This window comes from Nocardia carnea, from assembly GCF_029869215.1.
Taxonomy (GTDB): Bacteria; Actinomycetota; Actinomycetes; order Mycobacteriales; family Mycobacteriaceae; genus Nocardia; species Nocardia carnea_B.
The window spans coordinates 1-57,065 of record NZ_JARWPM010000149.1 but is presented as its reverse complement, the minus strand read 5'-3'; the positions used below and the strand labels follow the sequence as shown (position 1 = coordinate 57,065).

The window sequence follows — 57,065 nt, the reverse complement described above, 5'->3', positions numbered from 1 at the left end:
CCTCGATACGGACACGATGGTCCGGATCCGCCAGCGCCGCACGGTAAACAGCGGCGGTACCGGCGCGCAGCGCGCGCAGCAGGTCGACCACGGCCGCGCGAACCACCGGGTCACCGGAGCCGATCCGGTCGGCGAGCCCGGCCGCCGACGGCAGCACCTCGACCAGTTCACGGAGAGCGGCCGCGGCGGCGCCACGGACCCTCGCGGCCCGGTCGTCGAGAGCTCGCACGAGCAACGGCGCATAGCCGTCCGGGGTGTTCTCCGTCAGGGCCGCGATCGCCGCAACCCGCACCGTGGCGTCGGCATCGGAAAGGTAGGCCGACAGCTGCGCGGCCGTCGGTGCATCCAGGGCGAGCAGCTCGACCAGCCGCGGCGAGGCGGGCGGAGCGGGATCGGTGGCAATGCTCCCCGTCCCGGCCGCGGCCCCGGCACGGCGAGCCGCCGGCCGATGACCGGCGGCACCAGGTTGGGCGAGAACCACCGGCTCCTCCACCGCGGGCAGATCGCCGAACTCGGGAACAGGCACCAGATACGGTGCGACCGGCCGCTTCAGGAACTCCATCTCCCCGTCGGCGCGTTTGCGGAGGTTCAAATGGTAACGCCACCGCCCATCGTCCCGCTCCGGAAGATCGGCGCGTTCATGGTAGAGACCCCACCGGGACTCGGTACGGGTCAACGAGCTACGCGCCGCCATCTCCGCACAGTCACGGATGAACGAGACCTCGACGGCACGCATCAGTTCATGTGGCGTGCGCGCCCCCATCCCGGCGATCTCACCGCGCATCCGCTCGAAGGTTTCCACCGCGAGGGAAAGTTTGGCCGCCGTCTTCGGGGGCGCCACATAGTCGTTGACGAACCGGCGCAGTTTGTATTCGACCTGCGGTTGCGGCGGGCCGTCGGGATGACGCAGCGGCCGGTACACGAGCTCGTGGGCGGCCGCGACCTGACCGGCCGGCAGTTCTCGCGGGGCCGCCACATCGGCCAGCGTCCCGGCGGCATGCGCACCGGCCAGCTCCCCGAAAACGAAAGCGCCGATCATGAAATTGTGCGGCACACACGCCAGATCACCCGCCGCGTACAGGCCGGGAACGGTCGTGCGGGCATTCTCGTCCACCCACACCCCCGACGCGGAATGCCCACCACACAAACCGATCTCCGAGATATGCATCTCGATATCGTGAGTGCGGTAGTCGTGGCCACGATTGGCGTGGAAAGTGCCGCGCGTCGGACGTTCGGTGGTGTGCAGAATCCCTTCCAGCGTGCTCAGCGTTTCGTCGGGCAGATGCGACACCTTCAGGTAGATCGGCCCCCGCGCGGAATCGATCTCACGTTTCACCTCCGCCATCATCTGCCCCGACCAGTAATCGGAGTCCACGAACCGCTCCCCCTGCGCGTTCACCTGATACCCACCGAACGGATTCGCGACATACGCGCAGGCCGGACCGTTGTAATCCTTGATCAACGGGTTGATCTGGAAACATTCGATCCCGCTCAACTCCGCGCCCGCGTGATAAGCCATGGAATAGCCGTCGCCCGCGTTCGTCGGATTCTCGTAGGTGCCATACAAATAACCCGACGCCGGCAACCCCAGCCGCCCGCACGGCCCCGTCGCCAGAATCACCGCCTTCGCCCCCACTGTCACGAACTCGCCGGTACGGGTATTCAACGCGGCCGCACCGACCGCCCGGCCCCCCCGCGGTGAGCACCCGCACCGGCATCAACCGGTTCTCGATCCGGATCCGCTCCCGGTTCCTCCGCTGCCGCAACACCCGATACAGCGCCTTCTTCACATCCTTACCCTCGGGCATCGGCAGCACATACGACCCCGACCGGTGCACCCGGCGCACCGCGTACTCCCCGTACTCGTCCTTCTCGAACTTCACGCCGTACCGTTCCAGCCGCTGCACCATGGCGAAACCCCGGGTCGCGGTCTGGTAGACGGTGCGCTGGTCGACGATCCCGTCGTTGGCACTGGTGATCTCCGCGACGTAATCCTCCGGCTCGGCCTTCCCCGGGATCACCGCATTGTTCACCCCGTCCATCCCCATCGCCAGCGCCCCGGAGTGCCGCACATGCGCCTTCTCCAGCAGCAGCACGTTCGCGCCGTGTTCGGCGGCGGTCAGCGCGGCCATCGTGCCCGCCGTCCCGCCGCCGACGACCAGCACATCGCAGTCGAGCCGGACGGTATCGGCGAGATCCGGGGCCGAGAACAGTGCGGGAGCGGTCACGACAGAGCCTCCAGAATTCGGGCGCGCTCAGCACGCCGGTCGGCGGTTCCCCGCGGATTCGGCATCTCGACGAGCGCGCGCAACGGCTGCCCCGCCCGCCCGAGCACCGCGACCCGGTCACCCAGCCGCAGCGCCTCGTCCACGTCATGGGTCACGAACACCACGGTGGCGGGGTGGCTGCGCCAGGTTTCGACCAGCAGGCGCTGCATGGTGGCCCGGGTCTGAGCATCGAGAGCACCGAACGGTTCGTCCATCATCACCGCGCGCGGCGCGCCCGCCAAGCCCCGTGCCAGCTGGACACGCTGCCGCATACCACCCGACAGGCTTTTGGGCAGGAAATCGGCGAAACCGGTGAGCCCGACCTCCTCGATCCAGCGCTCGGCAGCAGCGCGGCGCCCCGCCTTCGGTTCACCACGTAACCGCAGTGCCAGTTCGATATTGGCGCGCACACTGCGCCACGGCAGCAGCGCGTTGTCCTGGAAGACGACGGCCCGGTCCCGGGAGGTGCCGGTGACCGGCTCACCGTCGGCCAGGACACGGCCCGCGTCGGGGGCCAGTAGCCCGGCAAGGGCACGCAGCACCGTCGACTTACCGCAACCGGACGGCCCGGTGAGGACGAGGATTTCGCCGGGACGGACATCCAGCGACAGGTCCATGATCACCGGGTCGCCGGTGTAGGACAGCGACACGGCGTCCAGGCGCAGGGCCATACCGTGTTCCTCGAGATCCGGCGCCGCTTCGCGCGGGATGAGAGTGGTGGTCATCGGGACAGCAGCCTTTCCGCGGGGGTCGTGGCGCGGGTCCCGTGGCGGCCGGGGCGCGGGCACACCGTCATCGGGTGTTCCCCTCTCCCCTGGGCAGCCAGCGGGTGACCCGGCGGCCGAGACGTTCGATCGCCGCGGACGTGCCGAAGCCCAGAACGCCGATAGTGAGGATCCCGACGAACACACCCGGATAATCGACGAGGGTGTAGGCCTGCCAGGTGCGGTAACCGACACCGAGACGTCCGGAAATCATCTCCGCGGAGATCAAGCAGATCCAGGCGACCCCGAGACCCACCGAGAGCCCGCCGAAGATCCCCGGCAGCGCACCCGGGAACACCACCCGCACGAGCACGTCCCAGCGGTTACCACCGAGCGTGCGCACCGAGTCCTCCCACAAGGTGGGCAAGGCACGGACCGCGTGCCGGGTGCTGACCATGATCGGGAAATAAGCGGCCAGACCGGTGATGAACACCATGCCGGCCTCGTCGTCGGGAAACAGCAGAATCGCGATCGGCACCACCGCGATCGCCGGAACCGGACGCGCCAGTTCGGTGAGCGGGCCGAAGACCCCCGCCACCAACCGGGACCGGCCCAGCGCGATCCCGCTCGCGACACCGAGCACCGTGGCGATGACGAAACCCGTGAGGATGCGAATCAGCGATTGGGCGAGATCCAGATAGTAGACATCGGTGGCGAGTCGGCGGCCGAACGCCATGACCACCTCGGTGACGGTGGGCAAGGTGTCGAACCGCAACCACAGCCGGACATCGGCGGCGGTCAGCAACTGCCACACCAGCACAGCCGCAGCCACCGAAACCAGACGCAGCGCACGGTCCGGCCACACCGAGCGCGCACGGTGCCGGGCACGGAGGCGGTCATTGTGCACGGCGGCACCGGAATCGGCCGGGGCGGCGACGGTCACGACCGGACCTCCGCGACAGCCTGGTCATAGCCGACCGGCTCGGCGCCGGGATTGGCCCGCCGGTAGCGACCGGCCGCGGCCGGGGTGGTGAACGCCCGGTACATGTCCCCGTCGCGGACCCAAACGGCCTTGTCGGCGAACCAGCGGGTACCCAGCTCGGAATCCACGATATAGGCGGCGCGCACCGTCTGCCCCTGCGCCCGGGCGGCTTTCACCGCACGCAGCAGGTCGGTGGAGCCACTGGCCGGCCGAGTCGTATCCTGCCCGTCCAGCCACAATTCGGTACCGGACCCGGCGGTGTGGTTCGCCACATCCGCGAGCGCTTTCTCGTAGTCCTGGCCACGGGCGGCGAACGCGGCGCGAAGCAGCCGGTCGTCCGCGAAAGCGCCGGTATCGAGATCGGCGAAATCACCGATCGACTGCAGATACCGCACATCGTCTGCAAACGCCGCCAGCAGACTCGGTTTGAAGGTGGTGTCGAAGGAGGTGCCACCGGGACCGTTGTAGAGGTAGACCACCTCCTGCGGCAGCCCCGACCCCTCGGCCACGATCCGCGCCGCCGCCAGCGGATCCCGCCACAGGAACTCGGTGGCATCCAGCTGTGCCTGCAGGAACGCATCGACCACCTCGGGATGCCGCGCGGTGTAATCCGCACGGGCCACCACGCCGTGAAACGTGGGCACATTCAGTTCGGCGCCGTCGTAGAGCAGTCTCGCCTTGTCCTGGAACACGAGCAGACCGGGCCAGGCCACGAACTGCGACAGTGCGCTCACCTGGCCCGATTCCAGGGCCGAGGCCCCGACCTGCGGCTGCTGATTCACCACCTCCACACCGGTGACCGGGTCGATACCCGCGCGGGTGAGCGCCTGCACGAGTGTGCCGTGCCCTGCGGAACCGACACTGGCGGAGATCTTCTGCCCCGCCAGATCGGGCAGTTCGGTGGCCGGTGAATCCGGCGGCACCACCACCATGTTCAACGCGCCCTTGGGGTTGTAGCCGGTGACCGAGATGAATTCCGTGCGGGAGCGCTCGCTGCCCTGCGTCCGCGAACCGTTGATCAGCAGCGGGTAGTCACCCATCGAGCCGATATCGATCTTCTCCGCCACCATCTGCGCGGTGATCGGCGCACCGGTGTCGTAGTCCTGCCATTCCACCTCATAGGCCGGCCCACCGCCGTCGGTGAGCCGCGCCAGCCGCTGCTCCAGGTAACCCTGAGCGCGCAGCAGGGTGCCCGCGGTGACGGTATTGATCGTTTTGGACTGGTATCCGATGACAACGCGCACCGTATCGCCGATGGCCGCGTCTTCCAGCGAGCACCCGGTGAGGGCGAGCGCCCCGGCGGCAAGCACAGCCGCCAGGCGTTTCAATCTGGTCATGATGGGGTCTACCTCAGGAGATACGGCATATTGACGGTGACGGCGCCCGTGGGACAGCGGGCGGCGCAGGGGCCGCAGTACCAGCATTCGTCGACGTGCATGAACGCTTTACCGTTGTCCGGGTTGATCGCGAGGGAGTCGAGCGGGCAGATCTCGACGCACAGGGTGCAGCCCTCGATACACAGGGATTCGTCGATGGTCACCGGGATATCGGTGCGCTGGTTCACCAGGGCCATCTACAGGACCTTCCACTCAGGGATCGCACGGGAGAGGCTGCCGCGCAGCGTGATCCGGTCACCGCGCATCCGGATGTATTCGAGGTCGACGGGCGTTCCGTCGTCGAGGCGGGTGAGGCGTTCGAGCATCAGCAGCGGCGCGCCCGCGGGAACATCGAGGGTGGCGGCGGTGTGCCGGTCGGCAGGGACCGCCTCCACCGTCAGATCCGCCGAGCCGAGGGATTGCCCGCTGAGCTGTTCGAGGAGCACGAACACATCGGTGTGGGCGAGATCGTGGTCGAGGACGCGGGCACCGATCTCGGGGCGAGATAGGTGAGATCCAGGCTGAGCGGCTGATCACCGAGATAGCGCAGCCGCTCCAGATACACGACCTGCCGGCCCGGCGTGAGCCCGAGCCGGCGCGCGACGAGCGGCGGGGCCGTGATCCGCTGCCCCATCCGGACCTCGTTGCGGACCGTGCCCCGGCCCTCCAGCGTCTCCTGTAAGCCCAGCAGCGCGTCCAGCCCGTGGTCGAATTTCCGCGCGGCCACTCGGGTACCGAGCCGCGGCGCGCGGTCGATCAGTCCCTCGTCACGCAGGAGCGCCAGCGCGTCCCGGATGGTGTTGCGGGAGGTCCGATGCTCCGCCGCCAGTTCCAGTTCCCCGGGCAGCGTGTCGCCTACGGCACCCGCGTGGATCTGCTGGCGCACGATATCCGCGACCCGCCTCGCCTGGTCCGCACGCAGCCACCGGACGGTCGCCGCGCCGCCCGACCGATCGGAGTTCATCTCGCTGACCTGCATAAACGGTGACGATAGCGGCGTACATCGGCCGTCCCCGTCCACTCCGCAGCGGGACCGTACACACCGGTTCGCAATGCGCCGCGCACCGATCGGCACGACCAGCGAAAACGGCACTGTTCGCCGCCATTGCGCCACCCGGCCCAACAGCCTTCTCGATTGCGATCAGCTCGATTCGAATGGTCGGGTACCGCATGCCCGGCGCTACCGCGGCACGCGCCTCGGTAGCAAGGAAGTATTTGTTTCCTTCCTTGAAGGAAATTGAGCGTTTACTCCGTTTTTGCGCTGTTGGTCGGAGGTGGAGAATAAGTAGTTAGATGCGCATATCTACCTATCGGCAAGTTTTCCTGTCCTTCTGACCTCGCAAGGTCTCCGCGGACAGCGTTGCGGGTAGGCGTATCGGAGCGGGAGTTCGCCTGAGCCTCCCCTCATCGGTCGTCGGCGACCCCTGCCCCCTCCCCGGCGACACAACCGCGTATCAGGCCGTATCCCCTATCGAGCCGGCATACCAGTACACCCGCAGGGGCATGTTCTCCGGCCGTTCGGGTACGAGCGGTGGAGCGAGTGATCACCGGGTTTCGACGACGGACCACGCAGAGCAACGCCAGGAGGCTCCCATGCAGGACCGAAACGACCCCGCTCAGCCGCAGATCCTTGCGGAACCGGTACCGCCCTACCCGAAACAGCGGCAAGAGCCGCCCGGTAGCGAGCAGGCCGTGCGGCCGCGGCCGGAGTACCGGTCGGACCGTTACCGGGCGGCCGGCAAACTTCGGCACAAGATCGCCCTGATCACGGGCGGTGATTCCGGTATCGGTCGTGCGGTGGCCGTCCTCTATGCGCGCGAGGGCGCCGATATCGCCATCGGGTACCTGCCCGAGGAGCAAGCGGATGCGGAGGAGACACGCCGCGCGGTCGAGGCGGAAGGACGCAGATGCCTGCTGCTGCCCGGCGACCTCGCCGAGCAGTCGGTCTGTTACGACATCGTCGAACGGACGGTGCGGGAGCTGGGCGGGCTCAACATCCTGGTCAACAACGCGGCCCACCTGAACAGCCAGACGGATCTGTCCCAGTTGTCCTTCGACGACTGGGACAGATCCTTCAAGGTGAACGCGTACGCGTATTCCATCTGGTACAGGCCGCGCGCCCTCATCTGAAGGCCGGTGACGCCATCATCGCGACGGCGTCGGAGGAGGCGCTGAAAGGCAGCGATACGATGATCGACTACGCGGCGAGCAAGGCCGCCCTGGTCAATTTCACCAAATCCATTGCCTTTCACCTCGTCAAGGACGGCATCCGGGCGAATATCGTCGCCCCCGGACCGACATGGACCGTACTCAATATCGCCGACCCGCATATGCCCGAGGAAGGTCTCGCCCAGCTCGGCAGCGACAGCCCGATAGGCCGGGTCGCGCAACCGGAGGAGCTGGCACCGGCGTACGTATACCTGGCCTCCGACGCGGACTCCAGCTACACGGTGGGCGAGATCCTCGCCGTCACAGGCGGTCTCACCACCACGCGCTGACCCACGCACGCCGGCCGGTTACGGGGCCGCCAGGCGCTCGATATCGTCGAGGACCAGGTTCGCGCCGACGACCCCGATCCCGAGCATCCACGTGTCGTCGGCGACCTCGTGGGCACGGCCCGCGGCCACGGCCGGGAGGTCACCCCACAGCGCGGTGACACGGCCCTTGGTCGTGCTCGCGCCGGAACCGGTGTAATCGGCGTGGAACACCACGTCTCCGTTGATCTGCTCGTACTGTTCGGGATCGAGTTCGGCCATCGAGTACTCATTCCATTCCCGGTTGGGATGGGTGAAGCCGACCTGGGCGAGCAGGGAACCCGAGAACGTCTCCGGGCCGTAGAGGCGGAACCGGTCCTCGGTGAAGCGCACCATCGACACCGTCCTGCCCGCCGCGCCGATCCGTTTTCCGACATCACTTGCGCGGGTGCCGAGGCGGTTGAGCAGATCCTCCATTTCGGCGGTCTTGCCGACCGCCGCCGCGGTGAGCCGGGCCTGTTCGTGCCAGTCGGTGCCCGAATTCGCCGAGAACACGGTCGGTGCGATAGCGCTGAGCTGGTCGAAGAGCGGCTCGTGGCGGACCTTGGTGCCGATGATGAGGTCGGGCTCGAGGTTGGCGACGGCGTCGAGATCGGGTTCGGAGATCGTGCCGACGGTCGCCACATCGCCCAGTTCGTCCCGCAGGTATTCCGGTGCGCCGTAGCCCATCGCGCGCTCGGTGATCCCGGCCGGGGTGATCCCCAGAGCGACAAGCGCGTCCAAGTGTGGTGAGTCGAGAACGACGATCCGCTGCGGCGCCACGGGCACCGTCGTCTCGCCCATCGCGTGCGCGACGACGCGTCCCTCGTCGAGCCCGGGATCGCCCGACCCGCAGGCGGCCAGGGCCAGGCCCAGCACGGCGACCAGTGCGCCGATGGCGGCCCGCAGCCGATGCCTTGTACTGTTCTCGATCTTCACGGCATTGCACAGTAGCCCATGTGAGTTAGGTTGCCCTAGCCTTAGTGTGCCGAGTACGGTTCGTCGGTGCCCTCGAGTCGTGCTGCCGTGCCCCCACGCCACGGCTCCGGTCCGCCCCCGGACGGACCGCGCCGGGCGCTCGCGAAAGGCACCGTCCTGCTGCTGTTCGCGGTGGTCCTGCTCGCCGGCGTCTGCGTCGTCAGCTTGGCCGTCGGCGCCAAATCCATCCCGCTGAGCGAGGTGGCCGCCGCCCTGCTCGGCCGGGGCGACGGCAGTGTCCGGGTGATCATCGGGGAATGGCGGTTGAGCCGTACTGTGGTCGGGCTCGTGGCCGGGGTGGCGCTCGGCACGGCCGGTGTGCTCATCGGCGCGCTCACCCGCAATCCGATCGCGGATCCCGGGCTGCTCGGGGTGAACGCGGGCGCCGCCCTCGGCGTCGTGGTCGGCCTCACCGTCGGCAGTGGGATGGGCGTCGCCGGTTACACCTGGTTCGCCTTCGCCGGTGCGGGCACCGCAGCGGTGGTCGTGTACCTGCTGTCGATGATCGGCGGATCCACCGCGTCACCGTTGCGGCTGGCGCTCGCCGGAGTCGCACTCGGCGCCGTACTGTCCGGTATCACCCAGTTACTGGTTTTCGTCGACGAGGACGTACTCGACGCCTACCGGTTCTGGCGGATCGGCTCGCTGGCCACCCGCGACCTCGACGACACACTGACGGTCACGCCCTACGTGCTCGCCGCCGCACTGCTCGCGCTGGCCCTGTGCCGGGCATTGAACGCGCTGAGCCTGGGCGACCGGACCGCGGCGGCACTCGGCGTGCACCTGGGCCGGGTGCGGCTGCTCGGCTTCGTGGCCGTCACCGTGCTCTGTGGGGCCGCGACCGCACTGGCCGGGCCGATCGCCTTCGTCGGGCTGTTGGTCTTCCATATCGCGCAGTATCTGGCCGGCGCCGATTACCGGATTCTCGTCCCGCTCTCGATGCTGCTGGCACCGGCGCTGCTGCTGACGGCCGATGTCCTCGGCCGGGTGCTCAGTGGCGGTGAGCCCGTTCCGGTCGGTGTGATGACAGCCTTCGTCGGCAGTCCCGCCCTCATCGCGCTCATCATGGGGAGCCGGCGTATGGCGGCCGGGTCATGACGGCCACCGAGATATCCGGGACCGGTGGGCGGCTGCTGCGGACGGAAATCACGCCCACCGATCGCGCTGTGCGTACCGGTCCCTATACGGTGCGTTTCGATCGGCGGGCCGCGCTGGTCACGACGATTCTGGTACTGCTGGTCGCGTTGCTGATCCCCGTGTCCCTGATGGTCGGCGAGTACGCCGTCGGGCCCGGCGCGCTGTGGGATGTACTCACCGGGCAGCCCCGGCGCCGGCTCGACCGGTTCTTCGTCGTCGACCGGCGACTCCCCCGCGTCCTGCTCGCCGTGGGAGTCGGTGGTGCGCTCGCCGCGGCGGGTGCGATTTTCCAGCGGCTCCACCACAATCCGCTGGCCAGCCCGGATGTCATCGGATTCACCAGTGGGTCGGCGGCCGGTGCGGTGATCGTCCTGGTCACCCTCGGTGGATCCCTGGCGATGGGCGCGGCGGGCGCGGCGGTGGGCGCGCTGGCCACGTTCGCGATCATCGGTGTGCTCACGGTGCTGGGTGGATTGCGCGGCACCCGGCTGGTGCTGGTGGGGCTCGCGCTCGGCGCGCTGTCCTCCTCGGTCACCGCGTATGTCCTCAGCCAGGCCTACCTGCCGTCGGCGGCGGTGGCGAACGCGTGGCTGATCGGATCGCTCAGCGGGCGCGGCTGGGGACAGGTAGTGACGATCGGGGCCGGAATCGCCCTCGTCACACCGTTGATCGTGCTGTTCGGCCGTGCGTTCCACGCGCTGGATCTCGGTGACACCGTGGCGGCCACCCTCGGAGTTCACAGCGGCCGGGCCCGGATGGGCCTGCTGCTCGGTGCCACGGTCCTGGTGGGCCTCGCGGTCTGCGTCGCGGGCCCGATCTCGTTCATCGCGCTGGCGGCACCGCATCTGGCGCGTGGCCTCGTCCGCACGCCCGGCGCCGGGATCTTCGCGGCCGCGTGCACCGGTGCGCTGCTGCTCGGAGTCGCCGATCTCGTGGCCGAACACGCCTTTCCCGCGCCGGTACCCGTCGGTGTCGTCACGGTCAGCGTCGGCGGGGTCTTCCTCATCTGGCTCCTGGTACGAGAGGGTCTGCGCCATCGTGTCTGAACAACCCACCGATCCCGCAGCCGTGGCCCGGTTGCGCGGCAGCGGACTTCGTGTGTCCTACGGCGACCGGACGGTGCTCGACGATATCGATATCGCCGTACCCGACGGCGGGTTCACGGTGATCATCGGACCCAATGCCTGCGGGAAATCCACCCTGCTCGCGGCGCTCGGACGCCTCCTGCGGCCGGCGGCGGGATCGGTGATCCTCGACGGCAAGGCGATCCACAGCTATCCGGCGAAAGAAACCGCGCGGCGGATCGGCTTGCTGCCGCAGACACCGGGCAGTCCCGACGGCATCGTCGTCGGTGATCTCGTGGCGCGGGGCCGCTATCCGCATCAGGGGCTGCTACACCAGTGGTCCGACGACGACGCCACCGCGGTCGCCGACGCACTGGCCGCCACCGGCACCACCGCCCTGCGCCACCGCCGTGTCGACGAACTGTCCGGCGGGCAGCGGCAACGGGTCTGGATCGCGATGGTGCTGGCGCAGGCCACGCCGATCGTGCTGCTCGACGAACCCACGACCTATCTGGACATCAGTCATCAGCTCGAGGTGCTCGACCTGTGCGAGCGGCTCCACCGCGAGCACGGCCGCACGGTGGTGGCCGTGCTGCACGATCTGAACCTCGCCTGCCGTTACGCGACCGAACTCATCGCCATGCGCGACGGCCGGATCGCCGGCCGGGGCGGCCCCCGGGAGCTGGTGACGCCCGAGCTGGTGCGCGAGATCTTCGACCTCGACTGTGTGATCGTCGAGGACCCGGTCACCGGCACGCCGATGATCGTTCCCGGCCGCCGGCCGGCCACACCGGAGAACGCCGTCACCCCTGCCGAGCTAGGAGGTGCCCGATGAGCACACCCACCGTGGCGGCTCCCGCCACCACCTACGCCGTACTACGGGTTTGTCGTACCGCGCGGCTCACACCGGACATGGTGCGGATCACCCTCACCGCCACCGACCCCGCCGCACTGACCGATGCGGGCGCGGACCAGTTCGCGAAGCTCTTCTTCCCGCTACCGGGCCAGGACCGGCCGGCGGTGCCGCCACCGGTCGACGAGACCGCCGGGGTGATGAGCTGGTACCGGCAGTACCTCGCGATGCCCGACGAGATCCGCCCGCCGATGCGCACCTACACGATCCGGGCGCTGCGACCCGCCCTCGGTGAACTCGATATCGATTTCGTCCTCCATCCCGACGCCGCCGGACCGGCCTCGGGATGGGCGGCGGCGGCGGCGCCCGGACACGAGATCGGCCTGCTCTGCCCACCTCGCGCCCTGTACCGCCCGCCGCACGAGGCCGCCTGGCAGCTGCTCGTCGGCGACGAGACCGCGATTCCCGCGATCGGCGCGATCATCGAACGCCTCGCCCCGGACACTGTGCTGCGCGCCTACATCGAGGTCGCCGGCCGCGACCATGAGCACGACTTCACCACCCGCGGCCACAGCCGTGTCGTCTGGGTGCCTCGCGGTACGCGGCGACGCGGCGACGCGGTCCTCGAGGCCGTCCGCGCCGCCGAGTTCCCGGAAGGCGCGGCGTATGCCTGGATCTCCGGAGAGGCGGGCCTGGTGAAATCCGTCCGGCGCCACCTGGTCCGGGACCGCGGCATCGACAAACACGCGGTCACCTTCACCGGCTACTGGCGGCAGGGCCACAGTGAGGAAGACACCGGCCGCGAGAAGGTCCGCCGCGCCGACACCGGAGAACCACTGCGCGACGACGACTGATACGGCACGGGGGGCGGGGCGTGTCCGGGAGAAGAGGCACGCCGCGCAGGCTCACCGACTTCTGCTGCTGTGCCGGTGATTCATATCGGCGTGATCGGCGCGGGTGCGCCCGGGTATGGGCGTTTCGGCGTGTTGTCCCGGGTGGATTCGGAGCGGTTCCGTCAGCGATCGGGCACCAGGATGGTCGACATGATCCGGCGTGTGCGGCCGTCTCCGGGCTGTAGGTAGGGTTCCAGGAACCGCGCGAAACCCGCGGCGAACTCGGCCATCTCGTCGTCGGCGACCCAGATCGCGCTCTGCCGTAGTGCGAGGCCGTCCCGTTCGGGGTCGATGTCCTCCCGTCCGAGATAGCGATCCATATCGCCGGATATCCCCGCGACGAACACCGTGAAGAACGCCCGCACCTGATCGGCATCCACACGCTCGGAGCCGCTTTGTTCAGTGCCGAGTCGCAGGGTCCGCTCGGTGGTGCCGCGTACCTTCCGTTCGGCGACGACCCGGACGATCCCCGCCTCGATCAGGACGTTGACATGCCGGTAGAGGGTGGCGTGCGTGATATCGGGCAGCTGTTCGGCCAGTTGCCGGGTGGTCAGCTCCCGGCCGATCAGGGCCTGCGCGATCCGCCACCGGACGGGCTGATGCAGCACCGTCGCGAGTGTGGGCTTTTGTTGCTGGGCCAACCCATTGCTCCTTAGTATCATTTTTGATATTAATATAGTGTCTGATATCAATCTAGACCGGAGAACTGCCATGGCACAATTGACCGTCCACAACGAGCACGTTCACGTCGACCTCGCCTGGTGGGAGCGGATATTCGCCGGCAGGAGGCGCCGGTTCGTCATACCGCTCACCGCTGTCGATGCGGCCGAGCGGGTGGAGCGGCCCACCCGTTTCTCTGCGGCGCCAGGAGGTCGGGCGGGTGTTGTCGTTACCGGTGTCGTGAAGATCGGGCGGTGGGGGCTGGGCACGGGCACCTCCCGTTTCCTCAGTGTCCGCCGCTGGGTTCCCGCGATCCGCATCGTGGTGTCCGAAGACTTCGCGGGCGAACTCGGCTACCACGAACTACTGATCAGCACATCCCGGGCCGATAGCGTGCTGGAGGCTGTCGCCGCCGGGAACAGATCGTGAGCCGGCGGGCGCGCAGATGGCCGCGCCGGGTGGGCGTCGCCGCGCTCGTGGTCGCGGTACTCGCTGCCGGTTACCTCACCACCGTCGGCGTGCTCCGCTATCGAACCCTCGTGTTGCCCGAACCCACCGGCCGGCATATGGTCGGACGGCTGATCACCACTGTGCCGGTAGGGTCGCCGACAAATCCCGAACAGGGTCGTGCCGTATGGATCTGGTATCCGGCGAACAGCACTGATACCGGGCGATCGGCCCGCGTCGAATACGCGCCACCCGGCTGGCGCGAAGGAGCTCTGCCACCGACCGCTGGCCTCGGCTGGATGCTGCAGGACATCGGGCACGTGCAGGCGTGGGCACGAACTGATGCCGAGCCCGCCGCGGGCAGGTGGCCACTCGTCGCGCTCTCCCCGGGCTTCGCCACCGCGCCATGGATGTATACGAGTGTGGGCGAAGAACTGGCGAGCCACGGCTATATCGTCGCGCTCTCCGTCCCGACCACCACACCGTCGCGGGTGGTCGCCGGAAAGGAATACACCACCCCGTCCCCGCCACAGCCGCAGACCGCTGCGATCGACCGCCTGGCCGGCATCCAGGCCGCCGACCTCGTGGCCATGGTGAACGCGCTGGTCACCGGTCGAGTTCCGGCGCTCGCCGGCCAGGTCGATCACCGCACCGCGATCTACGGCGGACACTCACTCGGGGGCACCGCGGCCACCCTGGCCTGCGATCAGGACGAACGATGCCCCGGCTCGATCAACATGGACGGGCCCCAGCCCGATCCCGCCCGTCGCGAGCAGCACAAACCGGTACTGCTCATCGCCTCCGAGGCCGGCTGCGCCGCCGGAAACCCGTGTGATGCCGCAGGAATGCCCGCCGACCGAGCGGAATGGCTGGCGCTCCGGCACGAGCAGGCACCACCATCATGGGAAGTGGCGATCGCCGGAGCCGGCCACAACGCTTTCGGTGATCCACCGTTCTATTTCGTGGCGCCCCCTTTCGGCAACCTCGTCGGCACCGGCGACATCGCGCCACACCGCATGCACACAGTCCTGACAACCGTCCTCACCGCCGCACTCACCGACCTGCGACACAACGGGACCGCACCCGCCCTACCACAACTCGCCGCCGAACTCCCCGAGCTGCAACCGCTGACATGACGACACCGACCGCCGCAGTCGGGTTGGCAGGATCAGCGCTGTCGAGTCGTGCTCGGCCCCGTTCCTCCGGAGCGCGGCCGCCGGCGGGCGGCTCGACCTCGCCGGACTCGACGAGCGGTCCGGACACTCCGTGCCGGACTTGACCTGGAGTGCTCTCCAGGTCATAGCGTGTGATAGATCCGAACACCCACATCACAAGGGGATGACGCATGGAGCTCGGTCTTCACATACCGATTTTCGAGATCGACGGCGGCACCGCGGCTATTGCCGGGGAATTGGCGCGCGTGGGCGCCGCCGCGGAACAGGCCGGCGCGAGCTGGCTGTCGTTCATGGACCATTTCTTCCAGATCGAGCCCACCGGGCTGCCCGCGGAAGCGAACATGCTCGAGGGCTACACCAGTCTCGGGTTCATGGCCGCGCACACCACCGAGATCGAGCTGGGTCTGCTGGTGACCGGAGTGACCTACCGGCATCCGGGGCTACTCGCCAAGATCGTCACGACACTGGACGTGCTGTCCGGTGGGCGGGCGGCGCTGGGCATCGGCGCGGCCTGGTTCGAGCGTGAACACCACGGGATGGGTGTGCCCTATCCTCCGGTCCGGGAACGGTTCGACCGGTTGGAGGAGACCCTGCGGATCTGCGCGCAGATGTGGGATCCGGACAACAACGGGCCGTTCGACGGGAAGTACTACCAGCTCGCCGAAACGCTGTGTGCCCCGCAGCCGCTGCACCGGCCGAAGGTGCTGATCGGCGGGGGCGGCGAGAAACGAACACTGCGGCTGGTGGCCCGTTACGGCGACGCGTGCAATCTGTTCGCCTCCAGCATCGAGGAGGTGGCGCACAAGCTCGATGTGCTGCGCCGCCACTGCGACGAAGCGGGCACCGATTACGAACGGATCCGCAAAACCGTGCTCGCGGGCAGCCCGGACCCGGCCGCACGCGACGAATTCGTCCGCCGGATGGCCGATTACGCCGGCCTCGGGGTGCACACGGCGATCGTGATGCCACCGGGCGGCTCCCCCGCCGCCTGGATCGACAGCATCGCCCCGGTGGTGCCACAGCTCGCCGAACTCTGACCGGGCCGGTGGTGGGTCAGAAGCGGGACCGGCGGAAACCGCCCTCGGAGTCGATCACCTGGCCCACCACCCAGCGGCCGTCGTCGGAGACCAGCCATTCGATGAGCCGCGCCGGATCATCCGGGGTGCCGGCTCGGCCGCGGGGGAATGCGGCATGCACCGCGTCCAGGAATGCCGGGTCGAGATCGGTGTGGCGGGGGTCGAGGAAACCGGTGTCGACCGGGCCCGGGTTGACGGTGTTGAGGACGATGCCGTGCTCGATCAGCTCGTCCGCCACCGTGGCGGTCATCCCGGCCAGCACCGATTTGGCGGAACCATAGGCGATTTCGCCGCGCATCGGCCCCAGATGCTGGCCGGAGGTCAGCCAGATCACCCGGCCATGATCGGTGACCCCACCGCGTTCGGGGCGGTACTGTCTCGCGAACGCCTGGGTGAGCAGCAACACCGAGCGGGCGTCGACGGCCCAGTGCCCGTCGAGGGTGGTGGCGTCGATCTCGAACAGGGTGCCGTCACCGCCGCTGCGGGCGTGGTTGGCGACCAGGATGTCGACGTGCCCGAATTCCGCGACGGCCGCATCGATGGCGTGCTGTGCGGCGGCGGGGTCGGCGAAATCGATACTCAGGTCGGCGAGGCGGGGTGCCGCGGACAGATCCGCCCGCACTGCCTCGAGGTCGTCGGCGCCCCAGGGTTGCGTTTCGTCGTGCGGAACCCAGTGGGTGAGGAACAACTGTGCGCCGCGGGCAGCGAGGCGGCGGGCGACGGCGTGGCCGATTCCGCCACGACGGCTGACGCCCGTCACAACGGCGACACGTCCGGTGAGATCAGCGGGGGTACTCATCGCCGACCATTGCACAACCTGCCGTGACCGGACGCAACCGGGTATCGGCTCGGGCGCCCTCCCCGCGCCGGAACCCGCCCGCAGGGAGGACGCCCAGCCGAACAGGCTCACGATCGCGCTCGAGCACGCACTCCCCGGCCCACCCCGTCCACTGAGGTCACGCCGAACCGCGCAATGCCCTCGGGGCCGGGAAAGACCCGGCTGCGGCGCAGTCCCGGGGCCGGCGAGACCCCGCTGGACCGTCCCGCCCGCACCGGGGACCGGCGCGCACCGGCTTATCCGCTGCTGACCGGCAGCGGGACCGGCCGGGCCGGGACGGCGTCGGCGGCGAGGTCACGGAAGACACCGTTTCCGCCGGTGGTGCGGGAGAGGGCGTCGGCGGCCAGGATCACCGCGGCGCCGGTCCAGGTGGTGCGTTCCACCGGCCAGCGTTTGCCGTCGGCGTAGACCAGCCCGGTCCAATACGAGCCATCGGTTTCCCGGAGGTGCTGCATATTCGCGAACAACTGGTGGGCGCGGTCGCGGTCGCCGAGGGCGTCCAGCGAGAGCACCAATTCGCAGGTTTCCGCACCGGTCACCCAGGGCCGGTCGGCGACGCAGCGGATACCGATGTTGCCGACCACGAAGGTGTCCCAGCGTTCGGCGATCCGGGCTTGCCCGGCGGGCCCGCGCAACGCCCCGCCGAGGACCGGGTAGTACCAGTCCATCGAGTACCGGTCCTTGGCGGTGAACAGTTCCGGATGCTCGCGCAGCGCGGTGCCGAGCCCGGTGCGGGCCTGTTCCCATTCGGGCTGCGGATCGCCCAGGCAGCGCGCCAGTTCCAGTGCGGCGCCGATGCTGTGATACATGCTGGCCGACCCGGTGACCAGCGCTTCGGGCAGGATATCGGTGCCGTCGCGCAGCCAATAGATCTGACCCTGATCGCCCTGACAGTCGACGACGAGGTCGATGGCCGCGCGGACCACCGGCCACATCTCGGCGGCGAACGCGGTATCACCGGTGACGGCGAGGTAGTGCCATACGCCGGTCGCGATATAGGCGCAGAAGTTGACGTCGGTGGCGGCGTGCTCCACCTCCCCGTCGCGTAACTGCATCGCCCACGACCCGTCGGCCCGCGGGGTGCGGGCCGACCAAGTGTAGGCGGCGACCGCTTCGTCACGCAGACCGGCCACGGTCAACGCCATGGCGGATTCCACGTGATCCCACGGATCGGTGTGACCGCCGGCGAACCACGGGATGGCACCGGAGGGTTCCTGTTCGGCGGCGATGGATTCAGCGGTCTGCAGGCACTGGCGACGGGTGAGTACCGAAGGTACCGACGGTAGTTCAACCGGCGGCACGGGTCACCGCCGGTTTGCTGAAGTACAGGGCCACGCTTTTACCGATCAGCGGGTCGAGTGCCTTCTCGGCGGTTCGGGTGAGCAGCGGTTGTTTCATCATGTCCCACACCAGCATCCGGTGGTAGGCGCGGACCAGCGGATGATCCGGTTTGTCGACGCCGACGGCGCATTTGATCCACCAGTACGGCGAATGCAGGGCGTGCACATGGGTGCGGTGGGTGTGCCGCAACCCGTGGGCGGTGATCTTGTCGCGCAGTTCGTCGGCCTTGTAGATGCGGATATGGCCGCCCTCGTTGGCGTGGTATTCGTCCGACAGCGCCCAGCACACCCGTTCGGGTAACCAGCGCGGGACGGTGACCACCAGCTGTCCGCCCGGGCGCAGCACCCGGACGAGTTCGGCGATGGCGGCGTCGTCGGCGGGAACGTGTTCGAGGATTTCCGAGGCGATCACGACATCGAACTCACCCGCACCGTACGGCAGGTCGAGGGCATTACCCTCCACCGCTTCGGCCTTCGCACCGGCCGGTGCCTCCCCCGCCTGCGCCATCGCCTCGAACATGGTGGCGACGTTGGCGAGTTCGGGGGCGTCCTGATCGAAGGCGACCACATCGGCACCGCGCCGGTACGCCTCGAACGAATGGCGGCCGGCACCGCACCCCACATCGATGACCCGGGTACCCGGCCCGATTCCGGCGCGGTCGAAGTCGACGGTCAGCACGAGGCGCCTCCTGTGGTGGTGAGCTGGGCGGATGTACCGGGTGTCCGACCGGCGTGCCGGTCGATCGCGTTCTGATACACCTGCACGGTCTGGGCGGCGACCGACTCCCAGCTGAACACGGAGACGGCGCGGTCGCGGCCGGCGGCCTGCATCCGCTGCCGGGTCTGCGGGGAATCGAGCAGGCGCCCGATCACCTGGGTCAGGGCGGCGGAATCGCCGGGTTCGGTGAGTTCGGCACAGACTCCCGGTTCGCCGACGACTTCCGGTAGTGCGCCGGTACGGCTGACCACCAGCGGGGTGCCCGAGGCCATCGCTTCCACCGCGGGCAGCGAGAACCCCTCGTACAGGGAGGGAATACAGGCGATCTCGGCGGAGGCGAGCAGTTCGGCGAGTTCGGTATCGGTCAGCCCGGGGCGGACGGTGACGATATCGGAGAGCCCGAGTTCGGCGATCTGTTTCTCGGTCGGCCCGTTCGGTTCCAGTTTCGCGACCAGCTGCAGTTCCACCTTGTGGGTCACCCGCAGCCGGGTGAGCGCCTGCAGCAGATGCGAGATCCCCTTGAGCGGTTTGTCGGCGCTGGCGACCGCCACGATCCGGCCGGGCATCCGGGCGCCGCGCGGCGCGAACAGTTCGGTGTCCACACCGAGGGGCACCACCTTCAGCTGCGCGGGATCGACGCCGAAATCGTCGGCGATATCGGTCGCCGACGAGGTGGATACGGTGAGCAGATCGGGGATCTGCCGGGCGACGCGCTGCTGCATGCCGAGGAACCCGTACCAGCGGCGCACCAGCGGTTTGCGCCGCCAGATCGCGGCCGCCAGATCGACCTCGCGGTCCTTGGTGATGGGATGGTGCACGGTCGCGACCAGCGGCAGCCGCCGCGCGATATCGAGCAGCCCGCTGCCCAGGCACTGGTTGTCGTGGACGACGTCGAAATCCCGCACCCGCTCGCGCAGCAGCCGGGCCGCACGAAGGCTGAACGTGCGGGGCTCGGGGAAGCCGGCGGTCCACATGGTGGCCAGTTCCAGCAGATCGATCCGGTCGCGGATCTCGCCGGGCCGGGGCGTGCGGAACGGGTCGTCCTCACGGTAGAGGTCCAGGCTGGGTACCTCGGTCAGGGTCACGCGCGGGTCGAGGTCGGCCGGGTAGGGCTGGCCGGAGAAAACCTCCACCTGATGGCCGAGTTCGGCCAGTCCGGCGCTGAGCCGGCGCACATAGACCCCCTGCCCACCGCAATGAGGCTTGCTGCGGTAGGACAACAAGGCAATTCGCACGGCTAGCTGACCTCACGGGTGATCGAATTCATGTCCCGCAGTTTGCCAGCCAGCCGTTCGAGGTAGGCACGCACCTCCGGTTCCGGCTTGTCCGGCAAGCCGTACAGCACATCGGTGACCCCGTCGGCCGCCCAGGCCGCGAGCCGGTCGGCGTCGGGTTTGAAGTCGAGCGCCACCACGCGGGGGGCGCCCTCACGGCCGGCGTCGGCCCATGCCTTCTTCAGCGTCGCCAGGCTGCCGGAGATATCGTTTTCGCCCGGGGTGGTGATCCAGCCGTCGGCGTGGGCGGCGATCCACGCGCAGGTGCGTTCGGTACCGGCCGCGCCGATGAGCACGGGGACGGTGCGGTCGACCGGTTTCGGCCACGCCCAGCTGGGCCCGAAGTTCACGAAGTCACCGTCGTAGGCGGCCTCGTCCTCGCTCCACAGGGCCCGCATGGCCTCCAGGTATTCGCGCAGCGCGGTACGGCGCTTCTTACCGGGGATTCCATGGTCGGCGAGCTCATCGGTGTTCCAGCCGAAACCGGCACCCAGGGTGACCCGGCCGCCGGACAGGTGGTCGAGTGAGGCGATGGTCTTGGCGAGAGTGATGGGGTCGTGTTCGACCGGGAGCGCGACCGCGGTGGCGAGCTCGATCCGTTCGGTCACGGCGGCGGCCATGGCCAGCGATACCCACGGGTCGAGGGTGCGCATATAACGGTCGTCGGGCAGGGTGGCGTCCCCGGTCTGGGGATGCGCGGCTTCGCGTTTCACCGGGATATGGGTGTGTTCGGGGACGTAGAACGAGGAGAATCCGTTGTCCTCGGCCGCGCGGGCGGCGGCGGCGGGGCTGATCCCGCGATCACTGGTGAACAGAACGATGCCGAAACGCATACCTGAGCCTTGTCTGTCGTGGGTGGTTCGGGCCGCGGCGGCGTCCCGGCGGAGGGGTTCGGTGATAGCTGTCGAGGGCAGGGATCCTGACGTGGTGCGGTGCGCCACCGCGTCCAGGCCCGCACGTTCCCGTGTCACCGGCCTTCGGCGGCGGCTTTCTTCGCGGCCTTGGCGTGCTGGTCGAGCTGGGCGCCGATCACATGGTCCAGCGAGGTGCCGGCGGGCCAGCCCACGTAGTGGCACAGGAACAGGGAGATCTCGCGCAGCGCGGTTTCGTCGAGTTCGCCGTTCTTCAGCGCGGCACCGACCTGGATACCGGCCACGTCGAACAACCCCTGCGCGGTGAGCGCGCCGAGCAGCAGCAGCCGCCGGTCCCGCAGCGACAGTCCCGGACGGGACCAGATATCGGCGAACAGGTGGTCGGCGGTGACGGCGAAATGGTCGCCGGGGCCGTCCTGGAACTCCCATCCGTAGACTTCCGCCATCTTGGCCAGTCCCCGTTCGCGCACCGTGGGCTGCGCGGAGGGTTCGGGCGCCGGGGGCTGGGTCGTGGGATCGGTCATGCTGCTCCTTCGGTGCCGCAACGGTCCGGCGAAAGTGTCTGGACAGGTGTACGGAATATAATTCGGACACTCCTTGCCACGCAAGAACATGTTCCTGTTGACATCCTCCTGGATCGCCGATAGACCGCCGACGGCAGCATTCGCAAATCGCCCCGAAGCGGACGACGACTCTGAGAAAATCGCTGAATCGTTGTCGGACACATCTGTCGGTGGTAGCGTCCAGACACATGTCCAGCTATGTGTCTTCCCGGCGGACCCGCCCTCCGCGAACCGGGAAGAACTCGTTCTCGGAATCAGCGACGCCGAGGGAGCACACACTATGAAAATCGTGGCCGATATGGATCTGTGCCAGGGGCACGCCGTCTGCGCCGCCGAAGCACCGGACATCTTCTCCGTCCCGAAACGCGGTCAGGTGGAAATCCTCGACCCGAATCCCGGGCCGGAACACAAGGCCGACGTCGAGAACGCCGTGCGCTACTGCCCGACCCAGGCCCTGCTGCTCGTCTCCGACGACACCGATGACTGACAACAGTCCACTGGTTCTTTTCGAAAGGGAACAACACCGATGACAGGTTTCGATCGCGCCGAACTCGACGAGATGGTGCGCCGCTGGGTGGCCGAGAACGAGCGCTGCGAGAAACTGGGTGACTGGAAGCCGCTGGCCGAGATGTACACCGAGGACGCCACCTACGGCTGGAACTACGGCCCCAAGGACGAGTTCATGGCGGTGGGCCGGGACGAAATCCGCGAATTGGCACTCGGGCAGGAGATGGAGGGCCTCGAGGGCTGGGAGTACCCCTATCAGCAGTTCGTGATCGACGAGCGCAGCGGTGATTGCATCGGCTTCTGGAAGCAGCAGTACACCACCACACCCCGGAAAGACGGCAGCCTGTACACCGTGAACGGGATCGGCGGCAGCTGGTTCCGGTACGGCGGCAACTACCAGTGGTCGTGGCAGCGCGACTTCTTCGACTTCGGCAACGTCTCGGCACTGTTCCTGGAGATGATGACCGACAAGGCGATGTCGGAGCCGATGAACCAGCGCATCGCGAAATCCACCGCCTCCCGCCTGCCCGGCTGGTACAAGATCGGCACCGCGCCGGCCTCGCTGTGGTGACTCCGATGACCGTGCCCACGAGCAGGTTCCACGCGCTGAGCCGGGAGGCGCTGGCGGCGCTGGTACCCGAGCTGCTGTTGTGCGGGCAGCTCATCGACCGATCCGGGATGGCGCACTGTATCTCCGCTTTCGGCCGGGAGGGGATGGCCGAAGTCGCGATCGAGGAATGGCAGCTGTCCAGCCCGGTCTATACCCGCCGGATGCAGCGGGCCCTCGGCTACACCGGCGACGATATCGTCACCATCTTCAAGGGCCTGCAACTCGATATCGGGGCGCCACCACAGTTCATGGATTTCCGTTTCCGCGTGCACGATTCCCGCCACGGCGAGTTCTGGCTGGACCATTGCGGCGCACTCGTCGACGTCGAACCGATGGGCGAGGCCTACGTGAAGGCGATGTGCCACGACATCGAAGACCCCACCTTCGATGCCACGGCCCTGGCCACCAACAAATACGCGCAGGTCCGGCCCATCCACCGGCCACCCCGGCAACCCGCCGACCGGCATCCGATGTGCGCGTGGACGGTGGTCATCGACGAATCGCACACCCCGCCGGAGGTTCCGCGCAACGCGGCGCTGGTCGCGGAATCGGTGGCCGCCGGGTTGCCGCTGGCGCCGATCGACCCCGCCGACGAGGGTCGCGGCGACTACAGCGGTCCGCTGCTCAGCGACCTGCGGTTCGCCGATTTCTCCCGTTCCGCGCTCGTGCGCATCGCCGAGGAGGTGTGCCTGCAGCAGCATCTGCTGGTACTCGGATTCATGATCGCGGTGCACGAACGCACCGACGACGATTCGGCACTGGAAATCGGCCGCAAACAGTTCACCGGGATCGCCGGCGTGGCCGCCGAGCGGATCCGGGCCTGCCTGGGTCTCGGTGACGATCTGGACGCGCTCGCGCAGGTGCTGCGCATCCATCCGGCGCTCAACCCCCTGCACTACACCGATGCCGAAGTCGAGCCCGGCGTGGATGCGGTGCGGGTCCGGTTCCCCGGCACCAGCGGCGCGCTCACCGACCGCGTCTGGCCGTCGATGATCGACCCCGAGCATCTCGGGCCGCTGAATTCCCTGGTGCGGGGCGTGAACCCGCACTTCCACAGCCGGGTGACCGATAACGGTCCCGACGGCTGGACCGCCGAGATCACCGCGGCCGCCGAACCGTTCGCCGAGGCCCCGGAGGTGGCGATCACCCGGTTCAGCACCGGGGTCGACTTCCGTTTCACCGATCGCGGTATACCGCTGCCCCTCACCGTTCTCTGACCCTCCCGGCCCGGGAGGTTCCGCCAGCACCGCAGGATTGATATGGCCAATAATTTCGCCGACCTGTTCGAACACTCCGTCGACGCCATGCCCGACCGGATCGCCCTGATCGAACAGGGCCGGCGCATCACCTATCGCGAACTGGACGAGCGGGCCAACCGGCTGGCCCACCATCTCGCGTCGGTGGGCGTCGGACGCGGAACCCATGTCGGGTTCCAGATGCACAACAGCATCGATACGATGCAAACGCTGATCGCCTGTTTCAAATTGGCGGCGGCCCCGGTGAACATCAATTTCCGGTACGGGCCGGAGGAACTCGCCTACCTCTACGACAACGCCGACCTCGAACATCTCGTCTACCACGCCTGCTACGGGGAGTCGGTGCGCGCGGCGGCGCGGCAGTCGCCGCGGCTGAAATATCTGCTGTGCGCGGCCGACGACCGAACCGCGGCGGACGACGGCGTCGACTGCCTGGCGGACGTCACCGGCGTCGCGCCCGCGACCCGGCCCGAGGTCACCCGCACGGCCGACGACCGGTTCATCATGTACACCGGCGGCACCACCGGGATGCCCAAAGGGGTGCTGTGGCGGCAGGAGGACATGTGGCGGGTTCTCGGCGGCGGCATCGACTTCTACAGCAACGAACCCGTCAGCGACGAATACCAGCAGTCACGCACCGGCGCGGCCGGCGAACCCTCCACCTGGCTGATCCTGCCGCCGCTCATGCACCTGGCCGCGATGATGCCCACCTTTATCGCGCTGTGGTCCGGCAACTGCGTGATCTTCGAACCCCGCTTCGACCCGGATACGGTGTGGCAGACGGTGGCCGCCGAACACCCCGGCGTCATGGTGATCACCGGTGACGCCATGGCCCGCCCGCTCATCGACTCCTACCGGGCGCACCCGGTCGACACCACGGGCCTGTTCATGATCGCCTCCGGAGCCGCGCTGCTCACCCAGGCGACGAAGAACGATCTGCTGGACCTGATCCCGAACCTGTTCGTCTCCGATTCCATCGGCTCCTCCGAAACCGGCTTCGGCGGCATCGGATTCGCCCAGCGCGACGAGGACCCGGCCCGCAAACCGCGGGTCTCCATCGGCCGCGGCGCGGTGGTCGTCGACGACGACGGCCGGCCCGTACAGCCCGGCGACGAGGGCTGGCTGGCGAAAACCGGGGCCGTACCGCTGGGCTACTACAAGGACGAGACCAAAACCGCGAAACTGTTCAAAACGGTCGACGGCGAACGCATCGTCATCACCGACGACCGCGCGATCCTCGAAGACGACGGCACGATCAGCCTGATCGGCCGCGGCAATATGGTCATCAACACCGGAGGGGAGAAGGTGTTCGCCGAAGAGGTGGAGGGGGTGGTGAAAGCCCATCCCGCCGTCTACGACGCGACCGTGATCGGCGTCGAGCATCCGCGCTGGGGTCAGCAGGTGGCCGCCGTGGTGAGTCTGTCGGCCGCAGCGGGCGGGACGCTCGATCTGCCCGGCCTGCAAGCCCACGTCCGCGACCACCTCGCCGGATACAAAGTGCCGCGGGCCATCTGGGTCACCGACGCGGTAACCCGCTCGCCGAGCGGGAAACCCGACTACACGTGGGCCCGGAAGTACGCGGCCGGTCGCGCGCCGGACTACCGCGCCGGCTGAGCGCCGGGCAGCATCGAACTCACCGCCTCGCACGGACCGGCAGGAATTCGGATTCGGGTCGCGAGCGCCATCTGTCACCGAGGCGGGGCCCGATCGGCACCACCCGCCCGGCCCGGCTACCGAGCCGGATCCGGTGGCGCATGGTTTGTGGCGGCCCGGGCGAGTCGCTGCGACAGGGCGTGGCAGCGGCTCGCCAGTTCCGGCGGGTCGAGTACCTCGAACTCATGGCCCAGCAGCAGTACGTGGGCGAGCACGCGCTCGAGATCGGCCGCGCCGCTGAGTAGTTCACAACGGTCGCTGCCTCGTGGCCGGATCACGGCCGCCGCGGCCGGGACCTGGTCGCGGACGGTTCCGGCGGGTGCGTGGATGAGGAAACGCGCGCTGTGCGGATAGGCCCGGCTCGCCACCCCCTCCTGGACGTATGTGGCGGCGTCGGGGGCGGGCCGCGGGCGGAAGCGCCAGGTGCGGGTGGCCACGGCGGTCATCCGGTCGACGCGGAAGGTACGCCAGTCGTCGCGGTCGAGGTCGTAGGCCAGCAGGTACCAGCGCCGGTCCGAAGCGACCAGCCGATACGGTTCGACCCGCCGGCGCTGTATCCGGTTCCCGGAGGGATAGTCGAAGCCTGCCTCGACCTCGTCACGGCAGGCTCTGGCCAGCGTCATCAGGGCTTCGGCGTCGACCGGCGGGCGGCCGGGGCCGAAGGATTCCACCGAGCCGGCCAGGGTGCGTACCTCCTGCCGCAGCCGGGTGGGTAGCACCCGGTCGATCTTGGTGAGCGCCCGTAACGCGGCATCGCCGGTGCTCGCACCGCCCGCGCCCACGAGCAGCGACACCGCGGTGGCGATCGCTTCCTCGTCGTCGAGCAGCAGCGGCGGCAGATCCCGGCCCGGCCCGAGCCGATACCCGCCACCGACGCCCTGACCGGCGTAGACGGGATAGCCGAGCGTGCGCAGGCGCTCGATATCGCGCCGGATGGTGCGCGGAGTCACCCGCAACCGCTCGGCGAGTTCGGGACCGGTCCACACGCGCCGCTGTTGCAACAGTCCGAGCAGGGTCAGCACCCGCTCGGTCGTACTCCGTTCGTCACCTTCCGACACGCACCCAGCTTTCCAGAGATAGCGGACCGATCCTGTCCGCCATCGGTGCGAAGGTGGCGTTATGAACACCGAAACACTCGACTGGAACCGGACGCTGCGTGAGCAGGTCGAGTTCCACTGGACCCATCAGATACGCGACCGGCTTCAAGGGCTCACCGACGACGAGTACTTCTGGTCGCCGGTGCCACAGTCCTGGAGTGTGCGACCGCGCGGCACCTCGTCGGCGCCGATACAGGGCGGGGCCGGGGACTTCACGATCGATTTCGGGTTCCCGGAGCCGGTGCCCGCGCCCTTCACCACCATCGCCTGGCGGCTCGGGCATGTCATTGTCGGCGTACTCGCGGCCCGCAACGCGGCATATTTCGGCGCGCCCGCCGCATCGTACGAATCGTGGGACTACGCGGGCGACGCGCGGACAGCACTCGATCAGCTCGAAGCCCAGCTGGGTATCTGGCTGGACGGGGTGCGCGGTCTCGGCATCGCCGCGCTCGCGGTCCCGGTCGGCCCGAAGGAACCCTATCCCGACGCGCCCATGGCCGACCTGGTGCTACATATCCACCGCGAACTGATCCACCATCTGTCCGAAGTCTGCCTGCTGCGCGACCTCTACCTGCACACGCACCTCGCCACGAACGGAGAAACCCGATGAGTCGCGATCTCCAGATCACCTTCGACGCCCACGATCCCCGGGCCCTGTCGACCTTCTGGCGCGATGTCCTCGGCTACGTCCATCCCGGTCCGCCCGGAGTGGACCTGCCCGCGGGCACCGATCCGCTGGCGGCGTGGGACGAATTCCTGGCCGGGATAGGGGTGCCGCCGGAGCAGCGCAACACCCGATCGGCGATCGAGGACCCGGACGGCCGGGGCCCGCGGGTGTTCTTCCAGCAGGTGCCGGAAGGCAAGGTCGCCAAGAATCGGGTGCACCTGGATGTGCGGGCGGCTCCCGGTCTGCAGGGCGACGAACGGATGGCGGCCTTGGAAGCCGAATGCGAGCGGCTGGTCGCGCTGGGCGCCACCAGGGTGCGGCGCTTCGAGCCGGCTCCGCCGATGGAAAGCGGTTTCATCGTGATGACCGACCCGGAGGGCAACGAATTCTGCCTCGACTGACCTCGCATCCCGGGGTTTCCGGTGCGAGGACGATCGGTCCGGCAACGGCGACACGGGCATCGAACCACCGGGTAGCGCCCTCTCGCTGCCCGGGATCAGCCCGCCGGTGTTTCGGCAGGTGGTGCAATTCGCTCCAGGATGCGCAGCGAGCTGGTAGCTGACACCTCGCGGAATTCGCCGCTGTCGAGGGCGCGGCGGTAGATCCCGTAGGGCGCTTGCCCGCCGTCGGCGGGGTCGGGGAATACATCGTGGATGGCGAGGCCGCCGCCGAGAACCACCCATTTCGCCCAGCCGCGGTAGTCGCGGTCGGCGGCTTCCTCGGTGTGCCCACCGTCGATGAACAGGAAATCGATCGGGGTACGCCAGGTGGCCGCGACACGCGCGGAGGTGCCGACGATGGCGATCACCGTATCGCTGAGCCCGGCGGTATCGATGGTGTGCCGGAACCTCGGCAGGGTGTCGAACAAGCCGGTGACCGGGTCGACGAGGCTGGTGTCGTGGTACTCCCAGCCGGGCTGGTGTTCCTCGGAGCCGTGGTGGTGATCGACGGTGAATACGACCCCGCCCGTCCCGCGCGCGGCGGCGCCTAGCAGGATGGCCGATTTTCCGCAGTAGGTGCCGATTTCGGTGATCACCCCACCCCGGCAGTACCGTACCGCGGCGGCGTGCAGGGCCCGGCCCTCCTCTTCCGGCATGAATCCGGTGGCGCGGCGGGCATGGTCGAACAACTGCTCGTCGGTCAGCGGCGCGGTGGGGGCTGGGGCACTCATGGGTGGTGTGGTCTCTCTTCCGGAAATCACGTCTGGGACGGCGGTGATCGACCCTACCCGGCCGCGTGGACCGGGAGTCGGTTGATCCGGCACCGCACCGACACTACTATCTAGACACATGTCCGAAGGCGATTCCAGAATTCTCGAGGCCACCCGGCGCCGGCTGAGCGGAAAGCAGGCGGACACTGTCGACAAGCTCACCAGAGCGGCCATGGAAGTGCTGGCACGGGAAGGTTTCGCCGGGCTCACCATCCGAATGGTCGCCGGCGCCGCCGGGGTGGGGACCGCGACCGCCTACACGTACTTCTCCTCGAAAGAGCATCTGGTCGCCGAAATCTTCTGGCGCCGGCTGCGTATGTCGGAAACCCCGGTCAGCGAGGACGCCGACCCCACCGTACGGGTGCTGGCCGAACTGCGCGGAATCGCGTTACTGGTGGCCGACGAACAGGAACTGTCGGGAGCGGTGACCAGCGCGCTCCTGGGCCGCGACCCGGACGTGGAACATCTGCGCACCCGGATCGGGATGGAGATCCGGCACCGCCTCACCCGGGCACTGGAACCGGAAGCCGACCCGGAGACCGTGGAGTCGCTGGAATTGCTGTACGCGGGCGCGCTGGTCCGCGCCGGGATGGGGTACGAGTCCTACGCCGATATCGCCGACCGCCTCGAACGCGCCGCCCTGCTCGTCCTGAAATAACGCCTGCCCTCGCCGCTCAGCCGGTCGCGGCGGGCCGCCGATGCGAGTAGACCAGGCGGGCGTATTCACCGAGCAGTTCTTCCAGGCATACCTGTTGCCCGGCCGCGACCATCTGCTGGTACCCGATCAGCATGGCCATCCCCAGTTCGGTGTCCACCGCCGCGATCTGCTCGTCGCCCACCACTCCCGAGATCGTCCGCCGCACGGTGCGCCGCCGGGATTCGTCGACCCGTTTGAGCGCCACGGCCACCGATTCGTCGTTCGCCGCCCACGCCCGGATCGCCGCCTCCGCCCGATGATGCAGGCCCAGCGTCAGGTCCGACAGGGCCCGAATCGCCGCGTCCGGGCTGGACGGATCGAAGCGCAGCGACCGCAGGATCACCACCTGCCGGTTCTCCCAATGTTCCAGCAGCGCATCCACATACGACTGCCAGCTGCCGAAATGATGGTAGAAGGAGCCGCTGGTCACGCCGAGCCGGCGGCACAGCACGCCGATATTGAGATGCCGGAAGCCGAGGTCGGACAGGACTTCCAGGCCGGTGTCGAAGTAATTGTCCTTACTGACGATACGAGACATACGGCGCCGATCTGGTCGGGGAACGGGTGGGGATCTCGAGCATCGAACAGTACCGTATCGCCGAAGCAGACCGGCCGGTACTTGTGATGGTTCACCACGCACCGACCGCGAAAAGTCCTGCGCCCGTGCCGGGCCCGAACTCAGCGCAGTGGCACACCGAGTAGCGCATCGACCGCCGTGGCGATCTCCGCGCCCGCGCCGGTATCGGTGCCGCCGTAATCGAGGGTGTCGCGGACCCAGGCATCGACCGCGGCCAGCGCCCGGGGGGTGTCCAGGTCGTCGGCCAGGTGGGTGCGCAGCCGGGCGACCGTATCGGCGGCCGCGGGGGCCGCGGGGGCGGTCACCGCCTGCCGCCAGCGGTCCAGCCGCGCCTGCGCGTCGGTGAGCACATCGTCGGTCCACATACGGTCGGCGCGGTAGTGGCCGGCGAACAGGCCCAGCCGGATCGCGGCGGGGTCGACGCCGGCGGCGCGCAGCTTCGACACCAGCACGAGATTCCCCTTGGACTTCGACATCTTCTCGCCGTCCAGGCCGATCATCCCGGTGTGCACATAGTGGCGGGCGAACCGGCGACCGGCCACCAGCGCTTCACCGTGCGCCGCGGAGTACTCGTGGTGCGGGTAGATGAGATCACTGCCGCCGCCCTGGATATCGAATTCGGTGCCGAGGCGGTTCACCGCGATCGCCGCGCATTCGATATGCCAGCCGGGACGGCCCGCACCGAACGGCGCCGGCCACGACGGTTCGCCCGGACGCTGTGCCCGCCACAGCAGGGCGTCGAGCGGGTCGCGTTTACCGGGACGGTCCGGGTCGCCGCCGCGTTCGGCGAACAGCCGCGCCATGGTGTCGCGGTCGTACCCCGATTCGTAGCCGAACTGCTCGGTGGCGTCGGTGCGGAAATAGATATCGGGGAACTCGGGGTCGTCGACGGTGTAGGCGGCCCCCGCGGCCTGCAGTTTGCGGACCAGCTCGATCACCTCGTCGACCGATTCGATCGCGCCCACGTAGTCGCGCGGGGGCAGCACCCGCAGCGCCGCCATATCGGCGCGGAACAGTTCGATCTCGCCGGTGCCCAGCTCCCGCCAGTCCACGCCGTCCCGGGCGGCGCGTTCGAACAGCGGATCGTCGACGTCGGTGACGTTCTGCACGTAGTGCACCTCGTGACCGTTGTCGCGCAGCAACCGGTTCACCAGATCGAAAGTCAGGTAGGTCGCGGCGTGGCCCAGGTGGGTGGCGTCGTAGGGGGTGATCCCGCAGACGTACATGGTCGCCGTCGCACCCGGGGTGACCGGGCGGATACCGGCGTCGGCGGTGTCGTGCAAACGGAGTGGTGGCCCTGCTCCGGGGACCGCGGGGATCGGGGTGTCGGACCAGGACTGCATACCTTCGAGAGTAGAGGTCGGTGGCGGCCGGTCGCCGCCCACCCCGCCGTCCGGACCGGATCGGCACTTGCCGGCGGGGCACTGACCTGCACGGAACCGTGTGCGTGCGGAAGGCAACCCTTGCCGTCAGGCCGAGCGAATCATCCGATGAACCGCGGCGGTCAGAACGCCGGCCACGGGATGGGCCGCGACGTCACCGGTAACGGCATCACCGGGTCGTCCAGCAACCGCTTCGCGCGACGCAGCAAGGCGTCGATCTCCGGGTCGGTGAGATGTTCGGCCAGCCGGTCGGCGAGTTCCCCCGGCAGGGTCTCGGTGAAGGCCGCGATATCGGCGAGCAGATCCGCCGGGACCGGTTCCCCGGCCCACCCCCACAGCACGGTGCGCAGTTTGTTCTCCTGATGCAGGCAGATCCCGTGGTCCACGCCGTACACGCCGCCGTCCAGCCCCTCCAGTGCGTGACCGCCCTTACGGTCGGCGTTGTTCAACAGCACATCCAGCACCGCCATCCGCTGCAGCCGCGGATCGTCGGCATGCACCAGCGACACCTCGTCTCCGGCACCGTCGTAGGCCCGCAGGATCTCCCGATAACCGTCCGGGACCAGCCCCACCGGGCACAGATCCACCAAGTCCAAGCGCGTGCTCCCGGGTTCGCCCGGATCGCGGGTGGTGATCCAGCGTTGCACCATCCCCGGCCCGTACGGCCCCTCCCGCAGCACCGTCTCCGGGATCACCGGCCAGCCCAGCGCCGAACAGATCAGATACGACGCCACCTCCCGGCCCGCCAGCGTGCCGTCGGGGAAATCCCACAGCGGCTGCTCCCCGCGAACCGGTTTGTACACCACCCGCACGGTGCCGCCACCTGCGGCGAGGTCGCACACCAGGGTCACGTTACTGGCGACACTCACCCGGCCCAGTACCGTCAATTCACCGGTGCACAGCGTGTCCCCGGCATCGGGCACGCTCATTCCTCCAGATCGTTCGCGCCGAACAGTTCACCGCGCTTGTACCCGTTGGTGCGCACACACATATGCCCACGGGCCGACAGCGGCTCCCCGCACAGCGGGCACGGCGGCCGCCCGGCCGCGATCACCCGGGTGGACCGCAACGCGAACTCCCGGGCCTGATCCGGGGTGAGGAACACGCGCACCGCGTCGGGACCCTCGTCGGTATCGTCGAGGACCACCGATTCGTCCACCTCGGTTTCGGTGATGGCCAGCAACTCCACCACCACGGCGCCCGCATCGGCATCCCAGCCCAGCCCCATCGTCCCGACCCGGAACTCGGCGTCGATCGGGGTGACCAGGGGGTCGTTGTCGCTGACCTGCTCGGCCTGCGGCGGCACCTCGGCGCCGAACCGGCGCGCCACCTCGTCCAGCAGCAGACCCATCCGGTCGGCGAGGACCTTCACCTGCTGCTTCTCCAGCAGCACGCTCACCACCCGGGGTTCCTCCACCGCCTGCAGGTAGAACGCGCGGTCGCCCGGCTCACCGACAGTTCCGGCGACGAAACGTTCGGGGGTGCGGAATACATGGATTGCTCGTGACACATGCACCTCCTGATACGTGACCCTGTTCGGCTGCGGTGCTCCGCGACGCCGTTTCCCGGCGCACACGCCGATTCGCCCGACGCCGCCGAGAGGTGGCGCATCCGCCGGTATCGGGCATACCCATTATCCGTCTTTCCTTCCCGCGCCGATCTCCCCGCCGGGTACCGGGCCCGAAGCCCCGGATTCGGGGGCCTGCGCGGGCGCCAGACCGGAAAGATCCGAACCGGTGTCATTCATCCGGGTGACGAACGGCGCGGTCCGGGTGTAACGGATGACGCTGAGCGAGGCGGGTTCGACCATGATCCGCTGGAATCCGTCGAGGTGGATACCGAGCGCATCGGCGAGCACCGACTTGATCACGTCACCGTGAGTGCAGGCCACCCACAGCCGATCCCCGCCGTGTAACTCCGCGAGGGCGCGATCGTGTTCCCGGATCGCCGATACCGCGCGCGCCTGCACCTGCGCCAGGCCCTCCCCACCGGGAAAGACCGCGGCCGACGCATGCCGCTGCACCACCTGCCACAGCGGTTCGGACAGCAGCTCGGTGATCTTGCGGCCGGTCCAGTCGCCGTAGTCGACCTCGGCGAGCCGGTCGTCGACCACCGGTTCCAGCTCCAGATCCGCCGCCAGCGGTGACACCGTGCGCTGACAGCGCAGCAGCGGCGAGGTGACGATCCTGGTGACAGGCAGTGTCGCCAGGCGCGCCGCGACGGCACGCGCCTGTTCGCCGCCGCGGTCGGTGAGTTCCACCCCGGGACTGCGCCCGGCGAGTGTCCCCGCGGAATTGGAGGTCGACAAGCCGTGTCGCAGCAGGATCACCGTCATGCTGCCAGCCTAACGGCCGTGGCGGCGCGCCGACGTCCGGCGAACCGGCCCCTCGGCGCTGCGACGGCGCCGCTTCCCGCCCGGTTCATGTCGCCGACACGACCCCACCGGCGAGCAAACCGATGATCACGAACCCCAGCACGATCCGGTATCCGACGAACCAATAGAAGGAATGCTTCGCGACGAACCGCAGCAGCCACGCCACCGACGCATACCCCACCACGAACGAAATCAGCGTCGCCACCAGCAGTTGCGGGCCCGACGCGTTCAAACCCTCACCGGCCGGCTCGAACGCGTCCGGCAGACTGAACAACCCCGACGCGGTCACCGCGGGAATCGCCAGCAGGAACGAGAACCGCACCGCCGCCTCCCGTTTCAGGCCGAGGAACAGGCCCGCGCTGGACGTGGCGCCCGACCGCGAAACACCCGGAATCAGCGCCAGGCACTGCGCGAACCCCATCACCAGACCGTCGCGGGTGGTGAGTTGTTCCAGCGGACGCTGTTTCGGGCCGTAGTGCTCGGCCGCCGCGATCACCAGCGCGAAAACGATCAGCATGATCGCGACCAGCCACAGATTGCGTGCGCCCGTACGGATCTGGTCCTTGAAAACGAAGCCCAGCACACCGATCGGGATGGTGGCAATGATCACATACCAGCCCATGCGGTAGTCGAGTTCGCGCTGGGCGTCCGCCTCGGGGTCGTAACCCACCGGTCCCGAACCGGTGACCACCGGAAGTTTCGTCGTCACCTGCTCGGCCAGCGGCACCGTCTCCCGCGAACGGGCGGTCAGCTTCTCGAAGACGGTCGCGAACCAGACGCGCACGATGCGCCAGATGTCCTTGGCGAAGAACAGCAGCACCGCGGCCTCGGTACCGAGCTGGGTTACCGCCGTGAAGGACGCACCCGCGTCGTCACCGAAGAACACCGACGACACGATCCGCAGATGCCCGGACGACGAAACCGGCAGGAACTCCGTCAATCCCTGCACCAGCCCGAGCACCAACGCCTGCACCCAGGTCATCGACTCGCCGATCACACATCCTCCTGCACCACGAACTCCGCGTTCCCTCGCTGTCGACGGCACCGCTGCCACAACACGATCGCGCGGACCCGCAGCCGCAGCGACCCTACAGTGCCCCGGTCCGGCCGCGCGCGGCGGCCGGGGCGGGCGGACACGCCGCGCCCACGGTTCGCCGCGAACGGGCACCGGCCGGTCACGCTCTAGGCTGGGCGCCGTGAGGAAACGTCGCACCCTGCCGTGTCCATCGGGCTCGAACGCGGACCCTGCGCGGACCCGTGTCGCCACCGCCGCCGGGACCGACTCGCTCATGCTGTTTCTCATGAGCGCGGGGATTCGGTGATGGAACAGCGCACTGTAGGCAGCAGCGGGCTGCGCGTCTCCCGGATCGGGCTGGCCACCCACACGTGGGGCACCCGGACCGACGCCGATACCGCCGCCGCGCAACTCATGGCGTTCGCCGAAGCCGGTGGCACCCTCGTCGACACCTCCCCCGCCTACGGCGGCGGCGCGGCCCAGCGCATCCTGGCGGAGCTGCTGGGCGATCTGGTGTCACGCGACGAACTGGTCCTGTGCGCCGGCGCCGGGCAGGTGCCGTATCTCCCGGCCGTCCCCCCTGGCAGCGAACCCCCCACACCCGAACAGGCGCGAATCACCGTCGACTGCTCGCGTCGCACCCTGCTGCGCCAGCTCGACCGCACGCTGCTGGAACTGGGCACCGACCATCTCGACCTGTGGCAGATCACCGCCTGGGATCCGGCCACCCCGCTCGACGAGATCGCCGACACCCTGCAGTACGCGATCCGTTCCGGCCGCGTCCGCTACGCCGGAGTCCGCGGTTTCACCGCCTGGCAGCTGGCCAGCCTCGCCGCACGCGCCCCCATCACCGCCGTACAGGCCCCCTATTCCCTGCTCACGCGCGGCGCCGAAGACGATACGGTGCCCGCCGCCACGCACCACGGCGCCGGTATCGTGGCCACCGCACCGCTGGCCGCCGGGATCCTCACCGGGAAATACCGTGACGGCGTCCCCGCCGATTCCCGCGCCGCCGACGAAGCGACCGCCGCCGAGATCCGCGGCCGCCTCGACGACGACCGCGCCACCGCCGTCGTCGACGCCCTCGTCACCGCCGCCGACGGGCTGGCCACTTCCCCGCTGGCGGTCGCCCTGGCGTGGGTCCGCGACCGGCCCGGCGTCGCCAGCATGTTCGTCGGCGCCCGCGATATGGGTCAGCTGACCGGGGTGCTCGCCGCCGAAACCCTGGAACTGCCGCGGGCGATAGCCGCGGCGCTCGACGATGTGAGCTCCACCCCGTAGCCGGGGGCGGGGGCGATGACCACACACCGGCACGGATTAGCCTTGCCTGCATGAGCGAGTCCGGTCCGGAGGCGGTAACGACACGTAACCACGGAAGGGCTGCGTTCCCGCGCAGGCGAGACGAGATCAGCCACGTCCGGGTACCTACCGGGCGGGCCCGCGCGCTACTGGCCGTCCTCGCTGCCGGGCTGCTCGCGCTCACCGCCGCATGCGGAGGCACCGAACCCGCCGGGGCCACCGGACAGCAGGGTCCGGCCACCGCGATCCTGGACAATGCGGACCCGGTACCGCTCACCCCGCCCCCGACGCCCGCGTTGCCCGCCACGGTACGGTCCTTCGACGGCGCCGATGTCACCGTCACCGATGCGAGCCGGATCGTGGCCGCCGACCGCTACGGCACACTCGCCCAGATCGTGTACGCGCTCGGCCTCGGCGACAACCTGGTCGGCCGCAGCACCGCCGCCTCGTTTCCCGCCGTGGCGGGTCTGCCGAACGTCACCGGCGGTAACGGCGCGCTGAACGTGGAGTCGATCCTGGCGTTGCGGCCCAGCGTCTTCCTGACCGACACCACCAGCGCCGCGCCCGCGGTCCGGGAACAGTTACGCGCTACCGGGGTCACCGTCGTCTACTTCGATCCGCAACGCACCATGGAAGGCGTTGTCCCGCAGATCGAGGCCGTCGCCGCCGCGCTCGGCGTCCCCGAACGCGGACAACAACTCGCCCAGCGCACCCAGGACGAGATCGCCGCCGCCTCCGCCGCCGTCCCCGCCCAGGACCCGCCGCTGCGCATCGCCTTCCTGTACCTGCGTTCCAGTGCCATCACCATGCTCGCCGGCCGCGGCTCCGGCGCGGACGCGCTCATCGCCGCACTCGGCGCCCGCGACGCCGGCACCGAATCCGGGGTGAACGAACCCTTCCAGGCCATCACCAGCGAAGCGATGATCGCCGCCGCCCCGGATGTCCTGCTGGTGATGACCGACGGGATGAAATCGATCGGCGGGGTCGACGGGATCGCCCGGATTCCGGGAATCGCGCAAACCCCTGCGGGGCGTAACAAACGAATTGTCGATATGTCCGATGCGGTGCTGCTGTCGTTCGGCCCGAACACGGGGCGCGTCATCACGGCTCTCTCCGAGGCCATCTACGGACACCGGACCGCATGAGTGAGTCAGGGTCCGCACACGGGAGCCCCGCCGCGGCGGCACACAGCACCCACGCTCATCCGCCAGGGACACAGTATGAGGGGTTGGGCCCGGGGAGGGCAGAGCGGTACCTCCGCCTGCACTCCGATCGCCGCGCACCCAGGTGGGCCGATCGGCGGCCGCGCCTCATCCGGAGTGGGCAGCGCATGAGCGGGTCGTATCGGAACGCCGCAATGCCCGGTGAACAGGCCGACCCGGTTGTGCGCAGCCGGCAACGCAGGAACCGACCGGGCGCGGAAGGGGCGGACCGTACCGGCGGCGGGTCCACGCTCACCGCTCCTCGCCGCGCCGGATGCCGGGCGCGGCCGAATCCGGCAGCGCACCGGCGCCGCGACGAACCGAGGGATGCGGCGTCATGACCGCAGATCTCGACGAACGGCCGGATGCCCCGGATGTGGGGCACCGTGGGCGCCGCGCGGTGCTCGCGTTCACTGTCGCCGCGCTCGCGCTCATCGCGCTCGCGGTGGCGTCCGCGGCTATCGGGCAGGTGCCGACCGGTCCCGCCGAAGTGGCGGGCAGTGTCGCGCACCGGATCGGGCTGGACTGGGGTCCGCTACCCGCCCATCCGGCCGGTGAGGTCACCCTGTGGGAGGTCCGGTTCCCGCGGGTGTTGCTCGCGATCCTGGTCGGCGCCGCCCTCGCCACGGCGGGCGCGCTGCTCCAGGGTGTTTTCGCCAATCCGCTCGCGGAACCCGGGGTGATCGGAGTGTCGTCGGGCGCCGCGGTCGGGGCGGGCACGGTGATCGTATTCGGTGGCGCGTTCGTGGCCGCCTGGTCGGTGGCGGCCGCCGCGTTCGTCGCCGGGCTGATCACCACCGTCCTGGTGTACGTGCTGTCCCGGTCCGGGGGCCGGACGGAGGTGGTGACGCTGGTGCTCACCGGTGTGGCGATCAACGCGTTCGCCGGTGGGCTCATCGCCTTCCTGCTGTTCATCGCCTCCCCGGCCGCCCGCGACCAGATCGTGTTCTGGCAGCTGGGGAGCCTCAACGGCGCCACCTGGGATGCGGTTGCCGTGGTCGCGGTACTCGCGGCCGGGGGTATCGCGGCCGCGGTGTTCGTCGCCCCGCGGCTGGATCTGCTCGCCCTCGGCGAATCCGCGGCCCGGCATCTCGGGGTCGATGTGGAACGGCTGCGCCGGACGGTGATCGTGATCGTTGCCGTCCTCACCACCGCCGGGGTGGCGTTCACCGGGATCATCCTGTTCGTCGGCCTGATCGTCCCGCATGTGGTGCGCATGATCGTCGGGCCCGGGCATCGCGCGCTGATCCCGGTCAGCGCGGTCACCGGTGCCGTCGTGCTGCTCGCCGCCGATGTCGCGGCCCGTTCCCTGGTCGACAACGCCGACCTCCCGCTGGGCATGCTCACCTCGCTCATCGGCGGGCCGTTCTTCTTCTGGTTACTGCGCCGCACCCGCGCCCGAGCCGGAGGGTGGGCATGAACGAGCCGGGACCGTATGCGGCAGCGCGCAACCACGGACAGCCGGGTTCCGCCCCCGACCGGGCCGGCACGGCGGCGGTCGCGGCGCGCGACAGGGCGGATCAGTCGCTGGTCGCCGACCGTATCCCCTTGCGCCGGCGCCTCTCCGGGTTGTTACAACGCGCCCACGATCTCCCCGGCGAGACCGAACCGGGAGCTGTCACCCTGCGCGCTCGCGGCATCACCTTGGACCGGCGCGGCGGCGGGGGCGGCACCCGCCGCGTCCTCGCGGAGGTCGGCCTCGACGTCGTCGCCGGCGAGGTGCTGGCCCTGGTCGGCCCGAACGGGGCCGGTAAGTCGACACTGCTCGCGGTGCTGGCCGGCGAACTCGAGCCGGGGGCCGGCAGCGTCGAACTCGACGGGCGGCCGCTCGCCCACTGGACTCCGATCGATATGGCACGCCGCCGCGCCGTGCTCCCGCAATCGCATTCCGTCGGTTTCCCGTTCACCGCGGCCGAAGTGATCGCCATGGGCCGCGCCCCCTGGCAGCGCACCCCCCGCGCCGACCGTGACGATGCGGTGATCGCCGCCGCCATGGCCGCCACCGACTGCGCGCATCTGGCCGGGCGGTCGTTTCCCAGCCTCTCCGGCGGGGAACGGGCCCGGGTCGCGCTGGCCCGGGTACTGGCCCAGGACACCGCGACCCTGCTGCTCGACGAACCCACCGCCGCGCTCGACCTCGGCCATCAGGAGGCGGTACTGACCCTCGCCGCCGACCGGGCCGCCGCTGGCGCCGCGGTGGTGGTCGTACTGCACGATCTGGCCTCCGCGGCGGCCTACGCCGACCGTGTGGCCGTGCTCGACGGGGGACGTCTTGCCGCCGACGGCACACCGCGCGACGTCCTCACCGGCGACCTGCTCAGCCGCGTATACCGATATCCGGTCGAGGTTCTCGATCATCCCGGTACCGGCGCCCAGCTGGTCCTCCCGGCCCGCCCCGCCCGCGACTGACCGCCCGCGGGCAATTCCGTGCCCATCGGAACCGCAGAGGGCGGGCCGGCGCTCCCGGCCGCTGCCCGCCCACGCCGCCCGGCGCCGGCACACGCGCGGGCGCTCACGGCCGGGTTTCACCCGCCGCGGAAACGGCCGCTTCCGGCGTCGGCCGGTCACCGCCGTTGCGGCCGGCCGGTTTCGCCCGCCAGATCAATTTCAGCACCGCCGGGGTGAGCAGCATCCGGATCACCGTGGCATCCAGGACCAGTGCCGCGATCATCCCGTAGGCGATGTACTGCATCATCACCAGCTCCGAGAAACCGAACGCGCCCGTCACCACGATCAGGATCGCCGCCGCCGAAGTGATGACCCCACCGGTGTGCGCGATGCCGTAGCGGATCGATTCCGGCGGGTCCGCGCCGCCGGCACGCGCTTCGGCCACCCGCGACAGCAGGAACACCTCGTAATCGGTGGACAACCCGAACACCACGGTCACGATCAGCACCAGCACCGCGAACATCAGCGGGCCCGGGGTGAAATCGAACAGTTCCGCGCCGTGGCCCTCCACGAAGATCCAGGTGAGGATGCCGAGCGTGGCGCCCAGGCTCAGCGCCGACATCGCGACCGCCTTCACCGCCAGGATCAACGACCGGAACGCCGCGTACATCAAGGCCAGTGCCGCCGCCACCAACAGCAGTGCCAGCAGCGGGAGGCCCTCGAGCAGCCCGTGGATACTGTCGCGTTCCAGCGCCGGGACCCCGGCCACCAGCACCCGCACGCCCGCCGGCTCCTCGATATCGCGCAGCACCGCGATCGCGGTATCGGCGGCGCGTTCGTCCACCAGGCCCGCTTCCAGCACATTGATCCCGTCGCGGGTCGGCGCGGCCGGTTCGAACGGGCCGGTCAGACCGGGCGTCATATTCGCTTGCCATCGGATATCGCTCAACTGCCGCGCGTCCGCGCCCGTCACCACCAGCCGCAGCGGTTCGGTGCGGAAACCCGGAAACAACGCGTCGAACTTCTCCTGCGCGACCCGGGCCGGGTTGTCCTGCGCCAGATACTTCTCGCTCAGCCCGCCGAACTCGATATGCCGGAACGGAACCATCAGCAACAGCAGACCCAGCACCACGGGCACGATCACCGCCCACGGGCGCGCCATCGCCCACACCGCCAGCCGGGAGAAGATCCCGCGATCGATCTCGGCCTCGGTGCTCGCGCGGGCGAACCGGCGCCACTGCCACAGATCGACCCGGTGGCCCACGATCGCCAGCATCGCCGGTAGCGCGGTCACCGACAGCACCGCCGCCAGCAGCACCGAACTGATCCCGCCGTAGGGCACCGACCGCAGCACGCCGTTCGGATAGATGAACAGCGCCCCCAGACTCACCGCGATGATCGCCGCCGAGAACATCACGGTGCGCCCCGCGGTCGCCACCGTGCGCGCCACCGCGTCTTCCACCGAGCGGCCCGCGGCCAGCTCCTCACGGAACCGTGTCACCGTGAACAAGCCGTAGTCGATCGCCAGGCCCAGGCTCACCAGGGTCACCACCGCGCCGGCGAAAACATTCACCTCGATATGGCCGGTGAGCAGCCGCATGATCCCCTGCGTGCCCAGGATCGTCATACCGCCCACCAGCACCGGCAGCAGCGCCGCCACCACCCCGCCGAAGACGAAGTACAGCAGCAGCGCCACCAGCGGTAGCGCGATCATCTCCGCGCGCCGGATATCGTCCTGCATCCCGGTGTTGATGCCTTCCACCACCGGCTGCAGCCCCGCCAGTTGTACCGTGGTGCCGCCGGGACCCGCACCCGGTTCGCCCGCGTCCAGATCGCCGGCGATCGCCAGATAGTTGTCGACCGTCGCCGAACCCTCACCGCGCAGGCCGATGCTCGCGAACGCGTGCGTGCGGGAATCGTCGGCGAACTGTCCCGACAGGGCACTGTCCCAATAGCTGTCGATACGCAGCACCCGGTCCGGGTGGTCGCGGAGCAGGCCGGCGAGCTGCGCGGTCACCGCCGCCCGCACCCCCGGATCGTCGACCGTCACGCCTGCGGGCGCGGTGTACAAGGCGATCACATCGCTGTCGGTATCGCGGCCGAACGTAGCGTCGGCCAGTTTCGACGCCGCCACCGATTCACTGGACTCGTCGAACCAGCCGTCCTGGGTGAGCCGATCCGCCAGATCCCGCCCGAACAGTCCCGACAAGCCGACCAGGGCCAGGGAAACCACCAGCACCGCCACCCGGTGCCGGTACACGAAACGACCCCACCGATGGGTTCCCGCCGTCACCATCTCGCCGGCCCGCTCCTACCCGCAGGCCGGGGTGCGGTAGTCGGCCGACCGCAGGATCCCGCACAGATCCGTCCGCGACAGTTTCCAGGCACCGTCGAGATAGATGAAATGCACGACGGTGGTGCGGACCGCGGTGCCCGAGCCGTCCTTGTCCAGGCGCAACGTCGCCGTCACCGTGCCGTCGTGATTGTCGAACACCGGATCGGTCACCCCGTACACAGCGCGCGGATTGTCCTGTAGCGCCTTGTACATATCCGGGATCGCGTCCTTGAAGGCCTCGCCGTCTTCGATGAGAGCCGTCCGCTCCGAATCAGGCAACGCGGGATCCAGCGCCTGTTTGATCTGGGCGTCCAGTTCCGCCGCCGTCGGCAGCGACCGCGACGCCAGTGCCCGCGAGGTCGCCGCCGCCGATGACGACAACGCCGCCTTCGCCGACGACCGGGCCGCGGCCACCGCGTCCTCGTCCGCACCGGTCCCGCATCCGGCGACCATCACCACCGCGGCCGACGCCGCCACGGCCGCACCGACGCGCAGCGCGCGTCCCAGACGGAGAACAGGTGTGTACCGCATCATGTCCTGCATACCACTCACTGCCTACCTTCGATCACCGAACCGATACGGGCGAGCAGCGCCCGTACGGTCGGAACATTACGGCTCCCCGCCGGGGATACCGCCCGCGGCAGCAGATCTCGTACCGCGGCGACCACACTGCGCGCATCGTCGAGATCGATATCGGTCACCGGTGTCTCGGCCACCGCCACCACATCGTCCGGGCCGGGCACCTCCGAATCCGGATCCGCTCGGTAGATCTCCAGCTGCAGGGTCGCCCGGACCGTACGGAAAGCGAACGACCGTCCGTCTCCGGTACGGCCGAACCCGTGCGCGAACGGACCCGTCGTCACTTCCTCGGCGGAAAATCCCGGCACCTCGTGCATCGTCAACTCCTGAACTCCGCACCGTCTGATCCGTACGGTAACCCGGCCCACCCCGCGCCCGGCGCCGACACCCCCGGACCCCGCTGCCATGCGGGGTCACCCGGTCGTGGTCAGATAATCGCATGCAGTATCGGTCGTTTCCGGAACCGGCGAGACGAGCGCGACACCGGCGATCACGCGGTACCGTCGCCGTCCTGCTGCTCACGGCCGCACTGCTGGCGGGCTGCTCCGGTGATTCCGATACCGGCGCGGGCGACGCACCCACCCGCGAACCGGCCACCCCGGCCGCCGCACCGCCGGTCGCCACCACCCCGGCCGGCGACGTCTACCCGGTCCCCACTCCGCTCGCCGCCCTCGCCGCCGACCCGGGCAGCGGGCTGCTCGCCGGCCTCGACCCGTCCGGCAGCACACTCACCGTCCTCGACCCCGCCACCCGGCCGCCCACCGGCCATGGGGTCCGGCTCCCCCGCCCGGCCCGCGCCGTCACCGCCGGTACCCCTGGCGAATTCCTGGCCGCGGCCGACGGGATGGTCCTGCGGATCGACGCAGCCGGGCGGGAAGTCACCGAGATTCCCGCCGACGGCGACCTGCACAGCGTGCGCTCCCGCCCGGACGGCACCCTGCTCGCCGGCACGGCCGACGGCCGGGTCCTGGTTCTAGACCGCGACGGCGCGATCCGGCACACCGTCACCGGGCTCGCCGCCGCCGACGCGATCGCCCTCACCGGTGACACCCTGGCCGTGCTCGACCGCCGCCAGACCCTGCTCACCGAGATCGGACCCGAATACGAGAACCTGGGCTTGGCGCTACGCGCCGGAACCGGGGCCGCGAACCTCGTCGAAGCCTCCTTCGACCGGGTGATCGTCAGCGACCCCGACAGCGGCCAGCTGCTGGTGTTCACCACCGCTCCCCTCGTCCTGCGACAGCGCTACCCGGTAGGATCATCGCCTTACGCACTCGCCTATGACCGGCGTTCTGACACCGTATGGGTGACGTGCACGCAGAGCAACGAGATCGTCGGCTACGACCTGTCGACGGGAATACCGCGCGAAGTGGGCCGCTACCCCACCGTCCGGCAACCGAACGCGGTCACCGTCGACGCCGGCACCGGCGATCTCTACATCGGCTCCGCCACCGAACCAGGTCTGCAACGGATATCCGCGGACCAGCGCGAGAGAGGGCAGTGATGGCATCCACGCACCACGGCGCGGCGACGCGGACGAAACTCCCGGCCGGCTGGGAATCCAGCACCGACGACTACGAATACATCCCGCTGCGCCTGCCGCCCGACGTCACCCGGGTCACCGCCTCCATGCGACTCGCGATCCAGGCCGAATTCGGTGGCTGGGAACTGTCCCGCGTCCGCGCCTACACCGACGGCAGCCGTCGCGTCCTGCTGCGCCGCCGCAAAACCGCGCTCAGCAGCCCGGCAGGCCACACCACGGAGCTATGAGCGTGCTGTACCGATTATTGCTGCGCCTGATGTTCCTGGTGCCGCCGGAACGGATCCACCGGCTCGTCTTCGGTGTCATCCGCGCCGCCACCGCATTCGCCCCCACCCGGGCGCTGCTGCATCGCCTGTTCGCCGTCCCGGACCCTCTTCTGCGCACCACCGTGTTCGGGGTCGATTTCCCCGCGCCCCTCGGCCTGGCCGCCGGGTTCGACAAGGACGCCACCGGGGTGAACGCCTGGGGCGCACTCGGTTTCGGATTCGCCGAGATCGGCACCGTCACCGCGGCCGCCCAGCCGGGTAATCCGCAGCCGCGGCTGTTCCGGCTGCCCGCCGACCGCGCCCTGATCAACCGGATGGGTTTCAACAACCACGGCGCCGCGGCCGCCGCGGCCCGGCTGCACAGCCGGGTACCGGCCGTGCCGATCGGTGCGAATATCGGCAAAACCAAGGTCGTCGACGCCGAACACGCGGCCGGCGACTACGCCACGAGCGCCCGGCTGCTCGGACCGCATGCCGATTTCGTGGTCGTCAATGTCAGCTCCCCCAACACCCCGGGGCTGCGGGATCTGCAGGCCGTGCAGTCGCTGCGGCCCGTGCTGGCGGCGGTTCTCGACAGTGTGCGGGTGCCGGTTCTGGTGAAGATCGCGCCCGACCTGTCCGACGAGGACGTCGACGCCGTGGCCGACCTGGCCGTGGAACTCGGCCTGGCCGGAATCGTGGCCACCAACACCACGATCGGCCGCGACGGGCTGCGCAGCGCGGCCGCGGAGGTCGACGCCCTCGGTGCGGGCGGCCTGTCCGGACCTCCGGTGGCCGAACGCTCCTTGGAAGTACTGCGACGGCTCTACGCCCGGGTGGGTGACCGGATCGCCCTGATCTCGGTCGGCGGTATCGAAACTCCCGACCAGGCCTGGGAACGTATCCTCGCCGGCGCCTCCCTGCTGCAGGGCTACACCGGTTTCATCTACGGCGGGCCGCTGTGGACGCGGCGTATCCATCGCGGAATCGCCGCGCGGCTACGCGCCGGCGGGTACCGCAGTGTGGCCGACGCCGTGGGCGCCGGCCACACCACACCGCACTGACCAGGCCGGACTACCGCCTCAGGCGGCGGACCCGCTGCGGATGGCGCCGGGATCATCCCGGTACGGCGCGGGCTCGGTGGCCGGTGGGTCCTGCAGTACCTGCGCCTCCAGCAACCGCGCCTCGACCCGGGCGGCGAGCAGATACACGACCTGCTCCCATACCAATCCGACCATTTCCACCCGCTCGTGCGCCCGGGCAAGCGCCGCGGTGTCGTGCACCAGCCGCGGATCGGACAGGATCTCGTCGAGTTCCATAGCGGCATAGGCCTGTTCGAACGACAGGGCCCGCTGCGGCAACCAGCTCAGCAGCCACGACGATCCGTGACGGGTCTGCACACGCTCGGCGAATTCGGGGGAGATACCGCTGGTCATCAGCCAGTCGGTGATATGGATGGTCACAGCTGCCTCCTCAGGGGGCTCGGCACCGAGACCGGGCCGGTCTCCGGCCGGCACGGCATCGCTGCCGTCGGGATAAGGACGGACTGCCGGGCGCTCAGGGCGCCGTCGCGGAGAAAGCCTCCGGATCCGTCCCGGCGCAGGTGGCGCGGCGACGTGCTGGATAACGGTGTCCGCGGAACCGGGCTGTCGTCATTGTCATCACCAGGCCCTCCCGTTCCTCTGATCGAGGGAAAACGCTGATTCGAGTGTGTCATTTGACAGTTCCGCGGGTCAATGCCAATGTCAAACGCCGTCCTGCACTATGGTTATTGCCGATAGTGACCGGGTCGAAACCCCTCGGCGACGGCGAAACACCAGAAAGGTGAGCGGAATGTCCCCCACCGACGACACCGCCATCGTCGCAATCCGCAATATCCTGACCCGGCTCTGCAAACGCTCCGGACTCAGCCCCGACCGCCTCACCACCACCGAGATCGATATCAGCCCCCTGCTCGACCTCCCCGTCATCCGGCGCTACGCCGCCGCCCACGGCACCACCCCCACCGCCGCCGTCCTCCCCGTCGTCCGCGAACTCGCCCGGCGCCTCCCCCCGACCCACCGCGTGATCACCGACGCGGAACTCTCCCTCGGCCTGCTCCGCGATACCGAAACCACCGATATCGACCCCGCCGGCCTCTACTCACAAGACCTCGGCGACCGGCGCCAATACCTCTCCGCGCACTGGCGGCGGCTGCACGAAATCGCCGACGCCGAGGCCATCCCTCCGGCCCCCACCGTGCGGTCCCTGCGCGCCACCCCCGAACGCCGCGCCTTCACCGCCCTGGCCGCACTTCTGGTCACCGGCAACGTCTACACCGAGACCCGCACAGTCCGCGGCGGCACCCGCCACGGCACGGGCGCCGCAGCCGGCAGTCTCACCGTCGTCGGCGACGCCGTCATCGATCACATCTATCAGGTCGACGAGATCCCCGACGCCCGCGCCTTCGCCCGCGGCCGGTTCAGCGACAACCCCGGCGGCAAAGGGCTCGACCGCGCCGTAGCCGCCGCCCGCCTGGGTCTCGACGTGCGACTGATCACCGCGGTCGGCGACGACGAGGCGGGCCACCGCATCCTCGACTACCTGCGCGCCGAACGGGTCGACACCTCGCTGGTCAAGGTCGTGCCCGACGCCGCCACCCCGATCACCGCACTCATCGTCAGCAGAACCGGGATCGCGGGCACCATCTTCTGCGAAGACGACCGCATCCGCCTCACCGCCGCCGAACTCACCGGCCCGGCCGTCCGGGCAGCGCTCACCGACACCGACGCCGTGCTGGTCACCCTCGAACCCCCGCTCCCGGTGATCGAACAGGTCCTCGCCACCCTGCAGGCGCTGCCCCAGCGCCCGACCCTGCTGCTCACCGCGGCCGAGGTCGAAACCCCGCAGATCCTCTATCGCTACCTGTCCACCGTCGACTACCTGATCGGTTCCACTCAGGAACTCGACAGCATGGTCCCCGAAATACCCGCCCAATCCGGCGCCCATATCGCCCAGCAACTGCAGATGCTGGGTACACGCGTCGTCTGTGTCGTCGAGGATTTCGGCTGTACGGTCCGATCCGACCGGCTCGCCCTCGATATCCCCCGCTTCCAGGCCGCCGCGCTCACCGACGTACCGGGCTCACGCGGCGCCTTCTCCGCCGCTCTGGTGTACCGGTTGCTCTCGCGCCCGCCGGCTCCCGACACCGAGGGCGGCCCCACCCGCCGGGTCGCCGACGAACAGGATTACACCTGGGCGACCGCCGCCATGGTCGCCACCCAGTCGTTCGCCGGTGACGTACCCGGCGCCATGCCCACCGCCGACGAGGTGGACCGCATCATCCGGCTCACCTCCGAAAGGCACTGACCGATGCCCGGACCGCGGGGCATCGCCCGGTGCCCGGCCCGGCCCGGCGGACCTCACCGACCCGCCGCGCACGGAGTGCGTATTCCCGCAGGCAGGCGTAAAGTCACCTATCGGCCCGCCCTCGCACGGGAACGATGTCCCGACGGCGGGCCGGGCGCTGCGGAGGCACGGCCCCACCCATATGTGCGGTATCGACACAGCATCGAAGGAGTACCGACCTTGACCGCAGTCGCGGAGACCTCCGCTCGCGCCACCGGGCACCGGTTCAGCCGCAACGGCCACGATATCCAGCTCGAGGTATTCGCCGTCGACGGTGGGCCGTCCCTCGGCCATGTGCTGGTCTTCGGGGAACCCGCGGACGGCTGCCTGGTCCGGATCCACTCGCGCTGCCTCTACGGTGAAGCACTCGGCTCCCAGGATTGCGATTGCGGTCCCGAACTCCGCACATCTCTCGACCTCATCCAGGAGGCGGGCGCCGGGGTGCTGGTCTACCTCGAGCAGGAGGGCCGCGGCGAGGGGCTCATCGCGAAGGCTTTGGGGTACCGGCACGCCGAACACACCGGGGCCGATACCTTCACCGCCTACCGCGAGCTCGGGTTCAGCGCCGACGCCCGCAGCTACGCGCACGCCGCGAGAAGCCTGCGGACCCTGGGGCTCACCAAGGTCCGGTTGCTGACCAACAATCCCGACAAGGTCGAGGCCCTGCGCGCCGCGGATATCGATGTCGCGCCCGAACCCCTGCACACCGCACCGCTCAGCGAACGTGCCGCCGCCTATCTCGAAGCCAAACGCCGCCATCGCGGACATTGGATCCCGCCGCAGGATCCCGCGGCGCCGGTACTCACCACCGCGTGGGCCGCGGAGCAGCGCGCCACGGCCGCCGGCCGCTGACCCAGACAGAACCGCTCCGCCATTTCCGTTCCCCGGCTACCATTGGTGATCCACGTCACTCGCTTGCGGCCGTAGCCGGCCGCGGACCCGGCGAGTGCCCGGAACCCCAGCACCTCGGGAACGGACCCATGACACCAGATATCGCCTACCCGCACCGCACCGGCATCACTGTCCATACGGTGCCTGCCGCCTTCCAGCAGACCATCACCCTCCGGCCCGATGCCGTCGCCCTGCGCACGGTCGGCGGTACCCAGGAGATCACCTGGCGTGAATACGGCGAACGGGTCCGCGTACTCGCCGCGGGCCTGGCCGGGCTCGGCCTCACCCGCGGCGACACCGTCGGCATCATGCTCACCAACCGGCCGGAGTTCAATCTCCTCGATACGGCCGCCCTGCACGTCGGCGCCATCCCGTTCTCCGTGTACAACACCTGCTCGCCGGAACAGATCGCGCATGTGTTCACCAACGCGGGCAACAAGATCGTCATCACCGAACAGCAATTCCTCGGCACGATCCGGGCTGCCGGGGTCCCGATCGAACACCTCGTCGTCGTCGACGGCACCGCCGAAGGCGCCATCTCCCTCGCCGACCTCGAGAACAATCCCGATCCGGACTTCGATTTCGCCGCCGCCTGGCAGGCCGTCGAACCCGGCGACCTCGCCACCCTCATCTACACCTCCGGCACCACCGGCCCCTCCAAGGGCGTGGAACTGACGCACAGCAATGTGCTCGCCCAGCTCCTCGCTCTCGACAGCGGCCCCCTCGACGTGGGTATCGATGACCGCGCCCTGTCCTACCTGCCCGCCGCCCATGTCGCCGACCGGATCTCCGGCCACGCCATCAACCTCGTCACCGGGATCCAGATCACCACCGTTCCCGACCCCCGGGAGATCGCCGCGGCCCTCCCCGACGCCCGCCCCACGGTGTTCTTCGGTGTCCCGCGGGTCTGGCAGAAGATCAAGGCCGGCGTCGAAGCCAAGATCGCCGCCGAAACCGGCGTGAAGAAAACCATCGCCACCTGGGCGGTCGCCACCGGTATCGCGGCCGCGAAAGCCGATCTGGCCGGTTCCGGCCGTGGACCGCTGCTCGGGCTCCAACACGCGGTGGCCGAAAAACTGCTGCTCGCGAAGCTACGCGCCGCCCTCGGCCTCGACGAACTGCGCGTCGCCTCCTCCGGCGCCGCCCCCATCCCACCGGAAACACTCGAATTCTTCCTCGGCCTCGGCTTCTGCGTCTCCGAGGTCTGGGGTATGTCGGAAACCAGTGGCGTCGCCACGTACACCGAACTGGACAAACCCCGCCCCGGATCGGTCGGACGGCCCGTGGACGGGCTCGAACTCCGCCTCGCCGACGACGGTGAGGTACTCGTCCGGGGCCCGATCATCACCCACGGGTACCGCGGCATGCCCGACAAGACCGCCGAGGCCCTCGACTCCGACGGCTGGCTGCACACCGGCGATGTCGGCACCCTCGACCCCGACGGCTACCTGCGGATCATCGACCGCAAGAAAGAACTCATCATCAACGAGGGCGGGAAGAACATCGCCCCGAGCAATATCGAGAACGCCGTCAAAGCCGCCTCGTCACTCGTCGGTCAGGCGGTCGCCATCGGTGACGCCAAACCGTATATCACCGCGCTGATCATGCTCGATCCCGATATGGCCGCGATCCGCGCCAAAGAAATCGACGCCACCGACGCCGATATCGCCACCCTCGCCCGGCATCCCCGGATCATCGACGACGTCCGCGCCGCGATCCACGCCGGGAACGCGAAACTCTCCCGGGTCGAGCAGATCAAACGGTTCACCATCGCCGAGAAGGTGTGGGAGCCCGGCGGCGACGAACTCACCCCGAAGATGTCGCTCAAACGTGCGCCGATCGCCGAAAAATATGCCGAGCAGATCACCGCACTCTACGCCGAGCAGCCACCGGCGACCGTCATCGACGTGCGCGGCTGAACCGGCGCCCGCGAAGTACGGCGGCCCCGGCGAAAACACCGGGGCCGCCGTGCTTTCGGAGTCTCAGCTCTGTTCGTAGGTGCCTACCAGCGTCGCCCGCGCGAGCGTATGCGAGAACAGGTTGAAGCCGAGGAACGCCGGCGTCGCTTCCGGCGGGACACCGAGCGATTCCACATCCACCGCGTGTACGACGATGAAATACCGGTGCGGGCCGTGGCCGGCCGGTGGGGCCGCACCCACGTAACCCGCGAAACCGCCGTCGTTGCGCAGCATCACCGCGCCCGCCGGCAGCGTACCGCCCTCACTGCCCGCACCGGCCGGCAGTTCCGTCACCGAGGCCGGGATATCCGCCACCGCCCAATGCCAGAATCCGGAGGCGGTCGGGGCATCGGGGTCGTACACCGTGACCGCGAAACTCTTCGTTTCCGCCGGGAAACCCGACCAGCTCAGCTGCGGGGAAATATCTTTACCGCCGGCACCGAACACACCGCTGACCTGATCGTTGGCCAGCGTCGCACCATCGGTCACATCCGCCGATGTCACCGTGAACGACGGCACCGACGGCAAGGCGTCATAGGGGTTGTAGGTCATAGGAACCCTCTCTCGAATCGGATCAGCTGTGCAACAGGAAGTGTTCCAGGACATCGGTGCCGAATTCGAGCGCGTCCACCGGCACCCGTTCGTCGACACCGTGGAACAGCGCCGCGAAATCCAGCTCCGGCGGCAACCGCAACGGCGCGAACCCGAAGCACCGGATGCCCAGATCCGCGAAGGCCTTCGCGTCGGTACCGCCGGACAACATGTAGGGCACCGTACGCCCGTGCGGATCGTGCGCCAAGATCGCCTCGTTCATCGCGTCCACCAGATGGCCGTCGAAAGTCGTTTCGTAGGAATCCAGTTTGGTGACCCACTCACGCTCCACATCGGGACCGATCAGCTCGTCGACCTCCCGTTCGAACTCCGCCAGCCGTCCCGGCACCACCCGGCAGTCCACGACCGCCTCCGCGGTCTGCGGGATCACATTCGCCTTGTAGCCGGCCTGCAGCATGGTCGGATTCGCGGTATCACGCAGGGTGGCCCCGATGATCCGGGAAATCGACCCCAGTTTCGCCAAGGTGCCTTCGATATCCTTACTGCCCGGATCGAACGCCAGACCGGTTTCCTCCGATACCGCTGCCAGGAACTCCGCCACGGAATCGGAGAGGACGAGCGGAAAGGTATGGGTGCCCAGCCGCGCCACCGCGGCCGCCAGAATGGTCACGGCATTGTCCTCGTGCAGGAACGACCCGTGCCCCGCGCGGGCCTTGGCCCGCAACCGCATCCAGCCCAGCCCCTTTTCCGCGGTCTCCACCAGGTACAGCCGCCGTTCCCCGCCGTCCGGGCGCGGCACGGTCAACGAGAATCCGCCGACCTCCCCGACCGCCTCGGTAATTCCCTCGAACAGATCCGGCCGGTTCCGCACCAGCCACTGCGACCCCCACTTGCCGCCGTTCTCCTCGTCGGCGAGGAACGCGAACACCAGATCGCGCGGCGGTACCGTGCCCTCCCTCTTGAACTGGCGGGCGACTGCCAGCATCATGCCGACCATATCCTTCATATCGATAGCCCCGCGGCCCCAGACGTAACCGTCCTGGACCGCACCGGAGAACGGGTGCACGCTCCAGTCGGCGGCCTCCGCCGGCACCACATCGAGATGCCCGTGCAGCAGCAGTGCGCCACGACTCGAATCGGCCCCCGGCAACCGGGCGAAAATATTGCCCCGCCCGGATGCGCCGGATTCCACGTATTCGGTGGTGTAACCGGCGTCCTCCAGTTGCCGCGCGACCCATTCCGCACACTCCTGTTCCCCCTTCGTGGTGGCCGGGTCGCCGGTATTGGAAGTGTCGAAGCGGATCAGCGTACTGACCAGCTCCACCACCTCCGACACGGCACGGGAACGAACGGAGCCAGAGTTATCACCTGTCGCGGCCACGCACTCTTCCTACCATCATGGTGGTCTTTGTTTCTTTTTGGTGCTGCAACGCGAGGTCTCGTGTTCGATCAGCTCGATAGATAGCCTGATGCGCATATCTATGTATGGGTATTTATTGTCGTGGGCGAGGCACTCCCGGTGGACCGGCGAGCCCAGGAGCCGATCCCCTTTCGTACGCTGCCCAGCTGAGGTTCTTCGAACCGGACGGACCGGTGAAACCCGTTCCCGCACTGAAGGTCGCCGCTCCCCTGCCCCGTGCGGCGCCGGGCCGGCAAGACCCGCCCCGCCCCGGCGCGCTATTTCTCGGGTAGCTCGCTGAGCACCCCACGCAGGAAGTCGCGGCTCTCGCCCGGGGTGGGGGCGATGACGCTGAGTTTGTTCATCACGGTCATGTACACCTCCACCTCGTGCTTCTTCTCGAGGTAGTGCGAGGTGGTCAGCTGCTCCATATAGACCATGTCGGGTAATTCGGGCTCCGGGAACCGCAGAATGCTGAACGAACCGCCGGCGGCAGGATGCCCGCCCACCTCGTACGGCAGGACCTGAATCTTCACATTCGGGCGTTCGGCCGCCGCGATCAGGTGTTCGATCTGCCCACGCAGCACCGGGTAACCTCCGACCGGCCGGCGCAGCGCGTTCTCGTCCACCACCGCCCAGAGCGTGGGCGCCGTGGCGCGGCTGAGGATTTCCTGACGGCGCATCCGCATTCCGACCCGGCGTTCGGTGTCGTCGTCGTTACCCAGCCGGATCACCGCGCGGGCGTACGCTTCGGTCTGCAGCAGGCCCGGGATGAACTGGGCCTCGTAGGTACGAATCGTGGTCGCGGCCTGTTCCAGCCCGATGTAGGTCTCGAACCACGGCGGCAGCAGATCGTTGAACGGCTGCCACCACCCCGGATCGTTGGCCTTCTTCATCAGGTCCAGATAGACGGCGAGCTTCTCCGGATCGTCTACTCCGTAGAGTCTCAGCAAATCCAGCAGGTCCCGCTCACGGAACCTGGTCCGCCCCAATTCGAGGCGGCTGATCTTGGCATGAGAGCCGCGAATATGTTCACCGGCGTCCTCACGACTGATCCCGCAGGCCTCACGCAACCGGCGCAGGCGGCTGCCGAGCGAGATACGCAGCACCGTGGGCCCACGGTCGGTTTCCGCCTTGTCCGGGATATCGGAATCGTCCTGCTCGTTTGTCATGATCGCCTCTGGCCAGTTCGTGCTGTGCTGCATCGTACGGCGCCCGCCACCGACGAACCGCACCGGTCGGCAGGCGATCCTACTCCGTGGTAGGCGCAAATTTTCGGTAACGCACCCACACCGGGCGGAACCGGCATCCGCACGGCAACCCGGCACCGTGAACCGGTCACCCGAATTCTACAGCGCCGCATACCGGTAGCTTCTCGGTTGTTTACGCGCGGTATCGGGTTTCCTTGCGTAAACTCCCCCACGACACGACGATCCGGCCTCGCAACCACGAAGACCTGGGGAGATGACACCGATGAGGGCACCGGGAGCAGGTGCGGGTACCACTGAAGCGGTACCGAGCATACCCTGTGCCCGCCCGGGTTGTGACAACCGACCGGCCGGTTCGCTCACGTGTCGGGTGAGTGCGAGCCCCCGGGATACCGCGGCCGGGTGGTCACCGGGGTCCCGGGAACGATTCCCCGGCAATCTCCCGAACGGTCCCTCGGTCCGTAATTGCTTGTACGCCAGTCGTTTAACCGCACAGCAGAATGCCGCCCCCGCCGGGCTCGCGCCGCCGCGGACCGTTAGGCTCCACGCCACCACTCCCCCGGGAACCATCGGGCGGCCGGCCCCGCCCCATCGGTAGCCGGCAGTCCGATACCGAAATACCGCACCGCTGAACCGAGAACACACTGGAGAGCCGAATGTCCGACGACGTCACCACCACCGAGATCCGCAAGAAACTCACCGAAATCCTCTCCCATTCCAGTATCGACCTGGCGACCTCCAAAGACGGCGTCAACTGGGCCACGAGCGCGTTCTTCGCCAACCTCGACGAGGACCTGTTCCGGCTCACCCTGATCCTGGAGAACTCCGGCCGGACGCTGAACCAACTCCGGGCCAACCCCAATGTCGGTGTGAAGGTGGTGCCCGGTGGTATCGCCGATCCGTTCGCACAGGGGCTGGGCACCGTCACCCTGCGCGACGAGAGCGAGCGCGACGAAACATTCCAGGCCCTGCTGCGCAAAGAACCGCAGATCGAACCCTTCTTCGCGACGCCGGTCACCGCGGTCGTCATCGATATCGACTGGTGGCGGGTCACCCATCTGGGTGGCGGCTGGCTGCCCGGCAAGGTGCTCGAGCGCGGCGACGGCGGAGCCTGATCACAGCCCGGCGCGCGGCCGCCTTAGCATCGGTGTTCGATCGACTACGCAGAGAGAGGTTTTCATGGCCGAACCGGCTCATCGGACCGGGGTTCGCGCACCCGTGGGCGTGGACACCAGCCGCGCCAGTATCGCCCGGGTCTACGACTACAGCCTCGGCGGCAAGGACAACTACGACGTCGACCGGGCCGCTTTCGAACAGATCCTGCAGATCGCGCCGCACCAGGGCGACGTCTCGCGGATGAACCGGCGCTGGCTGCACCGGGTCGTCCGGTATCTCGCCGGTCCGGCCGGTATCGACCAGTTCCTCGATATCGGCGCCGGCCTGCCGACGGTGGGCAACACCCACCAGATCGCCCAGCAGGAGAACCCGGAAGCCCGGGTCGTCTATGTCGACAACGATCCGGTGTGTAACGCCCACGGCCGGGTCCTGCTGGAACAGAACGAGAATACCCATTTCGTCTCCGGAGATTTCCTCGAGAAGAACACGCTGCTGGAGAGCAAGAGCGTGATGCAGTACCTCGATCCGGACCGGCCGATCGCCGTCATGTTGTGCGGGCTGCTGCACCATCTCGACGACGACCTCGACCCGCCGGGGCTCATGCGCGAGTACATCTCCCGGCTCCCCGCCGGGTCGTATGTGGCGATCACGAACTTCTGGGACCCGGCCGACGAGAATCCCGAATTGCACGCGCTCGCCAAACAATTGGAGCGCGCCTTTACCGAGATGGGACTGGGCTCGGGCTGGTACCGCACCCGGGAGGAGCAGCTCCGGTACTTCGACGGGCTGGAGCTCATCCCACCGGGGTTCACCGAACTCGAGGATTGGTGGCCCGCCGGGCCGTCCACGCGGGAACGACTACCGGAGGAGCGGGTCGTCATCGGCGGGGTCGGATACAAGCGCCCCGCTCCGGCGCCGCGGTTGCACAGCATCGACGGCGCCGGATAGCCGACGGCGCGGGCGGCGAGGATCTATGCTGTGACTTGATTCACAGTTCCAGTCTTGTTCATTCGTGCAGAGAGAGGTCGACATGGCCGAACGGGCAATCCGGGCCGGCATTCGTAAACCGGTCGGGGTCGACACCAGCCGCGCCAGTATCGCCCGGGTCTACGACTACAGCCTCGGCGGCAAGGACAACTACGACGTCGACCGGGCCGCGTACGAACAGATTCTGGAAGTGGCGCCACGGCAGGGTGATGTCTCCATCATGAACCGGCGGTGGCTGCACCGGGTGATCCGGTACCTGGCCGGCCCCGCGGGTATCGACCAGTTCCTCGATATCGGCGCGGGGCTGCCCACGGTAACCAACACTCATGAGATCGCCCAGCAGCAGAACCCCGACGCCCACGTCGTCTATGTCGACAACGACCCGGTGTGCAACGCCCACGGCCGGGTCCTGCTGGAACAGAACGAGAACACCCATTTCGTATCGGCGGACCTCCTCGAGGACGGCACCCTGCTGCGCGCATCGGATATCACCAAACTGCTGGATATGGACCGGCCCATCGGGCTGGTCCTGTGTGGATTGCTCCACCACATCGATGACCAGTTCGACCCCGCCGGACTGATGCGGGAGTACGTCGAATTACTGCCTCCGGGTTCATATCTGGCGATCAGCCATTTCCACGACCCGGGTCCACGAGAGCCGGAACTGCATGCGCTGGCCCGTGAACTGGAACGGCGCTTCACCGAGAAAGGCCTGGGCTCGGGCTGGTACCGCACCACCGAGGAAATCCTGGAGTTTTTCGGTGGTCTCGAACTCGTACCGCCGGGGCTGGTGCAACTGGAGGAGTGGTGGCCCGCCGGACCGGCGCTGCGGGAACGGTATCCGGAAGAGAACGTGATGGTCGGCGGGATCGCCTACAAGCCCGGGAACAGCGGCGGGGCACCCGTCGTGGGGGGGGGGGCCCCCCCCCCCCCCCCCCCCCCGGCCGGGGGTGGCCCCCCCCGCCCCCCCCCGGGGGGGGGTTTTTTGCGGACCCGGCCCCCCGCGGCGGCGGTGGCCACCCGGGGGGCCGGTACCCGCTGCGGGCGTGCGCATTCCCCGTCTCCGGCGTAGCGGCCGAGTGGTGGCGTCAGCCCACGACGGGTGCCCCGCCGCTGTTCCCGGGCATGTAGGCGATCCCGCCGACCAACACCTTCTCTTCCGGAAACCGTTCCCGCACCGCCGCTCCCGCGGGCCACCACA

54 protein-coding genes and 3 pseudogenes (1 of these 57 running past the window's edge) are annotated in these 57,065 nt (G+C 68.8%); 28 read left to right on the top strand and 29 right to left on the bottom strand.

The genetic code is table 11. The features are described 5' to 3' along the window. The 6 genes and pseudogenes from QH276_RS10010 to QH276_RS09985 form a co-directional block, all read right to left on the bottom strand. Positions 1–2,228 (bottom strand): annotated as a pseudogene (locus tag QH276_RS10010) (fumarate reductase/succinate dehydrogenase flavoprotein subunit) (it extends 482 nt beyond the left edge of the window). Beyond that, positions 2,225–2,992, bottom strand: a complete 768-nt coding sequence (locus QH276_RS10005; RefSeq protein WP_280401794.1) for an ABC transporter ATP-binding protein — start codon at positions 2,990–2,992, stop codon at positions 2,225–2,227. The pseudogene QH276_RS10010 and the gene QH276_RS10005 overlap by 4 nt, the downstream one beginning before the upstream one ends. 67 nt (positions 2,993–3,059) lie before the next feature. Continuing rightward, entirely contained in the window at positions 3,060–3,878 is an 819-nt protein-coding gene (locus QH276_RS10000) for an ABC transporter permease (protein ID WP_280401843.1), read from the bottom strand. Between the two features lie 32 nt (positions 3,879–3,910). Then, positions 3,911–5,290: an ABC transporter substrate-binding protein gene (locus QH276_RS09995; protein ID WP_280401793.1), complete on the bottom strand. Its 1,380-nt coding sequence runs from the start codon at positions 5,288–5,290 to the stop codon at positions 3,911–3,913. A gap of 8 nt (positions 5,291–5,298) precedes the next feature. Beyond that, positions 5,299–5,526, bottom strand: a complete 228-nt coding sequence (locus QH276_RS09990; RefSeq protein WP_280401792.1) for a 4Fe-4S dicluster domain-containing protein — start codon at positions 5,524–5,526, stop codon at positions 5,299–5,301. Next, positions 5,527–6,308: pseudogene (locus QH276_RS09985) on the bottom strand (GntR family transcriptional regulator). It abuts the gene before it with no gap. Positions 6,309–6,832: 524 nt separating this feature from the next. On the opposite strand from QH276_RS09985, the pseudogene QH276_RS35510 reads away from it, so the two are divergent. After that, positions 6,833–7,827 (top strand): annotated as a pseudogene (locus QH276_RS35510) (SDR family oxidoreductase). A gap of 18 nt (positions 7,828–7,845) precedes the next feature. Here the strand turns inward: QH276_RS35510 and QH276_RS09970 are convergent. Beyond that, positions 7,846–8,781 carry an ABC transporter substrate-binding protein gene (locus QH276_RS09970; RefSeq protein ID WP_280401790.1) on the bottom strand — a complete coding sequence of 312 codons (936 nt, stop codon included), beginning with the start codon at positions 8,779–8,781 and terminating at the stop codon, positions 7,846–7,848. A 66-nt stretch (positions 8,782–8,847) separates the two neighbouring features. Here QH276_RS09970 and QH276_RS09965 point away from each other — a divergent pair, with 66 nt between their 5' ends. From QH276_RS09965 to QH276_RS09950, 4 genes are read left to right on the top strand one after another with little or no spacing between them, the layout of a single operon-like run. Next, the gene (locus QH276_RS09965) at positions 8,848–9,918 is read left to right on the top strand and encodes a FecCD family ABC transporter permease (RefSeq protein ID WP_280401789.1); all 1,071 of its coding nucleotides are present in this window, start codon (positions 8,848–8,850) and stop codon (positions 9,916–9,918) included. Beyond that, the gene (locus tag QH276_RS09960; RefSeq protein ID WP_280401788.1) at positions 9,915–11,003 is read left to right on the top strand and encodes a FecCD family ABC transporter permease; all 1,089 of its coding nucleotides are present in this window, start codon (positions 9,915–9,917) and stop codon (positions 11,001–11,003) included. The genes QH276_RS09965 and QH276_RS09960 overlap by 4 nt, the downstream gene beginning before the upstream one ends. Then, a complete protein-coding gene (locus QH276_RS09955; protein ID WP_432278728.1) occupies positions 10,996–11,856 on the top strand; it encodes an ABC transporter ATP-binding protein in 861 nt (286 codons plus the stop codon). The genes QH276_RS09960 and QH276_RS09955 overlap by 8 nt, the downstream gene beginning before the upstream one ends. Next, positions 11,853–12,728, top strand: a complete 876-nt coding sequence (locus tag QH276_RS09950) for a siderophore-interacting protein (protein ID WP_280401787.1) — start codon at positions 11,853–11,855, stop codon at positions 12,726–12,728. Before QH276_RS09955 ends, QH276_RS09950 begins: the two co-directional genes overlap by 4 nt. Before the next feature lie 161 nt (positions 12,729–12,889). On the opposite strand, the gene QH276_RS09945 is transcribed toward QH276_RS09950, so the two are convergent. Then, positions 12,890–13,408, bottom strand: a complete 519-nt coding sequence (locus QH276_RS09945) for a helix-turn-helix domain-containing protein (protein ID WP_280401786.1) — start codon at positions 13,406–13,408, stop codon at positions 12,890–12,892. A gap of 70 nt (positions 13,409–13,478) precedes the next feature. Here QH276_RS09945 and QH276_RS09940 point away from each other — a divergent pair, with 70 nt between their 5' ends. From QH276_RS09940 to QH276_RS09930, 3 genes are all read left to right on the top strand, one after another. Continuing rightward, the gene (locus tag QH276_RS09940) at positions 13,479–13,856 is read left to right on the top strand and encodes a hypothetical protein (protein WP_280401785.1); all 378 of its coding nucleotides are present in this window, start codon (positions 13,479–13,481) and stop codon (positions 13,854–13,856) included. Next, a complete protein-coding gene (locus QH276_RS09935; protein ID WP_280401784.1) occupies positions 13,853–15,010 on the top strand; it encodes a hypothetical protein in 1,158 nt (385 codons plus the stop codon). The genes QH276_RS09940 and QH276_RS09935 overlap by 4 nt, the downstream gene beginning before the upstream one ends. A gap of 209 nt (positions 15,011–15,219) precedes the next feature. Then, a complete protein-coding gene (locus QH276_RS09930) occupies positions 15,220–16,086 on the top strand; it encodes an LLM class F420-dependent oxidoreductase (protein ID WP_280401783.1) in 867 nt (288 codons plus the stop codon). 16 nt (positions 16,087–16,102) lie between these two features. Here the strand turns inward: QH276_RS09930 and QH276_RS09925 are convergent, their stop codons facing one another. The 6 genes from QH276_RS09925 to QH276_RS09900 all read right to left on the bottom strand — a co-directional run bounded on the left by QH276_RS09925 (position 16,103) and on the right by QH276_RS09900 (position 21,691). Further along, the gene (locus QH276_RS09925) at positions 16,103–16,924 is read right to left on the bottom strand and encodes an SDR family oxidoreductase (protein WP_280401782.1); all 822 of its coding nucleotides are present in this window, start codon (positions 16,922–16,924) and stop codon (positions 16,103–16,105) included. Positions 16,925–17,199: 275 nt separating this feature from the next. Continuing rightward, a complete protein-coding gene (locus QH276_RS09920; RefSeq protein WP_280406702.1) occupies positions 17,200–18,264 on the bottom strand; it encodes a prenyltransferase in 1,065 nt (354 codons plus the stop codon). Next, positions 18,251–18,982 carry a class I SAM-dependent methyltransferase gene (locus tag QH276_RS09915; RefSeq protein WP_280400949.1) on the bottom strand — a complete coding sequence of 244 codons (732 nt, stop codon included), beginning with the start codon at positions 18,980–18,982 and terminating at the stop codon, positions 18,251–18,253. Before QH276_RS09915 ends, QH276_RS09920 begins: the two co-directional genes overlap by 14 nt. Continuing rightward, on the bottom strand, positions 18,976–20,256 hold the full coding sequence (locus QH276_RS09910) for a glycosyltransferase family 4 protein (RefSeq protein WP_280400950.1): 1,281 nt from the start codon (positions 20,254–20,256) through the stop codon (positions 18,976–18,978). The genes QH276_RS09915 and QH276_RS09910 overlap by 7 nt, the downstream gene beginning before the upstream one ends. Before the next feature lie 2 nt (positions 20,257–20,258). Beyond that, positions 20,259–21,128 (bottom strand): LLM class F420-dependent oxidoreductase, encoded by an 870-nt coding sequence (locus QH276_RS09905; RefSeq protein ID WP_280400973.1) that lies wholly within the window; start codon positions 21,126–21,128, stop codon positions 20,259–20,261. Between the two features lie 134 nt (positions 21,129–21,262). Next, positions 21,263–21,691 carry a carboxymuconolactone decarboxylase family protein gene (locus tag QH276_RS09900; RefSeq protein ID WP_432278697.1) on the bottom strand — a complete coding sequence of 143 codons (429 nt, stop codon included), beginning with the start codon at positions 21,689–21,691 and terminating at the stop codon, positions 21,263–21,265. A 319-nt stretch (positions 21,692–22,010) separates the two neighbouring features. Here QH276_RS09900 and QH276_RS09895 point away from each other — a divergent pair, with 319 nt between their 5' ends. The 4 genes from QH276_RS09895 to QH276_RS09880 are packed head-to-tail and all read left to right on the top strand — an operon-like array spanning position 22,011 to position 25,717. Continuing rightward, positions 22,011–22,217: a ferredoxin gene (locus QH276_RS09895; RefSeq protein WP_280400951.1), complete on the top strand. Its 207-nt coding sequence runs from the start codon at positions 22,011–22,013 to the stop codon at positions 22,215–22,217. 39 nt (positions 22,218–22,256) lie between these two features. Beyond that, positions 22,257–22,808, top strand: a complete 552-nt coding sequence (locus QH276_RS09890) for a nuclear transport factor 2 family protein (RefSeq protein ID WP_280400952.1) — start codon at positions 22,257–22,259, stop codon at positions 22,806–22,808. A gap of 5 nt (positions 22,809–22,813) precedes the next feature. Next, positions 22,814–24,064 (top strand): hypothetical protein, encoded by a 1,251-nt coding sequence (locus tag QH276_RS09885; protein ID WP_280400953.1) that lies wholly within the window; start codon positions 22,814–22,816, stop codon positions 24,062–24,064. Positions 24,065–24,106: 42 nt separating this feature from the next. Next, on the top strand, positions 24,107–25,717 hold the full coding sequence (locus QH276_RS09880; RefSeq protein ID WP_280400954.1) for an acyl-CoA synthetase: 1,611 nt from the start codon (positions 24,107–24,109) through the stop codon (positions 25,715–25,717). A 116-nt stretch (positions 25,718–25,833) separates the two neighbouring features. Here the strand turns inward: QH276_RS09880 and QH276_RS09875 are convergent, their stop codons facing one another. Continuing rightward, the gene (locus tag QH276_RS09875; protein WP_280400955.1) at positions 25,834–26,814 is read right to left on the bottom strand and encodes a helix-turn-helix transcriptional regulator; all 981 of its coding nucleotides are present in this window, start codon (positions 26,812–26,814) and stop codon (positions 25,834–25,836) included. 61 nt (positions 26,815–26,875) lie between these two features. Between QH276_RS09875 and QH276_RS09870 the strand changes: the two genes are divergently transcribed. Beyond that, positions 26,876–27,463, top strand: a complete 588-nt coding sequence (locus QH276_RS09870) for a DinB family protein (protein ID WP_280400956.1) — start codon at positions 26,876–26,878, stop codon at positions 27,461–27,463. After that, a complete protein-coding gene (locus QH276_RS09865) occupies positions 27,460–27,921 on the top strand; it encodes a VOC family protein (protein ID WP_280400957.1) in 462 nt (153 codons plus the stop codon). Before QH276_RS09870 ends, QH276_RS09865 begins: the two co-directional genes overlap by 4 nt. A 95-nt stretch (positions 27,922–28,016) precedes the next feature. Here the strand turns inward: QH276_RS09865 and QH276_RS09860 are convergent, their stop codons facing one another. After that, positions 28,017–28,691, bottom strand: a complete 675-nt coding sequence (locus QH276_RS09860; protein ID WP_280400958.1) for a class I SAM-dependent methyltransferase — start codon at positions 28,689–28,691, stop codon at positions 28,017–28,019. Positions 28,692–28,809: 118 nt separating this feature from the next. On the opposite strand from QH276_RS09860, the gene QH276_RS09855 reads away from it, so the two are divergent. Further along, positions 28,810–29,388 (top strand): TetR/AcrR family transcriptional regulator, encoded by a 579-nt coding sequence (locus QH276_RS09855; RefSeq protein WP_280400959.1) that lies wholly within the window; start codon positions 28,810–28,812, stop codon positions 29,386–29,388. Positions 29,389–29,404: 16 nt separating this feature from the next. On the opposite strand, the gene QH276_RS09850 is transcribed toward QH276_RS09855, so the two are convergent. The 6 genes from QH276_RS09850 to QH276_RS09825 form a co-directional block, all read right to left on the bottom strand. Then, complete coding sequence (locus QH276_RS09850) at positions 29,405–29,965, bottom strand: TetR/AcrR family transcriptional regulator (RefSeq protein ID WP_280400960.1); 561 nt, start codon at positions 29,963–29,965, stop codon at positions 29,405–29,407. A 140-nt stretch (positions 29,966–30,105) separates the two neighbouring features. Beyond that, positions 30,106–31,347 carry a cysteine--1-D-myo-inosityl 2-amino-2-deoxy-alpha-D-glucopyranoside ligase gene (gene mshC, locus QH276_RS09845; protein ID WP_280400961.1) on the bottom strand — a complete coding sequence of 414 codons (1,242 nt, stop codon included), beginning with the start codon at positions 31,345–31,347 and terminating at the stop codon, positions 30,106–30,108. A gap of 161 nt (positions 31,348–31,508) precedes the next feature. Next, a complete protein-coding gene (locus QH276_RS09840) occupies positions 31,509–32,315 on the bottom strand; it encodes an SCO1664 family protein (RefSeq protein WP_280400962.1) in 807 nt (268 codons plus the stop codon). Then, positions 32,312–32,896 carry a DUF3090 domain-containing protein gene (locus tag QH276_RS09835; protein ID WP_280400963.1) on the bottom strand — a complete coding sequence of 195 codons (585 nt, stop codon included), beginning with the start codon at positions 32,894–32,896 and terminating at the stop codon, positions 32,312–32,314. Before QH276_RS09835 ends, QH276_RS09840 begins: the two co-directional genes overlap by 4 nt. A gap of 123 nt (positions 32,897–33,019) precedes the next feature. Beyond that, positions 33,020–33,721 (bottom strand): histidine phosphatase family protein, encoded by a 702-nt coding sequence (locus QH276_RS09830; protein WP_280400964.1) that lies wholly within the window; start codon positions 33,719–33,721, stop codon positions 33,020–33,022. An 85-nt stretch (positions 33,722–33,806) separates the two neighbouring features. Continuing rightward, the gene (locus tag QH276_RS09825; protein ID WP_348536954.1) at positions 33,807–34,742 is read right to left on the bottom strand and encodes an undecaprenyl-diphosphate phosphatase; all 936 of its coding nucleotides are present in this window, start codon (positions 34,740–34,742) and stop codon (positions 33,807–33,809) included. A gap of 339 nt (positions 34,743–35,081) precedes the next feature. On the opposite strand from QH276_RS09825, the gene QH276_RS09820 reads away from it, so the two are divergent. The 4 genes from QH276_RS09820 to QH276_RS09805 all read left to right on the top strand — a co-directional run bounded on the left by QH276_RS09820 (position 35,082) and on the right by QH276_RS09805 (position 39,685). Further along, positions 35,082–36,056, top strand: coding sequence for an aldo/keto reductase (locus QH276_RS09820; RefSeq protein ID WP_280400965.1), 975 nt, complete (start codon positions 35,082–35,084; stop codon positions 36,054–36,056). Positions 36,057–36,106: 50 nt separating this feature from the next. Continuing rightward, positions 36,107–37,219 (top strand): heme/hemin ABC transporter substrate-binding protein, encoded by a 1,113-nt coding sequence (locus QH276_RS09815; protein WP_280400966.1) that lies wholly within the window; start codon positions 36,107–36,109, stop codon positions 37,217–37,219. A 394-nt stretch (positions 37,220–37,613) separates the two neighbouring features. Next, entirely contained in the window at positions 37,614–38,696 is a 1,083-nt protein-coding gene (locus QH276_RS09810) for a FecCD family ABC transporter permease (protein WP_280400967.1), read from the top strand. Next, positions 38,693–39,685 (top strand): heme ABC transporter ATP-binding protein, encoded by a 993-nt coding sequence (locus QH276_RS09805; RefSeq protein ID WP_280400968.1) that lies wholly within the window; start codon positions 38,693–38,695, stop codon positions 39,683–39,685. The genes QH276_RS09810 and QH276_RS09805 overlap by 4 nt, the downstream gene beginning before the upstream one ends. Before the next feature lie 103 nt (positions 39,686–39,788). On the opposite strand, the gene QH276_RS09800 is transcribed toward QH276_RS09805, so the two are convergent. Genes QH276_RS09800 through QH276_RS09790 form a run of 3 tightly spaced genes read right to left on the bottom strand, consistent with a single transcriptional unit; the run spans position 39,789 to position 42,895 of the window. Next, a complete protein-coding gene (locus QH276_RS09800; RefSeq protein ID WP_280400969.1) occupies positions 39,789–41,960 on the bottom strand; it encodes an MMPL family transporter in 2,172 nt (723 codons plus the stop codon). 15 nt (positions 41,961–41,975) lie between these two features. Further along, a complete protein-coding gene (locus QH276_RS09795) occupies positions 41,976–42,542 on the bottom strand; it encodes a hypothetical protein (RefSeq protein ID WP_280400976.1) in 567 nt (188 codons plus the stop codon). Between the two features lie 5 nt (positions 42,543–42,547). Then, positions 42,548–42,895, bottom strand: coding sequence for a hypothetical protein (locus tag QH276_RS09790; protein ID WP_280400970.1), 348 nt, complete (start codon positions 42,893–42,895; stop codon positions 42,548–42,550). 122 nt (positions 42,896–43,017) lie between these two features. Between QH276_RS09790 and QH276_RS09785 the strand changes: the two genes are divergently transcribed. The 3 genes from QH276_RS09785 to QH276_RS09775 are packed head-to-tail and all read left to right on the top strand — an operon-like array spanning position 43,018 to position 45,430. After that, positions 43,018–44,082, top strand: coding sequence for a hypothetical protein (locus QH276_RS09785; protein ID WP_280400971.1), 1,065 nt, complete (start codon positions 43,018–43,020; stop codon positions 44,080–44,082). Continuing rightward, a complete protein-coding gene (locus tag QH276_RS09780) occupies positions 44,082–44,348 on the top strand; it encodes a DUF5703 family protein (protein WP_280400972.1) in 267 nt (88 codons plus the stop codon). Before QH276_RS09785 ends, QH276_RS09780 begins: the two co-directional genes overlap by 1 nt. Positions 44,349–44,353: 5 nt before the next feature. After that, complete coding sequence (locus tag QH276_RS09775) at positions 44,354–45,430, top strand: quinone-dependent dihydroorotate dehydrogenase (RefSeq protein ID WP_280406704.1); 1,077 nt, start codon at positions 44,354–44,356, stop codon at positions 45,428–45,430. 18 nt (positions 45,431–45,448) lie between these two features. On the opposite strand, the gene QH276_RS09770 is transcribed toward QH276_RS09775, so the two are convergent. Beyond that, a complete protein-coding gene (locus QH276_RS09770) occupies positions 45,449–45,829 on the bottom strand; it encodes a hypothetical protein (RefSeq protein ID WP_280400254.1) in 381 nt (126 codons plus the stop codon). 370 nt (positions 45,830–46,199) lie between these two features. Between QH276_RS09770 and QH276_RS09765 the strand changes: the two genes are divergently transcribed. The 3 genes from QH276_RS09765 to QH276_RS09755 all read left to right on the top strand — a co-directional run bounded on the left by QH276_RS09765 (position 46,200) and on the right by QH276_RS09755 (position 50,563). Further along, on the top strand, positions 46,200–47,714 hold the full coding sequence (locus tag QH276_RS09765) for a carbohydrate kinase family protein (protein WP_280400255.1): 1,515 nt from the start codon (positions 46,200–46,202) through the stop codon (positions 47,712–47,714). A gap of 219 nt (positions 47,715–47,933) precedes the next feature. Beyond that, positions 47,934–48,605, top strand: a complete 672-nt coding sequence (locus tag QH276_RS09760; RefSeq protein ID WP_280400256.1) for a GTP cyclohydrolase II — start codon at positions 47,934–47,936, stop codon at positions 48,603–48,605. 128 nt (positions 48,606–48,733) lie between these two features. Continuing rightward, a complete protein-coding gene (locus QH276_RS09755; RefSeq protein ID WP_280400257.1) occupies positions 48,734–50,563 on the top strand; it encodes an AMP-dependent synthetase/ligase in 1,830 nt (609 codons plus the stop codon). Between the two features lie 63 nt (positions 50,564–50,626). Here QH276_RS09755 and QH276_RS09750 read toward each other — a convergent pair whose 3' ends face one another. The 3 genes from QH276_RS09750 to QH276_RS09740 form a co-directional block, all read right to left on the bottom strand. Continuing rightward, positions 50,627–51,154 (bottom strand): YbhB/YbcL family Raf kinase inhibitor-like protein, encoded by a 528-nt coding sequence (locus QH276_RS09750; RefSeq protein WP_280400258.1) that lies wholly within the window; start codon positions 51,152–51,154, stop codon positions 50,627–50,629. Between the two features lie 22 nt (positions 51,155–51,176). After that, a complete protein-coding gene (locus tag QH276_RS09745; protein ID WP_280400259.1) occupies positions 51,177–52,535 on the bottom strand; it encodes a M20/M25/M40 family metallo-hydrolase in 1,359 nt (452 codons plus the stop codon). 296 nt (positions 52,536–52,831) lie between these two features. Next, the gene (locus tag QH276_RS09740) at positions 52,832–53,725 is read right to left on the bottom strand and encodes a helix-turn-helix domain-containing protein (RefSeq protein WP_280400260.1); all 894 of its coding nucleotides are present in this window, start codon (positions 53,723–53,725) and stop codon (positions 52,832–52,834) included. A 692-nt stretch (positions 53,726–54,417) separates the two neighbouring features. Between QH276_RS09740 and QH276_RS09735 the strand changes: the two genes are divergently transcribed. The 3 genes from QH276_RS09735 to QH276_RS09725 all read left to right on the top strand — a co-directional run bounded on the left by QH276_RS09735 (position 54,418) and on the right by QH276_RS09725 (position 56,936). After that, complete coding sequence (locus tag QH276_RS09735) at positions 54,418–54,876, top strand: hypothetical protein (protein WP_280400261.1); 459 nt, start codon at positions 54,418–54,420, stop codon at positions 54,874–54,876. A 64-nt stretch (positions 54,877–54,940) separates the two neighbouring features. Beyond that, entirely contained in the window at positions 54,941–55,825 is an 885-nt protein-coding gene (locus tag QH276_RS09730) for an SAM-dependent methyltransferase (protein WP_280400262.1), read from the top strand. Between the two features lie 82 nt (positions 55,826–55,907). Further along, positions 55,908–56,936, top strand: a complete 1,029-nt coding sequence (locus QH276_RS09725) for an SAM-dependent methyltransferase (RefSeq protein ID WP_280406701.1) — start codon at positions 55,908–55,910, stop codon at positions 56,934–56,936. Positions 56,937–57,065 lie beyond the last annotated feature (129 nt).

Excerpts from the sequence above, each read along its gene's own strand:
- QH276_RS10005 (WP_280401794.1), bottom strand. The coding sequence starts at position 2,992 with ATGACCACCACTCTCATCCCGCGCGAAGCGGCGCCGGATCTCGAGGAA.
- QH276_RS09995 (WP_280401793.1), bottom strand. The coding sequence starts at position 5,290 with ATGACCAGATTGAAACGCCTGGCGGCTGTGCTTGCCGCCGGGGCGCTC.
- QH276_RS09990 (WP_280401792.1), bottom strand. The coding sequence starts at position 5,526 with ATGGCCCTGGTGAACCAGCGCACCGATATCCCGGTGACCATCGACGAA.
- QH276_RS09960 (WP_280401788.1), top strand. The coding sequence starts at position 9,915 with ATGACGGCCACCGAGATATCCGGGACCGGTGGGCGGCTGCTGCGGACG.
- QH276_RS09950 (WP_280401787.1), top strand. The coding sequence starts at position 11,853 with ATGAGCACACCCACCGTGGCGGCTCCCGCCACCACCTACGCCGTACTA.
- QH276_RS09940 (WP_280401785.1), top strand. The coding sequence starts at position 13,479 with ATGGCACAATTGACCGTCCACAACGAGCACGTTCACGTCGACCTCGCC.
- QH276_RS09930 (WP_280401783.1), top strand. The coding sequence starts at position 15,220 with ATGGAGCTCGGTCTTCACATACCGATTTTCGAGATCGACGGCGGCACC.
- QH276_RS09925 (WP_280401782.1), bottom strand. The coding sequence starts at position 16,924 with ATGAGTACCCCCGCTGATCTCACCGGACGTGTCGCCGTTGTGACGGGC.
- QH276_RS09905 (WP_280400973.1), bottom strand. The coding sequence starts at position 21,128 with ATGCGTTTCGGCATCGTTCTGTTCACCAGTGATCGCGGGATCAGCCCC.
- QH276_RS09900 (WP_432278697.1), bottom strand. The coding sequence starts at position 21,691 with ATGACCGATCCCACGACCCAGCCCCCGGCGCCCGAACCCTCCGCGCAG.
- QH276_RS09895 (WP_280400951.1), top strand. The coding sequence starts at position 22,011 with ATGAAAATCGTGGCCGATATGGATCTGTGCCAGGGGCACGCCGTCTGC.
- QH276_RS09890 (WP_280400952.1), top strand. The coding sequence starts at position 22,257 with ATGACAGGTTTCGATCGCGCCGAACTCGACGAGATGGTGCGCCGCTGG.
- QH276_RS09885 (WP_280400953.1), top strand. The coding sequence starts at position 22,814 with ATGACCGTGCCCACGAGCAGGTTCCACGCGCTGAGCCGGGAGGCGCTG.
- QH276_RS09880 (WP_280400954.1), top strand. The coding sequence starts at position 24,107 with ATGGCCAATAATTTCGCCGACCTGTTCGAACACTCCGTCGACGCCATG.
- QH276_RS09870 (WP_280400956.1), top strand. The coding sequence starts at position 26,876 with ATGAACACCGAAACACTCGACTGGAACCGGACGCTGCGTGAGCAGGTC.
- QH276_RS09865 (WP_280400957.1), top strand. The coding sequence starts at position 27,460 with ATGAGTCGCGATCTCCAGATCACCTTCGACGCCCACGATCCCCGGGCC.
- QH276_RS09860 (WP_280400958.1), bottom strand. The coding sequence starts at position 28,691 with ATGAGTGCCCCAGCCCCCACCGCGCCGCTGACCGACGAGCAGTTGTTC.
- QH276_RS09855 (WP_280400959.1), top strand. The coding sequence starts at position 28,810 with ATGTCCGAAGGCGATTCCAGAATTCTCGAGGCCACCCGGCGCCGGCTG.
- QH276_RS09850 (WP_280400960.1), bottom strand. The coding sequence starts at position 29,965 with ATGTCTCGTATCGTCAGTAAGGACAATTACTTCGACACCGGCCTGGAA.
- mshC (WP_280400961.1), bottom strand. The coding sequence starts at position 31,347 with ATGCAGTCCTGGTCCGACACCCCGATCCCCGCGGTCCCCGGAGCAGGG.
- QH276_RS09840 (WP_280400962.1), bottom strand. The coding sequence starts at position 32,315 with ATGAGCGTGCCCGATGCCGGGGACACGCTGTGCACCGGTGAATTGACG.
- QH276_RS09830 (WP_280400964.1), bottom strand. The coding sequence starts at position 33,721 with ATGACGGTGATCCTGCTGCGACACGGCTTGTCGACCTCCAATTCCGCG.
- QH276_RS09825 (WP_348536954.1), bottom strand. The coding sequence starts at position 34,742 with ATGACCTGGGTGCAGGCGTTGGTGCTCGGGCTGGTGCAGGGATTGACG.
- QH276_RS09820 (WP_280400965.1), top strand. The coding sequence starts at position 35,082 with ATGGAACAGCGCACTGTAGGCAGCAGCGGGCTGCGCGTCTCCCGGATC.
- QH276_RS09815 (WP_280400966.1), top strand. The coding sequence starts at position 36,107 with ATGAGCGAGTCCGGTCCGGAGGCGGTAACGACACGTAACCACGGAAGG.
- QH276_RS09810 (WP_280400967.1), top strand. The coding sequence starts at position 37,614 with ATGACCGCAGATCTCGACGAACGGCCGGATGCCCCGGATGTGGGGCAC.
- QH276_RS09805 (WP_280400968.1), top strand. The coding sequence starts at position 38,693 with ATGAACGAGCCGGGACCGTATGCGGCAGCGCGCAACCACGGACAGCCG.
- QH276_RS09800 (WP_280400969.1), bottom strand. The coding sequence starts at position 41,960 with ATGGTGACGGCGGGAACCCATCGGTGGGGTCGTTTCGTGTACCGGCAC.
- QH276_RS09795 (WP_280400976.1), bottom strand. The coding sequence starts at position 42,542 with ATGCAGGACATGATGCGGTACACACCTGTTCTCCGTCTGGGACGCGCG.
- QH276_RS09790 (WP_280400970.1), bottom strand. The coding sequence starts at position 42,895 with ATGCACGAGGTGCCGGGATTTTCCGCCGAGGAAGTGACGACGGGTCCG.
- QH276_RS09785 (WP_280400971.1), top strand. The coding sequence starts at position 43,018 with ATGCAGTATCGGTCGTTTCCGGAACCGGCGAGACGAGCGCGACACCGG.
- QH276_RS09780 (WP_280400972.1), top strand. The coding sequence starts at position 44,082 with ATGGCATCCACGCACCACGGCGCGGCGACGCGGACGAAACTCCCGGCC.
- QH276_RS09765 (WP_280400255.1), top strand. The coding sequence starts at position 46,200 with ATGTCCCCCACCGACGACACCGCCATCGTCGCAATCCGCAATATCCTG.
- QH276_RS09755 (WP_280400257.1), top strand. The coding sequence starts at position 48,734 with ATGACACCAGATATCGCCTACCCGCACCGCACCGGCATCACTGTCCAT.
- QH276_RS09750 (WP_280400258.1), bottom strand. The coding sequence starts at position 51,154 with ATGACCTACAACCCCTATGACGCCTTGCCGTCGGTGCCGTCGTTCACG.
- QH276_RS09740 (WP_280400260.1), bottom strand. The coding sequence starts at position 53,725 with ATGACAAACGAGCAGGACGATTCCGATATCCCGGACAAGGCGGAAACC.
- QH276_RS09735 (WP_280400261.1), top strand. The coding sequence starts at position 54,418 with ATGTCCGACGACGTCACCACCACCGAGATCCGCAAGAAACTCACCGAA.
- QH276_RS09730 (WP_280400262.1), top strand. The coding sequence starts at position 54,941 with ATGGCCGAACCGGCTCATCGGACCGGGGTTCGCGCACCCGTGGGCGTG.
- QH276_RS09725 (WP_280406701.1), top strand. The coding sequence starts at position 55,908 with ATGGCCGAACGGGCAATCCGGGCCGGCATTCGTAAACCGGTCGGGGTC.